Annotated in this window: 49 protein-coding genes and 2 pseudogenes (2 of these 51 only partly in view); 21 read left to right on the forward strand and 30 right to left on the reverse strand. The window is 46.2% G+C overall.

Annotation, left to right across the window (positions count from 1 at the left end):
* From Q4Q46_RS03290 to tkt, 3 genes are all read right to left on the reverse strand, one after another.
* Nucleotides 1-821, reverse strand: the 5' portion of a protein-coding gene (locus Q4Q46_RS03290; RefSeq protein ID WP_311905218.1) for a phosphoglycerate kinase. The gene continues 355 nt to the left of window position 1, outside the view; 821 of the gene's 1,176 nt are visible here — the first part of the coding sequence; the start codon lies at nucleotides 819-821; its stop codon lies off the left edge, out of view.
* Nucleotides 822-958: 137 nt separating this feature from the next.
* Nucleotides 959-1,975 (reverse strand): erythrose-4-phosphate dehydrogenase, encoded by a 1,017-nt coding sequence (gene epd, locus Q4Q46_RS03295; RefSeq protein WP_006084022.1) that lies wholly within the window; start codon nucleotides 1,973-1,975, stop codon nucleotides 959-961.
* A 116-nt stretch (nucleotides 1,976-2,091) separates the two neighbouring features.
* Nucleotides 2,092-4,086 (reverse strand): transketolase, encoded by a 1,995-nt coding sequence (gene tkt / locus Q4Q46_RS03300; RefSeq protein WP_006080334.1) that lies wholly within the window; start codon nucleotides 4,084-4,086, stop codon nucleotides 2,092-2,094.
* 444 nt (nucleotides 4,087-4,530) lie between these two features.
* On the opposite strand from tkt, the gene metK reads away from it, so the two are divergent.
* The gene (gene metK, locus Q4Q46_RS03305) at nucleotides 4,531-5,682 is read left to right on the forward strand and encodes a methionine adenosyltransferase (protein ID WP_006080333.1); all 1,152 of its coding nucleotides are present in this window, start codon (nucleotides 4,531-4,533) and stop codon (nucleotides 5,680-5,682) included.
* 841 nt (nucleotides 5,683-6,523) lie between these two features.
* Here the strand turns inward: metK and Q4Q46_RS03310 are convergent.
* Together Q4Q46_RS03310 and Q4Q46_RS03315 are read right to left on the reverse strand one after the other, a co-directional pair.
* On the reverse strand, nucleotides 6,524-7,156 hold the full coding sequence (locus Q4Q46_RS03310; RefSeq protein WP_311905219.1) for an HNH endonuclease: 633 nt from the start codon (nucleotides 7,154-7,156) through the stop codon (nucleotides 6,524-6,526).
* A complete protein-coding gene (locus Q4Q46_RS03315; protein ID WP_311905220.1) occupies nucleotides 7,156-8,451 on the reverse strand; it encodes an AAA family ATPase in 1,296 nt (431 codons plus the stop codon). Before Q4Q46_RS03315 ends, Q4Q46_RS03310 begins: the two co-directional genes overlap by 1 nt.
* Before the next feature lie 594 nt (nucleotides 8,452-9,045).
* Here Q4Q46_RS03315 and Q4Q46_RS03320 point away from each other — a divergent pair.
* Nucleotides 9,046-9,450 carry a GNAT family N-acetyltransferase gene (locus Q4Q46_RS03320; protein ID WP_006080331.1) on the forward strand — a complete coding sequence of 135 codons (405 nt, stop codon included), beginning with the start codon at nucleotides 9,046-9,048 and terminating at the stop codon, nucleotides 9,448-9,450.
* 38 nt (nucleotides 9,451-9,488) lie between these two features.
* Here the strand turns inward: Q4Q46_RS03320 and Q4Q46_RS03325 are convergent, their stop codons facing one another.
* On the reverse strand, nucleotides 9,489-9,839 hold the full coding sequence (locus Q4Q46_RS03325) for a hypothetical protein (protein WP_311905221.1): 351 nt from the start codon (nucleotides 9,837-9,839) through the stop codon (nucleotides 9,489-9,491).
* 80 nt (nucleotides 9,840-9,919) lie between these two features.
* A complete protein-coding gene (locus tag Q4Q46_RS03330) occupies nucleotides 9,920-10,462 on the reverse strand; it encodes a GNAT family N-acetyltransferase (protein WP_311905222.1) in 543 nt (180 codons plus the stop codon).
* A 168-nt stretch (nucleotides 10,463-10,630) separates the two neighbouring features.
* Here Q4Q46_RS03330 and Q4Q46_RS03335 point away from each other — a divergent pair.
* Nucleotides 10,631-11,648: pseudogene (locus tag Q4Q46_RS03335) on the forward strand (GGDEF domain-containing protein).
* Nucleotides 11,649-11,748: 100 nt separating this feature from the next.
* Here Q4Q46_RS03335 and Q4Q46_RS03340 read toward each other — a convergent pair.
* Nucleotides 11,749-11,979 carry a hypothetical protein gene (locus Q4Q46_RS03340; protein ID WP_311905223.1) on the reverse strand — a complete coding sequence of 77 codons (231 nt, stop codon included), beginning with the start codon at nucleotides 11,977-11,979 and terminating at the stop codon, nucleotides 11,749-11,751.
* Nucleotides 11,980-12,050: 71 nt separating this feature from the next.
* Between Q4Q46_RS03340 and Q4Q46_RS03345 the strand changes: the two genes are divergently transcribed.
* A complete protein-coding gene (locus tag Q4Q46_RS03345; RefSeq protein ID WP_006080326.1) occupies nucleotides 12,051-12,467 on the forward strand; it encodes an META domain-containing protein in 417 nt (138 codons plus the stop codon).
* Between the two features lie 123 nt (nucleotides 12,468-12,590).
* Here the strand turns inward: Q4Q46_RS03345 and Q4Q46_RS03350 are convergent, their stop codons facing one another.
* On the reverse strand, nucleotides 12,591-13,925 hold the full coding sequence (locus Q4Q46_RS03350; protein ID WP_106651526.1) for a dicarboxylate/amino acid:cation symporter: 1,335 nt from the start codon (nucleotides 13,923-13,925) through the stop codon (nucleotides 12,591-12,593).
* Between the two features lie 207 nt (nucleotides 13,926-14,132).
* Nucleotides 14,133-14,429 carry a hypothetical protein gene (locus Q4Q46_RS03355; protein WP_311905254.1) on the reverse strand — a complete coding sequence of 99 codons (297 nt, stop codon included), beginning with the start codon at nucleotides 14,427-14,429 and terminating at the stop codon, nucleotides 14,133-14,135.
* Nucleotides 14,430-14,641: 212 nt separating this feature from the next.
* On the opposite strand from Q4Q46_RS03355, the gene Q4Q46_RS03360 reads away from it, so the two are divergent.
* Complete coding sequence (locus Q4Q46_RS03360) at nucleotides 14,642-15,085, forward strand: GNAT family N-acetyltransferase (RefSeq protein WP_006084032.1); 444 nt, start codon at nucleotides 14,642-14,644, stop codon at nucleotides 15,083-15,085.
* Nucleotides 15,086-15,212: 127 nt separating this feature from the next.
* Here the strand turns inward: Q4Q46_RS03360 and Q4Q46_RS03365 are convergent, their stop codons facing one another.
* Nucleotides 15,213-16,508 (reverse strand): SLC5/6 family protein, encoded by a 1,296-nt coding sequence (locus Q4Q46_RS03365; protein WP_311905224.1) that lies wholly within the window; start codon nucleotides 16,506-16,508, stop codon nucleotides 15,213-15,215.
* 450 nt (nucleotides 16,509-16,958) lie between these two features.
* The gene (locus tag Q4Q46_RS03370; RefSeq protein ID WP_311905225.1) at nucleotides 16,959-19,523 is read right to left on the reverse strand and encodes an acylase; all 2,565 of its coding nucleotides are present in this window, start codon (nucleotides 19,521-19,523) and stop codon (nucleotides 16,959-16,961) included.
* Nucleotides 19,524-19,767: 244 nt separating this feature from the next.
* Between Q4Q46_RS03370 and yjjX the strand changes: the two genes are divergently transcribed.
* The 3 genes from yjjX to Q4Q46_RS03385 all read left to right on the forward strand — a co-directional run bounded on the left by yjjX (nucleotide 19,768) and on the right by Q4Q46_RS03385 (nucleotide 24,072).
* On the forward strand, nucleotides 19,768-20,328 hold the full coding sequence (gene yjjX / locus Q4Q46_RS03375; protein WP_311905226.1) for an inosine/xanthosine triphosphatase: 561 nt from the start codon (nucleotides 19,768-19,770) through the stop codon (nucleotides 20,326-20,328).
* A gap of 4 nt (nucleotides 20,329-20,332) precedes the next feature.
* Nucleotides 20,333-21,376 (forward strand): bifunctional helix-turn-helix transcriptional regulator/GNAT family N-acetyltransferase, encoded by a 1,044-nt coding sequence (locus Q4Q46_RS03380; protein ID WP_311905227.1) that lies wholly within the window; start codon nucleotides 20,333-20,335, stop codon nucleotides 21,374-21,376.
* A gap of 239 nt (nucleotides 21,377-21,615) precedes the next feature.
* Nucleotides 21,616-24,072 (forward strand): ankyrin repeat domain-containing protein, encoded by a 2,457-nt coding sequence (locus Q4Q46_RS03385; RefSeq protein WP_311905228.1) that lies wholly within the window; start codon nucleotides 21,616-21,618, stop codon nucleotides 24,070-24,072.
* A 194-nt stretch (nucleotides 24,073-24,266) separates the two neighbouring features.
* On the opposite strand, the gene Q4Q46_RS03390 is transcribed toward Q4Q46_RS03385, so the two are convergent.
* A complete protein-coding gene (locus tag Q4Q46_RS03390) occupies nucleotides 24,267-25,457 on the reverse strand; it encodes a serine hydrolase domain-containing protein (protein WP_311890945.1) in 1,191 nt (396 codons plus the stop codon).
* 252 nt (nucleotides 25,458-25,709) lie between these two features.
* On the reverse strand, nucleotides 25,710-26,027 hold the full coding sequence (locus Q4Q46_RS03395; RefSeq protein ID WP_173497308.1) for a hypothetical protein: 318 nt from the start codon (nucleotides 26,025-26,027) through the stop codon (nucleotides 25,710-25,712).
* A 166-nt stretch (nucleotides 26,028-26,193) separates the two neighbouring features.
* Here Q4Q46_RS03395 and Q4Q46_RS03400 point away from each other — a divergent pair, with 166 nt between their 5' ends.
* Nucleotides 26,194-26,511, forward strand: a complete 318-nt coding sequence (locus Q4Q46_RS03400) for an ankyrin repeat domain-containing protein (protein WP_263167499.1) — start codon at nucleotides 26,194-26,196, stop codon at nucleotides 26,509-26,511.
* A gap of 134 nt (nucleotides 26,512-26,645) precedes the next feature.
* Here the strand turns inward: Q4Q46_RS03400 and nqrF are convergent, their stop codons facing one another.
* From nqrF to Q4Q46_RS03430, 6 genes are all read right to left on the reverse strand, one after another.
* Nucleotides 26,646-27,863, reverse strand: a complete 1,218-nt coding sequence (nqrF, locus tag Q4Q46_RS03405; protein WP_311905230.1) for an NADH:ubiquinone reductase (Na(+)-transporting) subunit F — start codon at nucleotides 27,861-27,863, stop codon at nucleotides 26,646-26,648.
* Nucleotides 27,864-27,924: 61 nt separating this feature from the next.
* Nucleotides 27,925-28,533, reverse strand: a complete 609-nt coding sequence (nqrE, locus tag Q4Q46_RS03410) for an NADH:ubiquinone reductase (Na(+)-transporting) subunit E (RefSeq protein ID WP_106651538.1) — start codon at nucleotides 28,531-28,533, stop codon at nucleotides 27,925-27,927.
* 9 nt (nucleotides 28,534-28,542) lie between these two features.
* The gene (locus Q4Q46_RS03415) at nucleotides 28,543-29,163 is read right to left on the reverse strand and encodes an NADH:ubiquinone reductase (Na(+)-transporting) subunit D (protein WP_028761892.1); all 621 of its coding nucleotides are present in this window, start codon (nucleotides 29,161-29,163) and stop codon (nucleotides 28,543-28,545) included.
* Complete coding sequence (locus Q4Q46_RS03420; RefSeq protein WP_131523704.1) at nucleotides 29,160-29,966, reverse strand: Na(+)-translocating NADH-quinone reductase subunit C; 807 nt, start codon at nucleotides 29,964-29,966, stop codon at nucleotides 29,160-29,162. Before Q4Q46_RS03420 ends, Q4Q46_RS03415 begins: the two co-directional genes overlap by 4 nt.
* The gene (locus Q4Q46_RS03425; RefSeq protein ID WP_028759366.1) at nucleotides 29,956-31,188 is read right to left on the reverse strand and encodes an NADH:ubiquinone reductase (Na(+)-transporting) subunit B; all 1,233 of its coding nucleotides are present in this window, start codon (nucleotides 31,186-31,188) and stop codon (nucleotides 29,956-29,958) included. The genes Q4Q46_RS03420 and Q4Q46_RS03425 overlap by 11 nt, the downstream gene beginning before the upstream one ends.
* Nucleotides 31,188-32,561 carry a Na(+)-translocating NADH-quinone reductase subunit A gene (locus Q4Q46_RS03430; RefSeq protein ID WP_311905231.1) on the reverse strand — a complete coding sequence of 458 codons (1,374 nt, stop codon included), beginning with the start codon at nucleotides 32,559-32,561 and terminating at the stop codon, nucleotides 31,188-31,190. Before Q4Q46_RS03430 ends, Q4Q46_RS03425 begins: the two co-directional genes overlap by 1 nt.
* Before the next feature lie 454 nt (nucleotides 32,562-33,015).
* Here Q4Q46_RS03430 and Q4Q46_RS03435 point away from each other — a divergent pair, with 454 nt between their 5' ends.
* From Q4Q46_RS03435 to Q4Q46_RS03445, 3 genes are all read left to right on the forward strand, one after another.
* Nucleotides 33,016-34,056: an NADP(H)-dependent aldo-keto reductase gene (locus Q4Q46_RS03435; protein ID WP_311905232.1), complete on the forward strand. Its 1,041-nt coding sequence runs from the start codon at nucleotides 33,016-33,018 to the stop codon at nucleotides 34,054-34,056.
* 354 nt (nucleotides 34,057-34,410) lie between these two features.
* Nucleotides 34,411-35,184, forward strand: a complete 774-nt coding sequence (gene ompV / locus Q4Q46_RS03440) for an outer membrane protein OmpV (RefSeq protein ID WP_012090121.1) — start codon at nucleotides 34,411-34,413, stop codon at nucleotides 35,182-35,184.
* 21 nt (nucleotides 35,185-35,205) lie between these two features.
* Nucleotides 35,206-35,664, forward strand: a complete 459-nt coding sequence (locus Q4Q46_RS03445) for a CC0125/CC1285 family lipoprotein (RefSeq protein ID WP_259559117.1) — start codon at nucleotides 35,206-35,208, stop codon at nucleotides 35,662-35,664.
* Between the two features lie 226 nt (nucleotides 35,665-35,890).
* Here the strand turns inward: Q4Q46_RS03445 and Q4Q46_RS03450 are convergent, their stop codons facing one another.
* From Q4Q46_RS03450 to Q4Q46_RS03465, 4 genes are read right to left on the reverse strand one after another with little or no spacing between them, the layout of a single operon-like run.
* Nucleotides 35,891-37,189: an ATP-binding protein gene (locus Q4Q46_RS03450; RefSeq protein ID WP_311905233.1), complete on the reverse strand. Its 1,299-nt coding sequence runs from the start codon at nucleotides 37,187-37,189 to the stop codon at nucleotides 35,891-35,893.
* Entirely contained in the window at nucleotides 37,186-37,890 is a 705-nt protein-coding gene (locus tag Q4Q46_RS03455) for a response regulator (protein WP_006080306.1), read from the reverse strand. The genes Q4Q46_RS03450 and Q4Q46_RS03455 overlap by 4 nt, the downstream gene beginning before the upstream one ends.
* Nucleotide 37,891: 1 nt before the next feature.
* Nucleotides 37,892-38,275 (reverse strand): DUF3019 domain-containing protein, encoded by a 384-nt coding sequence (locus Q4Q46_RS03460; protein ID WP_006080305.1) that lies wholly within the window; start codon nucleotides 38,273-38,275, stop codon nucleotides 37,892-37,894.
* Between the two features lie 10 nt (nucleotides 38,276-38,285).
* Nucleotides 38,286-39,125, reverse strand: a complete 840-nt coding sequence (locus Q4Q46_RS03465; RefSeq protein ID WP_311905234.1) for a MipA/OmpV family protein — start codon at nucleotides 39,123-39,125, stop codon at nucleotides 38,286-38,288.
* Between the two features lie 725 nt (nucleotides 39,126-39,850).
* On the opposite strand from Q4Q46_RS03465, the gene Q4Q46_RS03470 reads away from it, so the two are divergent.
* Together Q4Q46_RS03470 and Q4Q46_RS03475 are read left to right on the forward strand one after the other, a co-directional pair.
* Nucleotides 39,851-40,147: a hypothetical protein gene (locus Q4Q46_RS03470; RefSeq protein ID WP_311905235.1), complete on the forward strand. Its 297-nt coding sequence runs from the start codon at nucleotides 39,851-39,853 to the stop codon at nucleotides 40,145-40,147.
* 54 nt (nucleotides 40,148-40,201) lie between these two features.
* Complete coding sequence (locus Q4Q46_RS03475; protein ID WP_311905236.1) at nucleotides 40,202-42,478, forward strand: TonB-dependent receptor; 2,277 nt, start codon at nucleotides 40,202-40,204, stop codon at nucleotides 42,476-42,478.
* Between the two features lie 421 nt (nucleotides 42,479-42,899).
* Here the strand turns inward: Q4Q46_RS03475 and Q4Q46_RS03480 are convergent, their stop codons facing one another.
* Nucleotides 42,900-43,343, reverse strand: coding sequence for a hypothetical protein (locus Q4Q46_RS03480; RefSeq protein WP_300479305.1), 444 nt, complete (start codon nucleotides 43,341-43,343; stop codon nucleotides 42,900-42,902).
* Nucleotides 43,344-43,801: 458 nt separating this feature from the next.
* Here Q4Q46_RS03480 and Q4Q46_RS03485 point away from each other — a divergent pair, with 458 nt between their 5' ends.
* A complete protein-coding gene (locus Q4Q46_RS03485) occupies nucleotides 43,802-44,131 on the forward strand; it encodes a ClpXP protease specificity-enhancing factor SspB (RefSeq protein WP_311905237.1) in 330 nt (109 codons plus the stop codon).
* Between the two features lie 58 nt (nucleotides 44,132-44,189).
* Here Q4Q46_RS03485 and Q4Q46_RS03490 read toward each other — a convergent pair.
* Nucleotides 44,190-45,883, reverse strand: a pseudogene (locus tag Q4Q46_RS03490) (methyl-accepting chemotaxis protein).
* Nucleotides 45,884-46,230: 347 nt separating this feature from the next.
* Between Q4Q46_RS03490 and Q4Q46_RS03495 the strand changes: the two are divergent.
* The 4 genes from Q4Q46_RS03495 to Q4Q46_RS03510 all read left to right on the forward strand — a co-directional run bounded on the left by Q4Q46_RS03495 (nucleotide 46,231) and on the right by Q4Q46_RS03510 (nucleotide 50,718).
* Nucleotides 46,231-47,580, forward strand: a complete 1,350-nt coding sequence (locus Q4Q46_RS03495; protein WP_261272250.1) for a cysteine desulfurase — start codon at nucleotides 46,231-46,233, stop codon at nucleotides 47,578-47,580.
* Nucleotides 47,581-47,661: 81 nt separating this feature from the next.
* Nucleotides 47,662-48,108 carry a SufE family protein gene (locus Q4Q46_RS03500; RefSeq protein WP_261272251.1) on the forward strand — a complete coding sequence of 149 codons (447 nt, stop codon included), beginning with the start codon at nucleotides 47,662-47,664 and terminating at the stop codon, nucleotides 48,106-48,108.
* A gap of 187 nt (nucleotides 48,109-48,295) precedes the next feature.
* Nucleotides 48,296-49,462 carry a membrane dipeptidase gene (locus Q4Q46_RS03505; protein WP_261272252.1) on the forward strand — a complete coding sequence of 389 codons (1,167 nt, stop codon included), beginning with the start codon at nucleotides 48,296-48,298 and terminating at the stop codon, nucleotides 49,460-49,462.
* 83 nt (nucleotides 49,463-49,545) lie between these two features.
* Nucleotides 49,546-50,718, forward strand: coding sequence for an AAA family ATPase (locus tag Q4Q46_RS03510; protein WP_311905238.1), 1,173 nt, complete (start codon nucleotides 49,546-49,548; stop codon nucleotides 50,716-50,718).
* 13 nt (nucleotides 50,719-50,731) lie between these two features.
* On the opposite strand, the gene Q4Q46_RS03515 is transcribed toward Q4Q46_RS03510, so the two are convergent.
* Nucleotides 50,732-51,049, reverse strand: a complete 318-nt coding sequence (locus Q4Q46_RS03515) for a cupin domain-containing protein (RefSeq protein ID WP_311905239.1) — start codon at nucleotides 51,047-51,049, stop codon at nucleotides 50,732-50,734.
* 180 nt (nucleotides 51,050-51,229) lie between these two features.
* Between Q4Q46_RS03515 and Q4Q46_RS03520 the strand changes: the two genes are divergently transcribed.
* A complete protein-coding gene (locus Q4Q46_RS03520; protein WP_311905240.1) occupies nucleotides 51,230-53,734 on the forward strand; it encodes a toxin-antitoxin system YwqK family antitoxin in 2,505 nt (834 codons plus the stop codon).
* Nucleotides 53,735-53,737: 3 nt separating this feature from the next.
* Here Q4Q46_RS03520 and Q4Q46_RS03525 read toward each other — a convergent pair whose 3' ends face one another.
* The 3 genes from Q4Q46_RS03525 to Q4Q46_RS03535 form a co-directional block, all read right to left on the reverse strand.
* Entirely contained in the window at nucleotides 53,738-54,505 is a 768-nt protein-coding gene (locus Q4Q46_RS03525; protein WP_261272256.1) for a CPBP family intramembrane glutamic endopeptidase, read from the reverse strand.
* A gap of 32 nt (nucleotides 54,506-54,537) precedes the next feature.
* Nucleotides 54,538-54,912, reverse strand: a complete 375-nt coding sequence (locus Q4Q46_RS03530; protein ID WP_006084057.1) for a PH domain-containing protein — start codon at nucleotides 54,910-54,912, stop codon at nucleotides 54,538-54,540.
* Nucleotides 54,913-55,112: 200 nt separating this feature from the next.
* A complete protein-coding gene (locus tag Q4Q46_RS03535; protein ID WP_311905241.1) occupies nucleotides 55,113-57,029 on the reverse strand; it encodes a peptidase U32 family protein in 1,917 nt (638 codons plus the stop codon).
* 216 nt (nucleotides 57,030-57,245) lie between these two features.
* Between Q4Q46_RS03535 and rluA the strand changes: the two genes are divergently transcribed.
* Nucleotides 57,246-57,671: the 5' portion of a bifunctional tRNA pseudouridine(32) synthase/23S rRNA pseudouridine(746) synthase RluA gene (gene rluA / locus Q4Q46_RS03540; protein WP_011845850.1), read on the forward strand. 252 nt of this gene lie beyond the right edge of the window; 426 of the gene's 678 nt are visible here — the first part of the coding sequence; its start codon is at nucleotides 57,246-57,248; its stop codon lies off the right edge, out of view.

The raw sequence follows: 57,671 nt of genomic DNA on the forward strand, positions 1-57,671 counted from the left end.
GCCGCAGCCGTTGGGCTAAACTCGCCTGCCACGACTACATCTGTCGGCACAGGAATATCGGCGCCACGGCTCTTAGCATTGGCCACTAAACGTTTAGCTTCGTCGATCAAATCCGCTTCATACAGTGATTTACCGACATTGTAACCCGCCGCCGCGATGAAAGTATTGGCAATACCGCCGCCAACCACTAGCTGATCAACGATACCTGAAAGGCTTTCTAGCACAGTCAGCTTAGTTGACACTTTAGAGCCACCGACAATCGCCACCATAGGACGCGCAGGATTATCTAATGCCTTGCCTAAGGCATCTAATTCTTGCGCCAGTAATGGACCGGCACAGGCGATGGGGGCAAACATGCCAACGCCGTGGGTCGATGCTTGGGCGCGATGTGCAGTACCAAAGGCGTCCATAACATAGGCATCACACAATGCCGCCATTTTTTGCGACAGCGCTTCGTTGTTCTTGCCTTCGCCTACGTTGAAACGCACGTTTTCGAATACCACTACTTCACCGACGGCAACGTCGACGCCGTCTAAATAATCCGTCGCTAAACGTACAGGGCACGACAAGGCTTTAGCCAAGTAGTCAACCACAGGTTGCATAGAATATTCGGGATTGTATTCACCTTCGGTCGGACGACCTAAGTGCGACATCACCATCACAGCGGCGCCTTTAGTAAGGGCCAACTCGATAGTCGGTAGAGAGGCGCGCAGACGTGCATCACTGGTGACAACGCCGTTGCTAACAGGCACATTGAGATCTTCACGAATAAGCACGCGCTTACCTTGTAGATCCAAATCTGACATATTGATAATTGCCATAGTAACGCTTCCTTTTATAATCAAAAAACAAACTGGTTTCACACATGGCCGGTATCAGTTTACTGCCGCTAGGCGCTCGACATCCCGTCGAATTGGCATATAACTGAGTGACCCACCGGTGAATAATCTACTTTTTATCAGCCTCGCTTGGCTGCGATCATCGCCAAACTCGTATCTAACATACGATTGGCAAAACCCCACTCGTTATCGCACCACAACAACAGCTTCACCAACTGACCGGCGCTGACACGGGTCTGAGTACCGTCAACAATACTGGAGCGCGGATCATGGTTGAAATCACATGAAACCAAGGGCTCATCAGTATAACCCAAAATGCCGTTAAATCGCCCATTGGCGGCCGATTCCAGCACCTGGTTTACAGTGGCAATATCGACGGTTTTCTCAAGCGTCACAGACAAATCGATCGCGGTCACGTTGATGGTGGGCACGCGCACCGAAATCGCCTCAAACTTATCTTTCATGTGCGGCAAAATCCGCTCAATACCGCGGGCAAGCTTAGTGTCTACAGGGATAATCGATTGGCCGGCGGCGCGGGTACGGCGCAAATCATCATGATAAGCATCAATCACTTGCTGATCGTTCATTGCCGAATGGATAGTGGTAATGGCACCGCTTTTAACGCCGAAGTGGCGGTCGAGCACGTCGATCACCGGCACGATACAGTTAGTTGTACAAGAAGCGTTGGAAACCACTGTGTGTTCGGCGCGGAGTAAATCGTGGTTCACACCATAGACAATCGTGCCATCGACATCGGCTGAGGATGGATGGCTTATCAGCACTTGTTTAGCGCCGGCATGAATATGGGCTTCGCAGCTTTGACGATCGAGTAATACACCAGTGGCCTCATAGACAATGTCTATGTCCATTTCATGCCAAGGGAGTTTTGTGGGATCGGGCTCGTGGAGAATTTTTATCGCATCGTCGCCAATCAGCATGTGATCATCAACGAGTTTGACTTTGTGCGCAAACCGACCGTGGGTGGTGTCGTACTGGGTCAGATGAATAATGGCTTCAGGTTTAGCTAATTCATTAATCGCGACAATCTGCATTTGCTGCCGTTTTCCAGACTCGTACAAAGCACGAAGAATAGAGCGGCCGATACGGCCATAACCATTGATAGCGACTCGGATCATTGAGGTCTCAATTTCCTCTAAATACAAAAACGGCCTGCAAAAGATTGCAGGCCGCATTATACAGATTAACACTTAAAAAGTTTAACCTTTTGTATTGAATCTAATCCCTTGAGCGATTAGCCCAATGATTTTGCTGCATTCAGCACATTTTCAACGGTGAAACCGAAGTGATTCAATAGCACGTTACCCGGGGCTGACTCACCAAAAGTGGTCATGCCAACAACAGTGCCTTCAAAACCGACGTACTTGTACCAGAAATCGGTATGCGCCGCTTCGATAGCCACACGTTTAGTCACAGCACGTGGTAATACCGATTCTTTATACGCTGCATCTTGCTTATCGAACTCAGTTGTCGATGGCATAGAGACTACGCGAACTTGTTTACCTTGCTCAGTTAATGCAGCCGCAGAATCCATCGCCAATTGTACTTCGCTACCGGTTGCGATCAGGATCAGTTCTGGTGTACCCGCACAGTCTTGCAGTACATAAGCACCTTTAGCCACGTTGGCTAATTGCTCAGCGGTACGCGCTTGGGCTTTGAGGTTTTGACGGCTGAAAATCAGTGACGTTGGCGCATTGCGACGTTGAATCGCAGCTTTCCAAGAAACCGCTGTTTCTGCCGCATCACATGGGCGCCATACGGCCATATTTGGCGTCATACGCAGGTTAGCTAATTGCTCAACTGGCTGATGCGTTGGACCATCTTCACCTTGACCGATAGAGTCATGGGTATAAACGAAGATGTTTTGAATGCCCATCAGCGCCGACATGCGGACTGCGTTACGGGCGTATTCCATGAACATCATGAAAGTTGCGCCGTAATTGATGAAACCACCATGCAGCGAAGCACCGTTCATAATGCCGCTCATGCCAAATTCACGCACGCCGTAGTAAATATAGTTACCGGCTGGATCGTCTTGAATACCTTTAGAACCTGACCACAGTGTCAAGTTAGAACCCGCTAAGTCAGCAGAGCCGCCTAACAGTTCAGGTAACATAGCACCGAAAGCACCGATGGCATTTTGTGAGGCTTTACGGCTCGCAATACCTTCGGCTTTGTCCTGTGATGCTTGCACGAATGCCTGCGCTTTTTCTTCAAAATCAGCAGGTAATTCACCTTTCAGTACACGGCGCTCATATTCAGCAGCCAGTTCTGGGTGAGCTGCGCTATAAGCCGCAAACTTCTCGTTCCATGCTGCTTCACGGGCAGCACCGGCTTCTTTGGCATCCCAACCGGCATAAACGTCAGCAGGGATTTCAAACGGTGCGTATGGCCAGCCAAGGAATTCACGGGCTGCTGCGATTTCCGCATCGCCTAATGGCGCGCCGTGGCAATCGTGGCTGCCAGATTTGTTGGGTGAACCAAAACCGATAATGGTTTTGCAGCAAATCATGGTTGGTTTATCGGTCACCGCTTTAGCCGCTTCGATAGCAGCACGGATTGCCGCGCTATCATGACCGTCAACACCGGCAATCACATGCCAGCCGTAAGCTTCAAAACGCTTTGGCGTATCATCGGTGAACCAGCCTTCAACATGGCCATCGATAGAAATACCGTTGTCATCCCAAAATGCGACCAGTTTGCCTAGACCTAAAGTACCGGCTAATGAACAGGCTTCGTGGGAAATACCTTCCATCAAACAGCCGTCGCCGACGAAGCAGTAAGTGTAGTGATCAACGATATCGTGACCATCACGGTTAAACTGTGCCGCTAAGGTTTTTTCAGCAATCGCCATACCGACAGCATTGCTGATGCCCGCGCCGAGTGGACCCGTTGTGGTTTCAACACCTGGGGTGTAACCGTATTCTGGGTGACCCGGGGTTTTTGAATGCAATTGACGGAACTGTTTCAGCTCTTCGATTGGTAATTCATAACCTGTCAGGTGAAGTAAAGAGTAGATCAGCATTGAACCGTGACCGTTAGAAAGGACGAAACGGTCTCTATCTACCCATTTAGGATTGGTCGGGTTGTGCTTAAGGAAATCATTCCACAGCACTTCAGCAATATCTGCCATACCCATTGGGGCGCCGGGATGGCCTGAATTTGCTTTTTGAACTGCATCCATACTTAACGCACGGATTGCGTTTGCGAGTACTTTACGGGAAGACATGCTCTCTCCTGCTTGTTTGTGGGGTCTAGCGGGCAATTTGGATGCATATTTTCCCCTACATGCCAGTGTGACGCAAACTAAAATTATCATTCACTCAGCAAAAGATGGCCGAATATATTCCCAAACAACCTGAAGATGCAGGATTCAGGTAGCTAGATATATAAGCTGCAGAAACAAGCTAGTCACTTTACTGGCGTTTACTTGAGTGGGCATAGCAAGGATCACTTGTAATGGAGAAATAAATTTATTAAAAATCGATTAGTCCTAATGCCATGAAATATAATAAAAATAACTTCTTTAAGACTAAATATAGTCGTTTTCAGGTCACAATCTGAGAGGATTTTTTCTCACTGGGGGTGATCGGCAATCGGATTTAAACTAAAATAGCCGTCTAGATGTAGATGCTTCTACACGTTTGAATGCTAACGACGAGATTTTCCTACTATGGCAAAGCACTTGTTTACTTCTGAGTCGGTCTCAGAAGGTCATCCCGATAAGATTGCAGATCAGATTTCTGATGCTGTGCTAGATGCAATTCTGGCTCAAGATCCAAAAGCACGCGTGGCGTGTGAAACTTATGTCAAAACTGGCATGGTATTAGTCGGTGGCGAAGTCACGACTTCTGCTTGGGTTGATATCGAAGAAATCACCCGTAAAACGGTGCGTGAAATTGGTTATACTCACTCAGATATGGGTTTTGATGCAGACTCGTGCGCGGTATTAAACGCCATTGGTAAGCAATCACCTGATATCAATCAAGGTGTAGACCGTGCTGACCCTGCTGAGCAAGGTGCAGGCGACCAAGGGTTAATGTTTGGCTATGCCAACAACGAAACCGACGTCCTAATGCCAGCGCCTATCACTTATGCCCACGCATTAGTGAAGCGTCAGTCTGAAGTGCGTAAAAACGGCACCCTGCCTTGGTTACGCCCAGATGCGAAAAGCCAAGTCACATTTGCCTATGATGATGGCAAAATTGTTGGTATTGATGCTGTCGTATTGTCGACTCAGCACAGAGATGACGTATCACAAGCCGACTTAATTGAAGGCGTGATGGAAACCATCATCAAGCCAGTATTACCGGCTCAATGGCTAAACAAAGACACTAAGTTCTTTATCAACCCAACTGGCCGTTTTGTTATCGGTGGTCCAGTAGGCGATTGCGGCTTAACCGGTCGTAAGATCATCGTTGACACCTACGGCGGCATGGCCCGTCATGGTGGTGGCGCATTCTCTGGTAAAGACCCATCAAAAGTTGACCGTAGCGCGGCATATGCTGCCCGTTATGTGGCAAAAAACATCGTTGCAGCAGGTCTTGCTGATCGCTGTGAAATCCAAGTGTCTTACGCTATTGGTGTGGCAGAGCCGACTTCTATCAGCATCGAAACCTTCGGTACGGGTAAAGTGTCTGAAGATTTGTTGATCAAGTTAGTACGTCAACACTTCGAACTGCGTCCATACGGTTTAACGGCCATGCTCGATTTAGCACGTCCGATTTATCAAGCGACTGCCGCTTATGGCCACTTTGGTCGTAACGAATTCCCTTGGGAAGCAACTGACAAAGCTGAAGCACTTCGCGCTGACGCGGGTCTATAATCGGTTTCGATTAAAACCCGTTAAGATTGCAAAGCATAAAAACCGCTACCCAGCGGTTTTTTTATGCCTGAAATTTGGGTTCCCCAAAGCAAAATCATTGTATCGCCAGTGGTGCTGCATTCATTGTCATTGTTTCCCCTATGACTCACCACCTCTTTGTTTAACAAAAAGCGTCCCTGAGGGCTCAACTAAAAGATCCTGTTTTAGAAGGTCACAGGTGCAACAATGCCAATCCTCCCCAACCCTCTAGCTGTTCGTTCAGCTAAAAAGCTATTTACCCCAAAGCAAGATAACTTTATCGTCAGTTATGCAGCATGAATTGTCATTGTTTCCCCAGTGACTCGCCGTAAATATATCCCTATAGGCTCGACGACGGCATCCATGCCGCCAACGGTCACTGTTGCAACAATGCCAATCCTTACTAACCCTATCGCTGTTCGTTCAGCTAAAAAAGCTATTGCCCCAAAATCATTTTCACTGATAAAAGTGGTAAATAGCACAATTAAAGCTTTGGGCTTATAAAAGCTAATGTGAGACACAAGATACAAGACCTGCCCCGGTAATCCCCCCGAAATTATCATATAGGCCGGAGCCTAGTGATTTTTCTTCCTGCGTGAACATTACACTTTATGCAATGTCGGAGTTTCTTTGTTTCACTCGGGCAAAGAAACAGGGAATCAGTTCTTCCATGCTGCAACTCATTGTTAAAAAATAGTTTATTGTTAGTCTTGAATAATTAAAGTATTGGCAATCTGTTCTTATTAAGACCGTTCTTATTCGGAATTTAGCCTAATATACTGTTATGCCAAAACGCCACCTAAACATAAGTAGCGCTTTGATATTAGAGCCTAGTCCCCGGAAAGTCTTGGATTAACCTTGAGGTTACATGATGTTCAGTTGAGAACACTGTCATCCAAGCTGACCAAAAACCTTTGGCTTTTGCTAAGTCTATAATAGTGTCGACGTCTATATCTCCGGCTTTATACTTTGGTAGGTACTTTTCCGCTAGAAGATAAGCATCTTTTCGATCACTCCACCGCTTATCTTTTTTACTAAACTGTGGGTGACCTGGTCTTCGATCCAAACCAACCAAATCAATTAGCATTTGTGCCCTGTCTCTTTCAGCATTTGTTGTTAAAAGTGCTGTATTAACAGTGACCTGACCTAATTGGTCATAGATGAAAATTTCAAAAGTATTGTTTACTGTAGGAAAGTACATATTTAGAATGCTTTTTGTACTTTTAACTGGGTTGCAGTTTTTACAACCAATTAGAAAGTTCCTCCAGAGATGCTTTCGTTGAGGGTGTGTATCTTTATCCCTAATGTGTTCGACATCTAACGCAGAAGAATATCCAGGACGCTCACAATAGCTACAATATCCACCAATAGTATCGATCAATTCGTCTTTTGCATCACCATGTGGATTGTAGACATATGATACTGGCTTAAATCGAGATTTTGTTATTGGGCGCATTACTTCTTCCCGATTTTTCGTTCAACTTTTAGTAAGGCGACAAGAGTTGGATCGTCTTTGAATTCTAACTCAATCTCGTCCAATCGAGACTTTATTATTGTTAGTTGCTCAGTGTCTTCTGGCATATTTTGTTTAGCCAAATGGAAGTACTCTTCAGATAAACTAAGGTATGTATTATATTTTTCACTCCGCCTTGGCTCCTCAACATCCATTTCGTCTTCAATGATTTCTTCTAATCCTTTCAAATTTACATTTTCAGATACTTCTTCAACTTGATACTCATTGAACTTAATTAGCTCATCACTAGTTACTGATTGAATTACGAACGGTGAATGTGAAGTTACGATAAACTGAATCTTTGGGAATGCTTCTTTTAACAGCCCAACAACTTTTTTCTGCCATGATGGGTGTAGGTGCATATCTAGTTCATCAATTAAAACGATACCTTCGGTATCGGTAACAGCGTGTTCACCTTTATGTGGGTTGAGTTTCACTGCTCTATAAGCAATATCCCCAGCCAAGCGTACAATGCTTTTATATCCACTACTCAACATATCGAATGATGTCCAAGTGCCATCATCCATTAAACCTAAAATAGTTTCGTGTGCCCAACTGAATCTTATCTCGTTCCACTCAGGAACCATTGTACTTATAGAGTTTACAAATGCATTATACAAGTCTTTGTTTTTATTGAACTTGAGTGCATCATCTTCTTCTTGAGCGAACCAAGATATAAACCTTTCTTCCAACGATCTTGGGTCTAAAGCACTATCATAACCATCTGTCTTAGCCGTTTTCTTTCTATCTGAGTTGCGTTGAGCCCGTTCGTTAAACAAGCGCTCAGTGCCATAATAGGCGACTAAAGGAAGATTTGTTGAGTCATGTTCTACAAACATATTTTTAGTTAGGTGAAATGCCTCTTCAATAAAGTCATTCGCTTCTTTATAGGTAGTAGAGCCTCCAGTTACTTTATCGGTACCCCGTGACCAGTTAAACTTCTTGCCGTTTAACGTTATGTCGGTTTTTACAGAAAATGGAAGTTTGTAGTTGATCTCAGTTGCAGTAAGTACTCGGCGCTTTTCAGATTGTTTGAGTGCCCTTAATTCTACTTTGCTATCATTTGTTGCTTTTCGTACGCCAAGAAAGTATGTACCAACTGTAAACGAAGCTGCATCTAAGATTGATGTTTTGCCTGTAGCATTATTACCAATTAAGACGTTGAAGTGTGGGTCAAATTCTAGTTTTAAGTCTTTAAAACATTTGAAGTTTTTGATTGATAACGAATTGATTCTCATAACTTTGCTCTGAAAAGTTTAATCTAATTGAATTATGCAGGAGCAGGCTTTCAGAGTCCACTTTTAGTATAATCGGGTAGCCGGAGGTATCTAGCCTCCAGCCCCCACACCACCCTGCATACGGCTCCGAACAGGGCGGTTCATCTAGAACGCCTAACCTAGACTCTCTGGTCAGGATAATGAACTGCGATCCATCCACCTTTTAGTGAGTACAATCCCGCTTTCTTAAGATCGTCATTAGTAATGATAATGTGAGCGGTATAGTTTAGAGCCTATGCACTAAATGATTTCTGTCCAAAAGTATGTTGTGTAATCTTTTCAATCCACAGGTTCCGTTAATACCAAAAAAGTGAGCCATGGTGATAGCGAGACGACCGTCCGCCCCATGGACGGGGCGGTCGAGCATCCAAGGACTGACGAGCGAATGCCATGGCAAGCCTGTGTGAGTGGATATCAGCAAACGCTAAACTGCTAACAACTAAAGTGACAGGTCCCCCGACACTACTTTCCAACACATTTCTGTCCAATATTGAGTTTACTGATAGTTGCTATATGATTTGAAAGCAAAAAAATATTTTTAAGGAAGAAATTTAAGTGAAATTTGAAGTTATTCATGAAGAAAATAACGCGATTGTGGATGCGCTGGTAGACGGCGTTAGGCAATTTAATGCTGGGCTATTAGGGCCTGAGAAATCAGTGCCTTTGACTGTCATAGCACGTGATGAAAATGGCAAGTTGATTGGGGGTGTGGGTGGACGGACTATCTATAAAAACTTCTTAATCAATGTTGTCTGGGTTGATGACCAAACCAGAGGCACAGGGCTTGGGTGCAAACTCATGGCGCTTGCTGAAGCAGAGGCAAAACAACGGGGTTGCTTGGTAGCTCAAGTGGATACCTTATCGATTCAAGCCCCTGTGTTCTATGAAAAACAAGGGTTTGAGATCATAGGCACAGTCACCACTACCCCTCAGCGGATCTTTCTGATGAAGAAGTATTGATCAAAAAAGTGGTTGAGGCAGAGGCAGAATAAGCGCACTTAGCAATGGTCGAAATGGGCGTTTTGCATGCACAGTAGACCAATCTGCTCTTGAGATAAAATGGCGCACTCCAGCGCCTTTTTTGTATTCGCGCGGCTGACTTGCGCATCGCTCAGTTGCGTTATCGTCGCCGAATAGGCATTGGTTCGGCCACAATCGAGCCAAATATTCCCCACTTGTACCCAATAATGCTGCGCTTGCCCTGAGTCTAAGACAAACTCGACTTCAAATCCCCTCGCCTCACATTCATGGTGGGAGCATTCAGATAAGACCAATCTCAAGTTGTCCCAAGCCGATAAATTGACTGCGGCATAGGCCGTTAATAGTGACTCAACAAATTGTACATTCATGTATTTATCTCCGTTATTTAACCTGAACTCGGGTTATTTACACAGTAGAGATTAAATCCTTAATTTCTATCATCGAACAACTAAGCTTGGGTCTTTGCCGCCATTAAATAGTAATCCCGCGCCGACACAGTAAAAAAATCCACTACCTGCATGTGCGCTTTTCCCGAGTGGGCGGCAAAGGAACGTTCATTATCTTCGGCGATAAAGGTCAACATATAGCTAAAATGCGGAGCAACTTGGCGACGAATTTCACTGACTAATGCCTCAAAAATCCCTTGTCCACGGTAGGTTTGCTGAACCCAAATCGGCCCGTATTGGCAAGAGTTGGTCTTAGTTAATTTAGGCCCATCCCAATCGAGTTGCGGCAAACGATTCAACAAAGTGCGATAAATGGGCCAATCTTCGAAGAATCCCCAGCGGCCGGCAATCACATAACCGACGATCTGCTGCTCAACCTGCGCCACTACGACCCAATGATGCTGCACTAATTCGCTCAATTCACTGTGGGAAAAAGCTTGCCCTTGCAGCCCCATATTGGCGGAGGCTAATTCGTCATTGAGATGTTTCTTCTCTAGCATCGCTAATAAATCAACATCTTGGGGTAAGGCTAATCTAATCTTCACAGTGTTCTCACAGCATAATGTTGGCTTTAGGCCCAATTTAAGGCCGTCAGTATACTCGGTTGGCTTAGTAGGCACAGCTAGAACAAGGTATTATTTAGTGCCTTGATTTGCTAAATCCCCTTTTATTTCCCAAACTTAATGAATATCTAGCCCTAGTTAGGCGTTTGTATGTTGCCCGAGACCATCAATCCCAACCTGAGTTTACTTGATAGCGACAATCAACAAGTGAATCTCACTCGCTGGATGCACCAATGTGAGCTAATCAACAGCTATTACAACGCTAACACGGTTTTTATATTCCAAAGGACCAGCGCAGGATTTGAGATCATTGTCAGCGCAATCACTGAAACACCACAATTTACCGCAGGTACTTTGTACCCCGCAGAACTCGAACTTTTTACACAGATACAAAATAGCCAACCCGACGGTTTATATCAAAACCTCGGCAGCTTTATGTTGGATGATTTACCACGGGATTTTGATGGCATTCAGCACATTCTCTCGCGCCCAATTGCTTGGCCCGATGGCAGCCAATTTGGCGCCCTGTGCGTACTCAACCCACATATGGCAGACCCGCTAGCCAATGCCGCTATGCTCGAACCGTTTCAGATATTGCTGCAACAGGAATTATCTCTGCTGTGCCAGAACCATCGCATTGAATCCCTTTCGATGCGCGACCAAGAAACTGGCATGCTCAATCATTATGGTTTTTTGATGATGGCGCCAAGACAGCTCAATTTAGGCCGCCGCTTTGGTGCCCATGCAGGCATAATCTTCTTTGAATTACTGAGTCCGGATACCACGCCCATCCCCCTCGAAGATAATCACCACAGGCTATTAGGCAAGTTGATCCAAGATACGATACGGACCGCCGACGTTGCCGCCCACTACAACACCACGCAATTTGTGGTACTGGCCTTTGTCGATGGTGAGCGGGATATTCAGCATATTATGAAGCGGGTAGAAAAACAGCTAGAACAGCAAAACCACCAGCTTAAACTCGATGCGAGCTACAGTTTTTTCACTCCAGAATCCAGCGCCAAACTCGCGCCCATGATGGAACTCGCGCGGGGCAAACTCGATTCAATTGCAACCACCAAAGCCTGAGGTTGAAGACACGCCAGTTAAGCCCGCTATAGACTCAAGCTTATACGATAATCCCGCCGCAGATTCGGCGGCGCTTTAAGTTAATGAAGCATTGATTTAACGAAGCGATAGGTTAACAGAGCTTTGATTTAACGAAGTGGCGAGTTAACGAAGTTTGGGTCTAATCACGCAGCAAGTCATCACTTAGATTGCTCATCCTGACGCTTCGCCCACTGAATAAACAGCACCACGGGATAGGGTGACATCAGAACTAACCCTAAGCCAATCAGGCTTGAGATCAGTAACATGCCGCTTATCTCTAGACTCCATTGCGTCAACATATAGAACCCAAGTCCACAAACTAGCATCAATACACCTAACCAATGTAAAAACTTCAACAAATTCATAGTACTTTTAAATGATTCCGTCATATAAACCTCTTTAGATCTTGAGTAAAACTTGTCACACTATGGCCATAACCATGGAAAAAGGAACCGTAACGATGTTAAAACAAACATTCATCTTAGGTGCGCTACTGTTGGGACTCACCGCCTGCCAAAGTACCGATGTCGCCCAAAATGAGACCATTCCATTAGAGGGCAGCTGGCACATTGAGATGGTTCAAGGCCAACCGACTATCGATTACAGCCCAGCGCAAATCACCTTTGAGGCCGAAGGCAAATTACACGGCAACAACAGCTGTAATAACTTTTTCGGTCAATATACTCAGCAAGGCCAAGAGCTTAAGCTATCTCCTGCCGGTAGCACAATGAAAGCCTGTGTCGATGCGCTAATGCAGCAAGAGCACAAAGTGATGCAAGCAATGCCATTAGTGGCTAAAGCTAAGCTAGTGCAAGGTCGCCTGACGCTACTCAACAGCGACGACAAGCCAGTGCTAATCTTGAGCCAACTGAAGTAAGCCCAGTGAAGTAAGCGAACTGAAGTAAACTCAACGAGATAAGCTTCAGCAAAGTACAATTGACTCGCATAAAAAAACCGCCATTGGCGGTTTTTTCGTTCTACAACCAGCAACCGAAGACGACTAGACTTTAGCGCTTTGCTCAGCCGCGGTTTCGAGGGCGATATTCTGCTCGGCTAGCACGGCACTTTGCACCATATCGGCATTGTAGTGCTCCATATCCAATTCATCCTCAGATTTAGCAATCACAGTTGTCGCCACTAAGTCACCGGATACGTTAACTACCGTGCGTGCCATATCCAAAATCCGGTCAATCCCAGCAATTAACGCCACGCCTTCCAAAGGTAAACCGACTGTCGATAATACTAACGTTAACATCACCAAACCCGCGCCTGGTACGCCAGCCGTACCAATTGAGGCTAAAGTCGCCGTTAAAATGATGGTGAGGTAATCTACCCAAGTTAAGTCAATACCAAAAGCTTGGGCGACAAAAAGAGCCGTCACACCTTGATATAAAGCGGTGCCATCCATGTTAATGGTTGTACCCAGCGGCAATACAAAACTGGAAATTTTCTTGTTCACACCTAAGTATTCGCTGGCGCATTTCATGCTCGCAGGTAAGGTACCCGCTGAACTAGAGGTAGTAAATGCCACAGCCATTGCATTACTGATCCCCTTGAAAAAATGTAAAGGATTCAGTTTAGAAAACATACTCAAAACAATACTGTAGAAGCCTAATACGTGAATAATGCAGCCAACGTAGACGGCAACAATAACCTTAAGCAGAGGGAGTAACATTTCAATCCCGTATGCTCCCGCCACCCAAGCCATCAATCCAAATACACCATAGGGCGCCAGCTTCATCACCATATCGGTTAACTTGTACATGGCTTCAGCAAGACTCTCGAACACTTTAATCGCTGGTTTTCCATGGTCACCGATCAACACTAAGGCAATCCCTAAGGCAACCGCAAAAACGATAACTTGCAAGATCTGACCGTTAGCTAACGCCGCGATAGGGTTGGTTGGGACTATATCAATCAGAGTCTGCATTACCGAAGGCACTTCCTTCGCTACATCAGAAACACCTGAGGGTAAGGGTAAATCAAGACCCGCACCTGGCTGGATAACATATCCAACGGCCAATCCAATACTGATAGCAATTGCCGTAGTACAAAGATAGAAAGTAAAGGACTTAAAACCAATCCGGCCCATCTTGGCAGTGTCTTCCATCGAAGTCACACCCACGATCAGTGAACAAAACACTAACGGCACAATCAACATCTTAATAATATTGACGAATAAGGTTCCAATCGGTTTTAACACCGTCGCTTGCTCACCTAATACTACGCCAACCGTAATTCCGAGCACCATACCGACTAGAATTTGTAGCCACAGAGGCACTGACATCCAGTAGGACCATGTACGGCCTAACATTGATGACGTTTGTTTTGACATGTTAATAACCTTGAATTTGAAATGAAGAACGGGCGAATGCCTATCCTTGGCTGGCACTAATTTATTCCCCAAATTAGCTGAGCGCAGAGTCTAGCATAACGGGCAAAAATCTAAGGATGATCTGTATCACGTTGATGCCAACCGCCGTAAAACCAGCCAAATATGCCAACGACATCGACCAACGCGACTGCATACTTAACCTTTATATTAAGCATCAAAATAGACTGTCACCATAACAGGTGCAATTTGCTGACGATAAAGCGCTGCTGGCGGTTGCTCACGTTCAATCAAGTAACTCCAGTAATCGTCATCAAAACCACTGAAAATAAAGTCAGATTTGCCCTTAGCTTTCAAGATCAACCACCACCAAACTAATCCCCATAAACCAAAGCTCAATAAAGTGAATACAAAGTGTAAACGATGATTAATTTTCTCATCAGCACCAAGATCAAAGGCAGGTAAAACCTTAAGCTTATAGCGGCGTGTCGACTTAACGAATCCCATCATTAGCTCACTTAGTTCAAAAAGGGCACTAGAGATAAGCCTAGCAGATAAGACTTTAGTCGTACAAAAATCCGCAACAACAAATCATATCAGTGCCAAACCTGCGACTGTCGAACTCGTTATCCCACAATGTTCCATGCTAAAGTGAGCCACAAAATGGTTGTTCACTAAACAAGAGCGGTATTACTCAATAACCGCCTAGGAGTTGTTGTATGTTGATCCGTAAAGCTAAAGCTCAGGACCTCAGTGCCTTAGTCCAATTTAATCAGGCGATGGCCCAAGAAACCGAAGGCTTAGCCTTAGATGAAGCGACACTAACCCGCGGCGTGGGCACGCTACTTGAGAGCCCGCAAAAAGGGTTTTACCTCGTCGCCGAAATTGAAGGTGAGATAGTCGGCTCGCTTATGGTGACATTTGAATGGAGCGATTGGCGCGCCAAGGATTATTACTGGATCCAGAGTGTATATATTCGCCCGCAAAATCGTCGCCAAGGCATTTATGGCAAGCTCTACAGTGAAGTCAAACAACTGGCCGAAGCCAATGGTGGCGCTGCCAGCTTCCGTTTATATGTTGAGCAAGAAAACCTCGCCGCCCAGCAGACCTATCAAGCCTTAGGGATGAAGCAGAGTTACTACTTAATGTACGAAGAAAAATAAATCCTTCAATAGCTTATTCACAATAAAAAAGGATCGGGCCAATGGCACGATCCTTTTTTTACGAGTCACGATTCAGATTAAAAGCCTAACGCTAACTCCTCGTTAAGCTTCACTGCACTCGCAAAACTTAACGGAAGAAACCAAACAGAATCGCCGTCATCGCCAGTAAACCTGCAATGATCACGAAGATATTGCTGATACGGCCACGATAGGCTTTTAACGCTGGCACTTTATACACGGCATACATAGGCATCAAGTACAGAATAGCCGCGATAATTGGGCCGCCTAAAGCTTCAATCATGCCTAAGATACTTGGGTTGATCACAGCCACAGCCCAGATAGTGACAAACATAAAGCCTAGGATGAACTTGTTGATCTTAGCGTCAGTGACTGATTTGCCGCTTGAGCGTAACTGCTTAACGATCACGCCTTTCATGCCTTCTGTCGCGCCCATGTAATGGCCGAAGAAAGAGGACACAATCGCGATAAAGGCGATAAACGGACCAAAGTAGCTTACAAAACCACTTGAATGCACGTTGGCGAGGTAAGACAAAATCGGTAAGTTCTGCGCTTTCGCTTCTGCCAATTGGGCTGGCGACAACGACAGCACACAAGAGAACACAAACAACATCACAAAGCCCACTAACATCATCGAAGTGTTACGTAAAATCACGTCGGCTTTACGAGAAGCATTGGCGCCATGATCACGTTTTAGTGACACAGAGAACTGTGAAATCGCAGGAGAATGGTTAAAGGCGAACACGAGCACAGGAATCGTTAACCACACAGTCCCTAAAAATGCACCCGCTTCTGGCACAACTTGTAAGGCATCCATTTTCCACTCAGGGATCAGGTAGATAGACATAAAGGCCAAAATACCCACCAGCGGATACACCAGCAATTGTGTCACTTTCAGCATAAACTTCTCGCCCGCAACCATCACAGCCATCATACCGAGGATCAATACACCCGATAAAATAAAGCGTGGTGGCGATGCCATGCCCAACTGATTGACGATAAAGCTATCGACTGTGTTGGTAATACCCACACCGTAAATTAATACAATCGGGTAGATAGCAAAGAAATACAGTACGGTAATGGCCTTACCTGCGCCAACACCAAAATGCTCTTCTACGACTTGGGTAATGTCGCTACCGGGAATGCTTGATGAACAAACAAAACGAGATAAACCTCGGTGAGCAAGATAGGTCATAGGACCGATAATTGCCGCCATTAATACCAAAGGCCAAAAGCCGCCCATGCCCGCATTGATAGGTAAAAATAAAATTCCAGCGCCAACGGCAGTGCCGAACAAACTCAACATCCAAGTCGTGTCTTGGCGAGTCCAAGGTAAGTGTTTCGTTGAATCTAGATTCTGTGTGCTTTGAGGTGTTCCAAGAACACTGGTCGCATCTTTTTGCATATAAAAGTTACCTTACGGTGTGACTAGCATAATAAATTCGCGCTAAGGATAACCAAAAAAAGCCCATAAAAGTTGATCTGACACGGCTTTATGTAAGGGAATTTCATAATAAACTGATATTGAGATCTAGATCGCTGATTTAATGTAATAAATCTTCAATATGGCAGCAAAAAACACACATAAAAAACCGCTTAACGACACAATATTTTCACCTCAAACCAAAGCCAGTGACATAGCATAAGCGCCGAGAAAAACACCGATTCGGAGATAAGTCACAAAAATCAGCAAAACATGACCCAGTACCGCATATCGATAGCTAGAGTCGATCAAGATCACATCCGCTAATGTTAAATTTTTACAAGTCGCTATCAGTTGTAAAAGCGTATAAAAAACGGCTCACTGCGGAACCAACGCCGGAGTGAGCCGTTAACGATTAACGCAAAAGCAGACTTAAGGTTTCTGTAACGTGAGCTCAGTGGTCGACACCACGGCTGGCGCTATATCGGCCTCTTTGAACAACAACGGACGGAAACTTTTCTCGCTTGAGTACAAGATACTTTGATCGGCAAACGCTGGCGTTAGGATATTACTCGACTCAGAGTAAGTTAAAATTCCCCGCGCCACTGGCCCTTCGTCAGTAAAGTTCACTGCCATCATCCAACTCGACCCATAACGCACTTGGTATCCCTTCGCCGTTAAGCCAGAACTCATCGCCTTACCAGTAACCACGTCCATCACAGGTGCGTACTTGTGCTGCGGGATTAAAGTGTCGTCACCCGACAGACTGGTCGAGAACACGTTGAATCCACCCTCGGCATTGTGGCTACCCGGCCAAGGTAAACGCGACCCGCTTGGCGTACCGTCCGGCAGCGATTTCTCCACGAATTGCACCTCACCCAATGGCGCATCTAAGGCAAAACCTGCTGCCTCAAGATTCAGTGCGCTGTGGGCTAAAGCCACTAAGGCGCTGCCATCTGTGGTCAAGGTTTTAGGTGTCGTTGCCGCATTGGCGGGATCGAATCCTTGGGTCAACATGGTCGTTTGGCTGAATTGGTGGGCAAACTCACGCAGTAAAGCACCGCCTTTGCTGTCGTTATCTTGCTTACCATTCCACGCTTTTAACGCCGTGCACGCCGAAGTGACATCCTTAGATAAACTCGCCGACACCACAACAGGCGTGCTGCCTTGGGCATCACACTGGGCAATCAAATCTGGCAGCACTAACTCAGCAAGATAACTGCGATTAGACAACACCGCCGCTTCGAGTTCTTCTAAGCTAAACTTGCCATCTGCCCCCGCCGCATCCTGCATTAAGCTCAAGCCCATACGCGTTCGCAGCGACAACTGCCCCGCTTCTGGCCCATACATGGGCGAGAAATAAGACAGCGGTTCATTCAAGTTAGTCGACCAGAATGAGTCATTGGAGTTTTGCACAAAGTCAGTACGCTCAAGCTTTGGCGCGCGGGCATAGGGTGTTGGGCCATCGAAACTAAACAGCGATGTGTTGCCGGGTAAAATCGTAAATCCGGCCTGCGCCTTAGCCGCTTTAATGTCTGGCGAGGTTTTTAACAACACCACTGCCGATTCAGACAATCCCGGGACTGTCGAGTCGTCGATGTAGAAAGCATTACCTTCTTTGTCGGCGTACATAGTGTTATTGAAGATAACGCCGTCGTAATCCTTGAAGGCCTGTTGGAACTCTTCTTTATTGGTCGCCATGTCCATCGCTAACCAATGGTCAACGGGGTCCATATTGCCCATGTTGGCGTCTTGGATCATAAAGGCGCTGCCATCATCCCAACCAAAAGGCGCTAAAGCAGGTGGCGCTTCAACCATAGGGCCTTTTGCCGTGGTGTAAATATCCTTCTCGGCCACTAACATGCCGGCAGGACCAGCATTCACCAGAATCGATACCGTCTCTTTGGTGATCGGCATAGGTTTACCATCGAACAGATATTGCATCCGATCGCCCGAGACTAACTCTAAGTTATACATCACAAAATGTTCGGCGGTTGAGAAGGTATGAGTCCACGCTAAATCTTTGTTAAAACCGATATTAATCGGCCCTGGCATACCCACAAGCGAGCCGCCCATCATGTCTAAATGCCCAGGGATCGTAATATGGGATTGCCAAAAACGCAGGTTACCCGTGTGTGGGAAATGCGGATTGCCGAGCACCATGCCTTTACCGTTCTCGGTTTTATCCTTACCTAAACCCCAACCGTTAGAGCCGAGTCCACGGGGGTTAGTCTCTGGCGTGGTGATGCGAGCCGCGCGGGCAATCAACTTAGACTGCATATCGGCCACAAATACCGTTTGGTCTTGGCTTGGCGCTGGCCCTAGGATACGCGGCATATATTCCTGCGCATCCCCCGGGTTCGCGTAAAAAATCAAATCGAGGAAGTTAGCTGCGCCCGGTAACAAAGCGATTGAAAACAGATAAGTTACCACATCCTCTGGCACTATGGGTTTCACCCAAGGCTGACCGCTACAGAAAGGTTCTGCCGTTTGTGTACCCGCTTCGACATCGGCTAGATATTGGTTATAACCAGAGGTAAAACCTTGGATAAGTGCCCGAGAGTTTTCACTAAACTGTGGCCATTTTTCTTCGGCTTGCGCTCTGATCTTTAGCGCTTTATAGGCAAAATCTGAGATAAGGTTACCGTTATCTTCCGCTGTGGGTTGGCCCGTAGTGAAGTCAATCGACGCATGGGGGCCAAAGTACATGGAACGCTGCGAGTTAGCCTTAATAAAGCCATCGGCTAACACACATAAATTATCCTGTGCCTGCGCATAACCACTACCAAAACCTAAGCTTTCTAAGTTATCGGCTTGGATATGCGGCACGCCGTAGGTGGTGCGGCGAATATTGGCTTTGAGTAAACCGTTGGGGGCAAAAGCTTGCAGTTGAGTTTCGGGTTCGGTGGGCGTAGTGCTATCTTCGCTATCGTTACAGCCGGCGAGTATTACACCGCAGGCCATCCCCATAGCGATCACGAGTTTGTTGAATTTCATTATTATTATCTCTTGGTTTTGGTTCCTTCAATTGCCTATCCCTGCCTCCATTACTGAAAGAGCAATAGACATATGTCGCTTCCTAGTCCCTAAGGCTGGCTATTGCCTCCCCTACTGTTGGCTTTTTACTGAGCTTCGCCGACGACTGTGGCAGAATAGAAAACCCAAACGCTTAGACACCTCAGACCATTTAAGCAATGATTCAAACGAGCGTCCACATTAAAAGCTGAAATAAACAACTTATATGCAACAAAACATTATCAAGATAAAAGTGGGTTCTAAAAACCCAGTAAAAATCAACGCGGCAACCAAAGCGATGGCACAACTGTTCCCCGACAGCATAATAGAAGCCAGTGGTATGGATGCGCCTTCAGGTGTTGCGGCGCAGCCAATGACAGATAAAGACACTCGCCAAGGGGCGATTAATCGGGTGTACTATTGTCAACAGCAGGATCTACAAGATACTCAAGCCGACTACTATTTTGCGATGGAAGGCGGTGTCGATTGTTTCGACTTTGGCCCAGCCACATTCGCCTATATCGCCATTGGGCATAAAGACCAACTTGCCATTGGCCGCAGCGCAATTTTGCCTCTGCCAATGCAGGTTTATCGGGCATTAGAAGCAGGTGAAGAACTCGGGCATGTGATGGATAGATTGTTCAATACCGTCAATATCAAACAAAAAGGCGGGGCCATAGGTTTACTCACCCACGGCCACGCGACCCGTGAAAGTAATTACACCCAAGCGATTATTCTCGCCATGGCGCCGCTATTAAATCCCGATATTTACGCACAAACTTGTTAGTAACATGTTGCAAGCGCAGTTGAAGCCCGCTAACTTAGTTGTGACATGCAACCAAACCCATTCGACTATGGCTCAAACAGACGCACCATCGACTCCAGTTATGCCTATGACTCACGCTAAGCAAACGGCGGAGTCAGGCTCATCCGCCCAACTTAGGCATTTATCTCGCTATCTGGTGAGAAATTTAGGCATGCTCAACGCCGCCTTTGGAGATTTGCCCCTCTCGCCAGTTCAAGCCCACGCCTTGTTTGAGATAGGCAAGCAGCCGCTGACCATCAAAGAGCTGGCCTGCAAACTCAGCATAGATAAGTCCAATGCGAGCCGAGCCATTAAGCATCTGATTGATAAAAATCTTGCCCAGAGTCAAATACACCCACGGGACAGTCGCTGTTTAGTCGTACAACTCACGCCCGCGGGGAAGAAGTTACTCCTGAAATTAGATACTCAGCAAAATCAATTATTTCAAGAGATCTTAGCCCAACTGACTCCGGCACAAACCTCACAAATTGAAGAGGCACTCATGTTATATAACCAAGCCGTACATAACGCCAAACACCAAAGTGGCTGTCACATTCGCCAAGCCACAGCCCAAGATGATGCCGCGATTGCCAAAGTCATCCGCGATGTCTCGGCCGAATACGGATTAACCGCGGATAAAGGTTATAGCGTGGCCGACCCGACCTTAGATTGCCTCAGCCAGATTTACTCCCAAGCGGGCGCCAACTATTGGATTATTGAATTAGAGGGGCGCATTCTAGGCGGCGCCGGTATTGCGCCGTTAGCTAACAGTGATGGCGTCTGCGAACTGCAGAAAATGTACTTTATGCCCGAAATTCGCGGTAAAGGACTCGCAACACGCGTAGCACTAATGGCACTCGATTTCGCCCGCGAAACGGGTTATCAAAGCTGCTATTTAGAAACCACAGCCGCGTTAAATGAAGCCGTAAAACTCTATGAGAAATTGGGCTTTGTGCATCTGTCGGCTCCCCTAGGGAACACAGGCCACGACGCCTGCGAAATGCCTATGCTGCTAGAACTTAATCAATAGAATACACAGCAAAATTTAAACAGAAGTCACAATGCCAAACAGCCATGATTAAGCATGTTTGGCATTATCAATTTGTATCAGCAAATGTTATTCAGCAAGATGATTTAAATTATCAGTCTTAGGGCATAGTTTTTCTTAACTTAATTGCATTAAAATATTGCAATTTTACCTCGCTCAATTTTTAATAAATTGAAAGGCGTTTGATACCATTTTGTTAACGGCATTAAATAGGGAACATTATGCTCAGTTGGATTTTTAGTAATAAGAAACTCACTCTTCGGGAAATATGCCTAGATAACACACTTTCGACCTCGGCTAAAATAAAGAAAGTTGATCAATTTCTTACCGATAGTGGAGATCTCAATTTTATTGATCTCAATGTTTCGCCCTGTAACATATTAGTTCCTCTATCTTGCCGTCCTCAGTCCGATTTAGTGCTTATAAAATACTTGCTCAACAAAGGCGCTAAAATCGAATGCAATGGTTTCAGTGCCTTACATTCGGCTATTGAATATAATAACTCTGAACTCGTTACCCTATACCTAGACTCTGGTGCCAATCTTTACTTTCAAAATCAATACAATAATTGCTGGCTCAACTATCTATTTCATCCTAATCCGCAGTATATCTATCAGGATCATCAACGTAGAGATATGATCGATCTTCTACTTGCAGCTAAGTTAGACATCAATAAACCGGTGAGCTTTTGGACCAATGGTGAAGTAAACCACCCGCTAGAAATATTATATGATGAACGAAGTAAAGATCTATTCCTGCATATCATTAATAAAGACATCCCATTAGAAATAGGTAAATTAAGTCTAATTGAAAATATTATTTTCTCGAGCGAATTTTGGGGAGTTGAAGCCTTTGCTCCTTTAGTAAAACGCTTTCCTGTATTTAAAAAGTCCCGTTATATTATGGCCAACGACAGCAGCTTCTGGGACGATGCCAATTTACTCGAGCTTTGTGTTTATGCCAAATCACAAGAATATACTGAATATCTGCTAGACCATTATCCGCAGCTCAAGGCAGACTCCCACGCCAAAAGTTTAGTCTATGCGGCATTGACCTCAGAATTTGACCTTGGGATTATCGAAAAGCTACTTAAGGCCACCGTCGATATCAATCGCATCTATAGGATGACTCCGCCCGAGGCCGACCATTCCCCCTTGCTCAACCAATATCTTGATCTTGCTAAATTTACCGATGTGAACAAACGGAGTTACATCTATCAAGCCCTTGAACTCTTGCTCAAATATGGCGCTAATCCTAATGCCGAATTTGTGAATACGGGTAAAGCCTATGAGATGTTAGTCTGGTCGAACTTACGACTACTGATTTATCCCATGGTCGAAAACAAAACCTTTCTGCCCGAGTTCCTCGATCTGTTCCTGCAATATGGCATGGATATCAATAAAAAATTTGGTGCGGTGGATGAACCGACCTTACTCACTCTCTGCCAGCGTGGTTCAGGTAAAGAAGATCAAGCAACACTTATCCAAGTGATGGAATATCTGCTCACCAAAGGGCTGGATTTAAGCCTCACCAATATCTACAACACTAACTATGTGTCTGCGGCGGCTATCTCCTGTCGAACCCAACTACTTGAATGGCTTATTAACCAAGGCGGGGATATTTTTACCCATTGCGGCCACGATAACTCGCCCATTCTACACAAGGCGATTTCGACCTACTGGTGGGATCAAATCTCTGGCCCAATGCGGCGCAATACCGTGGAACTCTTACTGCGCCACGGAGCTAAAATTGAAGAATTCTCAGTAGATGAGCAATTTACGCCACTCATGTGCGCCAGTTACTACGGCGCACAGTCCTGCGTAGAGGCGCTACTCGAACATGGCGCCAATCCCAATGCCATCAATGCCGAAGACACCACTCCCGCCCTTTGCGCTGTGATAGGTGGCAGTTCAATCGAGTTTCCTCGCTTTGAATCAACAGCGGTGCGGATCTTAAGGCTATTGCAACAATATGGCGCCGACTTAACAACTGAGAACTGCCGCGGCAATAGCCCGCTGGTCGCAGCTATAGAGCAGGAATATAAGGAGATTTTCGAAGCGCTGCTGCAAATAGCCTCCTACAGTGAAACTCAGCTTGAGCGAGCACTCGAAGTCGCGGAGCCAGAAAGCTATTTCAGCCGTCGCCTGCTACAACATATTAATGGCGAAACAATGCAACAGCAGACTCAAGTTCAGGCGCAGACTGAAACTAAACCTATCTCAAATATGCAGACAACCGAGACTGCGGATGATAACGCTCCTACTGGCCAACCAGATATAGCGTCTAAAAAGGCCAAATTAGAGGTAAGTAATGCGGCTTCAGATAAAAACCAAATCCCAACGCTGTTCGATCTCAAAACCAAAGTGCAGAGCTTCTTTAAACTTATCGCAAAGGATCCCGATATCACTGTCGCCCAATTTAAAGGCATAGAAGAACAGCTCGATCTGCTGATTGAAAAACTGAATGATTTTAGCTTTTTCCGCAATCAGGCCACCCAAGCGGAGTTTGAAGAAAGCGTGCAGGAATATATCGATGATACGGTCGATGAGATAAACAAGTTAATCGAGGATGATTATCCCGCCCTAACCGAAGCTTTAGTCGATTCAGTCTGGACGATTTTGCAGTACTTTAAGGTTGATATCGAAATTGAAACCGCACTGAGAAAGCGCTTCTGGTAACGATTAGCACCTACTTTGGGTAGCGGTTAGCACCTTAACTGCCAACGAGAACCAAGAGTAAAGCCCCAATTTTGGGGCTTTACTCTTTCGAGGTTAACGCTAACAAAAAGTGACGCTTTGGATACGGATATAGGCAGACTTAGCGGCCTATCAGCCAGCATAATGGCGAAAGCTAAGGTTTAAATATCAGAGGCTTAAACATCAGAGGCTTTAGCACGCAGTAACTGGCTACGGATGACTTGGCGAATCTGATTATGCAGTTCAAATACTCGGTTACGATCGTTAAGGTTTAGCGATAGGTTTTCCAGCATCACCAGATCCAAATTAAATTCAGGATAATGCAGCGTCATCGACATATAGCCAGAAACATAACCCGTATGACTGTATTCGACTAGGCCATCGTCCTTATTGATCCTCACCCCATAGCCATAGCGCATATTCGGCCATAAAAATTGGATCCCGGTATACGCCGTAGTCATACGTTGATAACTCTCTGTACTCAGCAACTTGCCAGAATGTAATAGATGCTGAAAGGCGGCATAGGTGGGCGCTGAGGTAATCAATCCCCCTGCGGGCAATAAAGTTTCATCAATCACTAAGTCAGCAGGGGCAATTACCTCACTTTCCTGTAAACCTACGGCGAGTGAAGGCACTTTGGCGTGAATCGCCTCAATACTGCCAAGCTCAGCACTCAGGCCATTAAGCTGGTATCGCGTTGCAAACTGCGCTACTTGTTTGGCAAAGGATTGTTGATTTATCTTCTCAAGCACTTGCCCAAGCAGTGAATAACCCAAATTAGAGTATTCAAATTGGCTTCCGGGCTCAAAGCGATTGGCCTTACCCAGTTTATCGACACCCGATGTATGAGTCAGCAGTTGATGCAGCGTAATCCGCGTGTCATAACGACTGGGGTTCAAAACACTCGTATTTGTGGCCGCTTCAGTGGCTTTTAGCCCCCTAGCTTCCACGTCAAGATCGCCAAAAAGGTAATGATTTAGCGTTTGATTTAAATCGAGTTTCCCCGTATCAAGTGCCTGCAACACTAGCGTTGCGGTAATTTGTTTAGAGAGCGATGCCATCACAAAGCGCGAGTCTTGATTGATACCTTCGCCCTTTTGCAGTTCAAGCTGCGGCTTGCCCTGCTCAAGCAGGATAACACTGCCACTCAATGGCTGCGGCGAATCCTTTATTGCGGTTTGGATTAAGGTCTTAATCTCTGCCGACTTTGAGACAGAGGATGCGGTTTGGCTTTCAACGGCAATCGAATTACTGCCTTGCCCGATTTGCTCTTGTTCAGCACCTGTTTCTAATAACAGACCAAAACTATTGGCACTTGGGAATAATAAAAAACCAGTCAACAGGGTACTGATAACACTCAAACGCATGGGTTATCCTTAACGTAATTAACAAATAATGCTCCTTGCTAGAAAAAAGCAAGCTTATCACAAGCGCTTTTTATGGATAATACAATTTAATCTTTACAATTGAATTATAAAAGAAATATTCCATATAAAAAAGACACAACAAAGTGATACCTAGGGCGACGAAGCTAATCCGAGCAGTATAAACCATGTGGCAGTCTGCCCCAGTTTGTAGACTGAATATCTCAAGTTGCAGCGAATACACATTCAAAATGGCTATAAAACGACAATAGTAATAATTATCGCACCTAACATATATAAGCCTGCAGAAAGTGATATCGATTTTAGTGGGCTAAACTCCTCAACTTCCAACGTCTGTATATCTTCAATTTTGACTAGTTGCCCTTCTCCCTCGATCTGCTGTTCCGTTGCACTTTCGACTTGAAATTCCATTTGTTCGCCAGATATTGTGGTGACTTTGACCTTTTCACCTATGTAGCTGGATACCGATTGAGAATCCAATTTAACTTCATTGAGTGAAGAGCATGCGCAGAGGGAGAAACAGATAAGTGATACTACTGCTAACTTTTTCAAACAAGCCTCCTATCCTACAACTATTACATCCATGATAAGTTATACCTGTAGACATAAGCATTTAGGTATATGCTACTCAGCTTACGGAGTTTCGCCCACAAGTTAAAGAAACCTAGACTAAATCCACTTAAATTAAATCCTTTGGATGAGGTTAAATAGCGATCAAATGAGCACTGAACTCATCGATGCGGTTAAAGCCAAAGATACGCTTGCTGTTAAGCGCATTATTGCCAATGGCGCTAATCTTGAAGGCGTGGACGATGGCGGGATGACGGCACTCTTGCATGCCTGTGAGTTGCAGTCTTTTGAACTGCTCAAATTATTGGTGGATGCGGGGGCCGATGTAAATCATCCAAACTCGCAGGGGTATCATCCGCTCGATATTGCTTACTGGCAGGGTGAGTTTCGCATGGGATGCTATACCGCTGAGAGTGAGCGCATGGTGAGCTATTTAACTCGCCATGGTGGTAAATCCTTTAGCTAGGTGAGGAGCTAAATAGCATCAAAATGCGAAAGCTAAAAACTGCGAAATGATAAAAAGCCCTATAAACAAAAATCGCGTTAGGCTCAGCAGTAGTCACTCTGCCTAACGCGATTTTTTTATTACTCACTTACAACCTAATCACCAAAGTCATCGAGTAGGATATTTTCTGGCTCAACACCTAGACTTTCAAGCATCTTTATCACTGAAGAGTTCATGATTGGAGGACCACACATGTAGTACTCGCAGTCTTCTGGTGCCTTATGATTTTTAAGATAATTCTCATAAATCACATTATGAATAAAGCCAGTGTAGCCAGTCCAATTATCCTCAGGCAATGGCTCAGATAACGCCACATGCCAAACGAAGTTGTCATTTTCGGCCGCTAGGGCATCGAAATCCGCTTGGTAAAACACTTCACGGGTTGAACGGGCGCCGTACCAGAAGCTCATTTTACGTGTGGTTTTCTTACTCTTAAGCTGATCGAAAATGTGTGAACGCATAGGTGCCATGCCCGCACCGCCACCGATAAACACCATTTCCGCATCGGTTTCCTTCACAAAGAACTCACCGAATGGCCCTGAAATGGTCACTGTATCGCCCGCTTTCAGGTTGAAGATGTAAGATGACATCTTACCCGCTGGCACATTGGCCGATGGCGGCGTCGCAATCCGCACGTTCAGCATAATGCGGCCCTTTTCATCGGGATAGTTGGCCATAGAGTAAGCGCGCAACACTTCTTCGTTGACGGTAGAGACAATGTCAAACAGGCCGTATTTATCCCAATCACCACGGTATTTTTCAGGAATATCAAAGTCGGCGTATTTCACCACATGGGCTGGCGCTTCGATTTGAATATACCCCCCCGCTTTAAAGCGAACATCTTCACCTTCGGGTAACTCAAGCAATAACTCCTTGATAAAAGTCGCCTTGTTATCATTAGAGATCACTTTGCATTGCCACTTTTTCACCCCAAAGATTTCTTCGTCGAGCTCAAGCTCCATATCGGTTTTCACTGAGACTTGGCAGGCGAGACGACACCCTTCTTTAGCCTCTTTCTTGGTGATATGGCCCATTTCAGTCGGCAGAATGTCACCGCCGCCCGATTTGATTTTCACTCGGCACTGACCGCAGGTTCCGCCGCCACCACAGGCTGACGGAATAAAAATACTCTGACTCGCCAAAGCGCCGAGCAACTTGTCACCCGCCGCAACTTGAATGCTTTTTTCGGCATCTTCGTTGATGCTGATCGTCACTTCACCCGTAGCCACTAATTTCTTTTTGGCGATTAGAATCACTATCACCAATAGACAGACCACTAGCGTGAACATGCCTATGCCAATTGCCATTTCCATCGTATTACCCTTTTCTAGCTCTTTTCTAAAAAGAATCTGGTTTCACTTTCTCAATCACTCGTTACAGCGAGATCCCTGAGAAAGACATAAAGCCCAGCGCCATCAAGCCTGTTGTGATAAAGGTGATACCAATACCTTGTAAGCCTTCGGGAATCGCGTTGAATTTCATTCTTTCACGCAGCCCCGCCAGCAGCACAATTGCCACCGCCCAGCCAAAACCCGAGCCCATAGCAAACACCACTGACTCACCGAAGTTGTAATCACGGTTCGCCATAAAGATCACCCCGGCAAAAATCGCGCAGTTCACTGTGAGCAAAGGTAAAAAGATCCCAAGGGAGTCATACAGGCTAGGAATGTACTTATCCAAAAACATTTCAAGGATTTGCACTAACGCCGCAATCACACCAATGAAAGTGATCAGTTGCAGGTAACTTAAATCGATACCGGGTAATCCCGCCCAAGACAGTGCGCCAGGTGCGAGCACTTTGACGTAAATCAGCTGGTTTAACGGCACGGCTAAGGTCATCACCACAATCACAGCAACACCTAGACCAAAGGCAGTTGACACCTTTTTAGACACGGCCAAGAAAGTACACATGCCCAAGAAGAACGACAGCGCCATGTTGTCGATAAAAGTGGCCTGCAAAAATAGATTTATATAGTGTTCCATATCTGCTCCTTAACCCCGTTTCCGCTGGATCACATTGATAGTCCAGATCAACACACCAATCAGGAAGAAGGCGCTCGGTGGTAACTTGAACATCTCATTTGGCAAGTACCAGCCGCCATTTTCGATGGTGGTGAACACAGGGTGACCGAATAAATTACCCGTCCCTAACAGCTCGCGTACAAAGGCGACACTGATCAAAATCAAGCCATAACCTGTCGCATTACCGAGCGCATCGACGACCGCTAAATGCGGTGGATACTTCATGGCGAAAGCTTCTGCACGGCCCATGATGATACAGTTAGTGATAATTAACCCAACGAATACAGAAAGTTGCTTAGATAACTCATAGGCTACATCCTGCAGAACCATGTCGACGATAATCACCAAGGAGGCGATAACCGTCATCTGCGCGATAATGCGCACACTGGTCGGGATAAAGTTACGGATGGCAGAGATAATCAGGTTAGAAAACACCAACACAAAGGTCACTGCCAGTGTCATCACCACAGCGGTTTGCATTGAGTTACTGACCGCCAGTGCCGAACATACGCCCAGCACTTGCATTGCGACGGGGTTATTGGCAAACACTGGCCCCGTTAACATGTCACGCATGGATAAAGTGTTGCTCATTTTGCCTCTCCCAACTCACCTTGCAATTCACCCTGCGCTGCCGACGCTTTCAGCTGGTTGAAGAAGGTTTGAAAACCTTCAACGCCAAACCAAAACTCCATTGCGCGCTGCACGCCGCGGCCCGTCATGGTCGCGCCACTCACCGCATCCACACCGTGAAGATCGCCTTCTTTAACGCCACCCTTTACAAGACGTATCGCAAATTTGCCTTTTTCATCAAATAATTGCTTACCCTTCCACAGCGATAACCAATGGGGATCGGTCACAAAGTCGCCGATACCAGGGGTTTCACCGTGTTCGTACACGACTAGCCCTTTAATGGTGTTGAAATCGGGTTCAACCGCCACATAACCGTAGATCATCGACCACAGACCTTTGCCATAGAAAGGCACAACCACGCTGTCTAACTTGCCGTTGGCATCGAGCACTTTAAACACGCGGGCATCGTTCGCACGGGTTTTAATCTTGGCGATATCTTTTTTCGGTGCACTTGAAGTCTCAGGATTAATTGCCGCCATACGCTCATCGAAATCGAGGACGTTAGCGTCTGAGTCCACCTTACCTGTGTCTAGGTTGATCAATAACGGCTTAACAGATTTAGCAAAAATCTCTCTAAATTCATTGCCCTGACCTAAGTTCACATCGGCGGCCATCAACACATAGCGCTGCACTTCGTCACGTTTTTTGGCGACTTTACGTTCTTTCAATATGCCTGCTGTGCCTGTGATCATAAAAGAGCACAGGAGGCAGAGCGTGATGGTGAAGATCATGGTCCCCACCACAGTATCTTTCTTAAATACCATGACGTTTTAATCTCCGTTTGATGTTGGCGCGGGCCACCAGATAATCGAACAGCGGCGCCCAAAGGTTGGCGAACAGAATGGCTAACATCACGCCCTCAGGCATTTTGGGGTTAGCGACACGGATAAGCACTGTCATAAAACCAATCAAAGCACCGTAGGCAAACTTGCCTTGACGAGTGTACGAAGTGGTCACAGGATCGGTGGCCATAAACATCATTGCTAGCGCAAAACCGCCAGTGACAAGATGCCAAGTCCACGGCATTGCCATCATTTGATTGCTGCTAGAACCGATGTAATTACACAGCGTTGCTGTCGCTATCATGCCCAGCAACACACCGAGCACAATGCGCCAATCCGCTAAGCGGCTGATCAGCAATAATGAACCGCCGATCAAAATCGCTAAGGTGCTGGTTTCGCCAATCGCGCCCACGGTAAAGCCAAAAAAGTTGTTCCACCAGTTAGGATCGCTAAAGGCGCTAAACCAAGAGTAATCGGCAAAACTCAACTTGCCCGCTGCAGTTTGTGCCAGCGCTGTTGCACCAGAGAAACCATCAACGGCAACGAGCTGTTTAATGGTTGAAACTTCAGATGGATAGGCGAAGTAGATAAAAGCCAAGCCTGCCAGCGCAGGGTTAAGGAAGTTATATCCCATGCCGCCAAACAGCTCTTTAGCCACGACCACACCAAAGGAAATCCCCATGGCCACCAGCCACAACGGTGTTGATACTGGCAAGATTAAGGTAAACAGCAGGGCCGTCACGAAGAAGCCTTCGTGCAACTCTTGACCACGAACCCGCGCAAACACCACTTCCCAAAACAAACTGGTGAGCAGTGCTGTCAGGTAAATCGGCAGATAAAAACTAAGACCATAGAGGAATAAACCTAATATCCCAGTGTCTTGGCTAAGGCTGCCAAACAGGGTATTAAAGATTTCTAACTTCCAAATATCTGGCGTCGATAATCCGCCCGCGAGCGCAAGCTGTGCCTGTAGGCCAATGTTATATAGACCGAATAAAATGGCGGGCAGTAAACACAAACCGACTAGCGTCATGGTACGTTTCACGTCAATCGCGTCACGCACATGCACTTGGCCCTTAGTGCTACGACCATTGGCAATGACGAGTGAGCGCAAAAAGCCCTTCATCGACTTACCCGTTGCGTAGTACTCTTGTTGTAAATCAGAGGCGTCCTGTAAATCAGGTTTTTTCACTTGTTTGGTCATTAACCTTCCCTCTCAATAACATCTAGACAGGCACGTAATTCTTTACCAAAGTCATATTTGCCGGGACATACGAAGGTACACAGCGCCAGATCTTCTTCATCTAACTCCAATGCACCTAAGGCCTGCGCCTCGTCGGTATCACGCACCACTAAGTCTCGAACAAGCAAGGTGGGTAAAATATCCAGTGGCATCACGCGATCTAACTGACCAAAAGCCATCATGGCGCGAGCTGAACCGCCCTGATGAGTCGTAAACTCGAACAATTTAGTCGCACCAAACAGACGTGATGTTACAGCACGAGTGATGGAGAATTTGTCAGAACCTCCGCGCACCCAAGGGAGAACATGGTGCTGCGAATCTTCGCTCAACACTGACACTTGGTTGTGGAATCGGCCTAAAAAGTCATGTACGCCCGCCGCGGTATGGCCAGATAACACAGATCCCGATACCACGCGGTTATGGCCAGGTTTGATTTCATCACTCACTAAGGCACTTAGCTCAGCGCCCAATTGAGTGCGCAGTAAACGCGGGTTCAGCACGCTCGGGCCACCTAAGGCGACGATGCGGTCGGTATACAACTCACCGGTTTGGAATAACTTGCCGTAGGCAATCACATCTTGATAACCGATATGCCATACCTGACGCTCTAAACTCACTGGCAAGGTAAAGTGAATATGAGTGCCCACTAAACCCGCAGGATGAACACCATCAAAGCGGCGCACCTCAAGTTGTGGTAATGCTTCTTTAACAATCGCTTCGCCCTTATCCTGGCACAGGTAAACCTTGCCTTCGGTTAAACGGCTCAACACCAGCAAGCCAGCTTTAAAAGCCTCGGTTTGCTCGGCGATAATCAAACGGGGATCAGCGGCCAGTGGATTAGTATCGATAGCGGTAACGAAAATACCTGCTGGCGTGCTATCGAGCGCAGGCACGCGCGAGAAAGGCCTAGTACGCAGTGCAGTCCATAGACCGCTTTTCACTAATTGCGCCTGAACGGTTGACCTTGCTAAAGCGGCGATGTCTTGATGGATATCGAAGGAAATCTGCCCATCGCGGTTTTCACCGTCATCACAACGAATGACGACTGATTGTAGAATTCGACGCTCGCCGCGGTTAATTGCTACGACTTGGCCACTAGCAGGTGCAGTGAACAACACACCAGGCGTTTTTTTGTCTTCAAATAGGGCTTGGCCCTTTTGAACAAAATCACCCTCTTCGACCAACATCGTCGGCTTAAGCCCAACGAACTCTTCTCCCAGAACAGCCACTTGGGATGGCTTAGCACCGAGTTCAATGACCTGTCGCGGCTCACCAATAATCGGCAAGTCGAGGCCTTTTTTGATCGTTACAATTTGGTTTGAAAAATCTGCCATCACAAATATCAACCATGAAAAATTTTTAGATAAATTTAGGGTAGAGATTTGTTAACGCGGATTCCGATATTGGCGTCACATTCCGCTGCAAATTCGTAAGTTAGATACGTAAATTTACGCAATTTTGTGACACAGATTCACATCCTTACTTACTGTAATCTGCAAATGTAGTTTTATAACAATTTATTCATAAATACGTCATTACTGATTTAGTAGTACCTAAGGTTTACAAAAATAAGCAAAAATCTCCATTTCAGTGCAGTAAAGCGCTAAAACCGTTAAAAGAGCAACTCAGCGAACAAACTTCAACCAATGGCATGCCTCAAAATGGGGCAGGATGGCTAAACTTGCTGGCTATTTTTAGCGCACTAACATTTCAACCTATGGTTTAACCTTTGCTTTACAGCAAAAGCTTGGTAGCCTCAAACTAAGAGAGTTTCCGTAGGAGAAATAGATGGAATACAGACGCATACCGCATTCTAATCTTGAGGTCAGTAAAATTTGTTTGGGCACTATGACTTGGGGCGAACAAAATACCCAAGCCGAAGCGTTTGCACAGCTGGACTACGCCATAGGCAATGGCATCAACTTTATCGATACGGCGGAAATGTATCCCGTACCACCTAAGCCGGAAACACAAGGGGAAACAGAGCGTATTCTTGGGCAATATATTAAGGCTCGCGGCAACCGTGACGACCTAGTGATTGCCACTAAAATTGCCGCACCGGGTGGTAAGAGTGATTATATTCGCAAGAATATGGCGCTGGACTGGAACAATATCCATCAAGCGGTCGATGCGTCACTCGAGCGCCTGCAAATCGATACTATCGATCTCTACCAAGTTCATTGGCCCGACCGTAATACCAACTTCTTTGGTGAACTGTTTTACGAAGCGCAAGATCAAGAAACTCAAACCCCAATCCTCGAAACCCTAGAAGCCCTTGCCGAAGTGATCCGCCAAGGCAAAGTGCGCTATATAGGAGTGTCGAACGAAACGCCTTGGGGTTTAATGAAGTACCTGCAACTCGCCGAAAAACACGGCTTGCCGCGTATTGTGAGTGTGCAAAATCCCTATAACTTGCTCAATCGCAGCTTCGAAGTCGGCATGAGCGAAATCAGCCACCGTGAAGAGTTGCCGTTGCTCGCATACTCGCCCCTAGCCTTTGGTGCCCTAACCGGAAAATATTGCAACGACCAATGGCCCGAAGGTGCGCGCCTGACCTTGTTTAAGCGTTTCGCCCGTTACACAGGTTCGCAAATGGCTCTGGAGGCTACAAAAGCCTATGTCGATTTGGCCCGCGAGTTCAAACTCTCGCCCGCACAAATGGCGTTAGCTTTTGTTAACTCACGTAAGTTTGTCGGCTCCAATATCATAGGCGCCACCGACTTATATCAACTGAAAGAAAACATCGACAGTTTAAAAGTCACCTTATCACCAGAGCTATTAGTGCGATTAAACCAACTGTCCGATCAATTTAGATTACCTTGTCCTTAGCCCCTAGGCTTAGTCGGCGAGTTGTTTGAATGACTGACCAATAGCATCGGGTCAAATCCCCCTGATGCTATTGATTTCAAATAGCTTTAGAGGCATAACTTTTTACCTTTATATCACCTCATCAATGCGCTCTCTCCTCCATTCAATCAAAAGCTACCTATTACCTAGTCTTCTTTATCTTATCCCTCCGGCTTAGCAAAAGGTCATCGTCTTCAGCTCCACGAGCTCACCAGCGCCAGGCTATGCGAGAAGGCTGCAATACATGGCCTAGGTTACATTCGGATACAGAGTCCTGTTAAGAACTGAAATATAGTGGCGCCACAGTCACTAGACAGATGTCTTAAGGATCAAAAAATGAAAAAACTTTGCTTTGTTATCACAAGTGTTTTGATGTCGAGCCACGCGCTTGCTGAAAGCAATACCTACATTCGTAACGGTAATATCTATAGTCATCAAGATCAGTTCTTTGCTGGCGCAGGTGTTGCTACTGGCAGTCAGTTTTATAAGGGTCAAGATCACCAAACAGGTATCTATCTCAATGGCGGCTACCACGGTGAGGACTTCAACGCCGATCTGTCCGGTATCAACTACCGCTTTTTAGGCACCAACGACAGTGCCGTTAACTTCAGCATTTTTGTGGTTGCCAATCCCGGCTTTGATGCCAATGACGCCGATATTTTAACGGGCATGAAGGATCGCAAATTCAGTGGCGATCTGGGTTTAAACGCCGACATTCATTTAGGCACAGGCACGTTATCAACCAAATTCCAACACGATGTAACAAATGTTTATGATGGTTTTCAAGCTGATATAACCTACTACCATCCAATAAATCTGGGCTTTGGGGATCTGGTGCCTTATGCGGGTGTGCACTATTTCAGTAAAGACTTCGCAAACTACTACACAGGTGTGACGTCATCTGAAGCCACGGCGCAGCGCCCTGCTTATCAAGCCGACGGCACCTTCGCATATAAGCTAGGTTACGCTTTGGTTATTCCAGTCACTAAGCATTTAGACATTACTCAAGCCACTGGTTACTCGCACATAGCTGCCAACATGGCTGACTCTCCGCTAATCGACAGTAGCAACCAGTGGGTTACTACCCTTGGCGTGAGCTATAGCTTCTAACTAACCTGACGAGACAAGACCATGACACCGATCAAAAAAACGTTTTTATGTGCTGGATTAGCTCTGATGCTTTCAGCTTGCGCCACTTCATACGATACCGAAAAGCAATTTTGGTCTTTCGGTAAAGGCTTTGAAACCGCACAGATTGCACCCGATAGCTGGCAGATAAGCTTTGTTGGCAATACCAACACTGACCGCGCATTGGCCCGAAAGTACGTCATGCGTAAATCGGCTGAGTTATGCAAACAGGCTGGTTATAGCTACTTCACTTTCACTCGCGAACAAACCGATCGTGATGCAGTGGGCCAATTGGGGGTAGGAAAGAACAGCAGTAACGACATTTTGTGGGGGAGTTCGACGATGAATCAAGAAACTTCTGTCATGGTCGAAGTCACAGGTTTACACAGCAAACCAGAAAATACGAACTCACGTATCTACGACACGGATTACATACTTAACAATGTCGATGTGAAAGGTTAATTGCGAATCAAACGAGCACCAGCCTAGCTCCTAGGCTGGTGCTGTTTTATCGCTACATCATGACATTGCTCGCTTTGCCTGATGGTTATTCAGCGTTACGCAGCCGATGAAAACAACTCTGCCCCCAGCGTTAAAATCCAGTCTTAAACTCTTGCTATAAACTCCGCTTTAAAATTCAGCCTTAAATTCCGGTCTAAATCTCCAGTCCGAAACTTCAGCGTTAAACTCAGCGTTTAATTTCAGCCTTGAATTTTAGTGACATGCGAGCGCCACCGAGCTCAGGAGAGCGTCCAATACGTAATGGGGAATTCATCCAACAGCCAATTCTGTCGACAATCGCCAATCCCATGCCATGACCGGAATTTCCACGACTGTGCTGACCTCGTACAAAAGGCTTAATCACCTGCGCAGACTCCAGTTCGTCTATGCCTGGACCGTCATCGTCAACGTGTAACCAGGTCGCGCCCTCCTCGACTGCCAACGTCAGCCGAATCTTTGCCTTACCAAAACGCAGCGCATTATTAAGCAAATTATTCACCTGCATTGATAAGTACTTAGGGTCTGTCTTGATATTGAGCGCTGTGGGATAGGGAACCAGTTCAACTGAAAAATCGGGGTACACTTGGCCTTGATACTTTTCCAGCAACCAAGTATTAAGCTCAATAGGTTGCCAATCAGGTTGGATATTCGCCTCATCGAGGCGGGCATAGCTGAGCAGTGTCATGACCAAGTCTTCCATAGTGTCCAGATCGCGGTTCAATCGCTGAAAATACTTCACCCTAAGTTGTTCGCTTTGGGTTTCTTCTAACGCCGCAATACCAAATCGCAGCCGCGCAATCGGAGTTTTTAAATCATGGGAAACTGCCCGACTAAGCAATTTATTGTCATCGATCAATTGCTGGATGCGATCTGCCATACGATTGAATTCACTTTCTATTGTGCCTATGTAGGACGCTTTGCTGACCACAATTCGCTGCTGTAATTCTCCCATACCAAATGCTTGAGTCACCTTACTTAGATTAACCAGTTGGCGGATTAAAGGAGACACCCACACCAACAAAATCACCACCACACCGCCATAAAAAAGCATGGTATACAGCTTATTCGCGTTAAAACTCACATCAGCTGGCGTCACTATCTGGGTATTGATATTCAGCACCTGACCCGTTTTAGGCAATAAATAGTGCAAAGAGATGCCGTCATCGGACTCCAGCAGTAATGATTCCCCTGAATAAAACTCTGTCTTTAGGGCTGAGGGTAAAACGAAATCGGCTTCACTCGCTAAAGAGAGTTGCTCTGAATTTAGCTGGTTCCAGTTTGCGATAAAACCTTGATTGTTAACGCTATCGTTATCGAGCGTTTGCGCCAGTGTGCCGCCCAGCAGTTTTAATGCGGCGAGGTGAGTTGCAGGACTGGGCGTTTCTTTTTCAGAGTCCAGTAGCGTTGCAAACTCGCTTATCGACCAGCCTAGGCTCGCAATGGCCACCAGCACCACCAACACCAGAGAAGTCATCAACTTCTTCATAAAGCTTGCTCACCCTCGTCGCGGCAAAAAAGGTATCCTTTGCCACGGATGGTTTTCACTTTATAGGGCTGGCTTAACGCTTCCTGCAATTTTTTGCGTAAACGCGATATGCGAATATCAACCGAGCGATCTAGGCCGTCGTATTCAATGCCTCGCAGTTGAGCCACCAGTTCATTACGACTCACTATCGTGCCCGCCTTCAATGCCAGCAGCCACAACACATCGAACTCATTAGCATTCAAATCCAGCGGCTGTTTATCAATAGTGACCGATTTTGCCGTCGCATTGAGTACCAGAGAATCAAATACTAATTGCTGTTTTTGTTCCTCATCACCCACACGGCGTAACAGGGCTTTTATCCGCGCTAACAACACCTGTGGCCGGATCGGCTTAGTCAGGTAATCATCTGCCCCGACATCTAATCCGCGGATCTCATCCCCATCCTCAACACAAGCCGTCATAAAGAGAATCGGCCCAGCATAAAATGCTCTCGCTTCCTTACAGACATCGAAACCATTCTTAACGGGTAACATCACGTCGAGTAACACTAAGTCAGGTATCTCTTCGGCTATCATCTCTAAGGCAAAATCGCCTTGGCTGGCAACCGTGACTTCGTAACCGTGGTCCAGTAAATAATCACTGATCCACTCTGCCAGCGAGATATCGTCTTCGACCACTAAGATGTGCTTTTCAACTGACATATTAGAATAACCTCCAACCTGACTGACTCTGTTTAGGGGCCTTATAAACCCAAGTCACCACCACTTTGACCTGCGCCAGTGGTTGCACATCATCATTACGGATCAAACTAAAGGTCGCCGTTTTATCGCCTTCAAAACTATATTGATATTCTTGCATGGCTTTGCCGCTCCAGCAGATTAGCTGGTGCTGGCGGTCAGTCAGTATGAGGCAATACTCGCCACTCGTCGGTGTTTGCCATCGAAACAACACATCTTGATAGCAGGTTTGCCCCTTATGGAGCGCAATGCAGCGCTCAGGCGTCGCAGTAAAAATCACCGAATCGTCCTGACCCCAAGCAAAAAAAGGCGCGTTCAGTAACACTAGCCATAAATAAAATCGCTTCATGCCCACGCCCCTAAAACACATAGCTGATAGAGGCATTAAAGTACGATGCATAGCCAGCTTGATTGAAAGGGCTGTCGGTCACTTCTTGGGATAACACATTGAAGCGATACATGGCCCTAAATACAAAACTCTCGCTCAGCGGATAGGCAACACCGAGCTCCATGCCATAGCTAAAAGAACTGTTCGGGTGATATTCCGGAAAGCGTTCGGTCGCTTCTTCTTTACTGACACCAAAAAGATAGCGATTCAAGGTGGCTGATGAGTAGCCTACGCTCCCCAATACGTGAAAATTCCAATTACGTACCTGCCAAGACTTACCCAATCTGGCGGAACTCTGAATACCCTGATCATCATAATAATCAGATACTAATCTGTACTGAAAAACGTAGTTATCGCCCCAGTAACGCGTCGCACGAAAACCTGCGCCAATGTAGAGCGAATCTTCCGATAGTAGATAAGCATTGCGGCCAGCTTCATCGAGTGTGCTGGGGTCCACATCTGGACGAGACCATGAACCTTGTAAGTTCGCCAGTAACAGATCAAAGGACCAATCCTCTGAACTCCAAAGATTAACCCCAAGATTAACCCCATCCTGAGATTGGTGGATCATCTCAACAAACATGCCTTTGTACTGATACATGCCACTGACCAACAACGACAACTGCGCAGTGCCGGAATCGGTTTGCCGAACATCAATTTGGTTGACCCCGTAAACACTCATACCCAGTTCAAAATCACCGCCGTCGGCAAGGCGATTTGAACCTCCGTTGACACTGCTGGCAATATCCGACGCGGCAGCGGTACCGGAAAGCATGCTGAGCGTTAACACAAAAAAACAAAGAATACGCATGCCCATTTAATCCACATTTCTAGTCGTTATTTAGCGCTACATATTACAACAGTTTGTTAGGGTGTGTTGACGTTTCAGGGTTGTTTTTGCAGCGATTTGGCTGGCTTTTATGCAAGGCAAAGCCCGTGTGGTGTAGTTATTCTACATAAACGGGCGATAACGCGGCAGAAATGCCAGCCAAACGCTGCCCGAAGGGTTCGTCTGGCAAGCTCTTGCTCTTTGTCACTCGTCATTTGAGTAGAATAATACACTTCACTCCTCGTTTCGCGATCACGAGCTTGCCAGAGCGAACAAAATTCAATCTCGAAACGTCAACACGCCCTAGTCTTTTTATCCGCCACTGCACAAGCAGTGACATTTTTGCGACGAAAATATCGTCAGATAGCAAGAACAGTCAGCAAAGCGCAAGGAAGTGAATTTAAGCGAGGGGGAAACTTCGCGCCTAATACGCTTATCCGCTGAATCGATTGAGGATGTAACTAAGGTCTTAAAACCTTCATCTTCGTCAATCCACATAAATTGAAATGATTAAAATCAATAATAAAAACAATTTAATAGATTAAATTATCCCATCATCGAAACCGATTAAACATTCTTTATTAACAAAGGTTAACTAGACCCAAGACTGACAATTCAAGTAGGGTCGGGTCACAAATTAGGATCAACTGTATCTCGCGCTCGACGACTGGTGCGACGCTAAGATAACTCTGACCCATAGAAGAATAATGACTCACTCAAGTTCCCCAACTCACAGAAAGTGGCTTTGGCTACTGCTCGGCGTGTGGCTGATTGTCATCCAATCGGTTGCGCTGTCGCATTCTGTTGAACACAGTTTGGAACATGAGCATGCCCACTGTTTCCTGTGCGATTTTGGTCATGAGCAAAATGCAGGTCCATCGTCTGTGCTTATGCCGCCGATGGGATTGCAGCAAGCTGAAAGCATCCCGCAGAAACCTTATCAACAACCGAGTTTACCTTGGTTACGCCACTTCAACGTGCGTGCACCGCCCTTACTGTCTTAAGCAAATTCAATCATTTAAAAAATCTATTTTTTGCTTATCTAAAGGAAAGGCACAATGAAACTTGCACTATCTTCAATAGCGCTAGCAGTGGCTGGCGTGTGTTCACCGGTTATGGCCGCTCAATTACAAGGTCAAGTGACCGATCTGCAAGGCGCACCTATCGCTGGCGCCCTTGTCAGTATCGACGGTGGGACGAGCACAACCACAAATCCTCAGGGCCAGTATCAATTAACTGTGGCCGACAATAGTCATATCCATCTCCACATTAGCAATGCCGATTTTAAGCATGTTGACAGGGATTTGCAGATAACCACTGGCGCGGTAACGCAGGATATTTCACTGACCAAAACGGCGATGGAGAACATTGTCGTGACCGCATCGCCGCTCGCCAGCTCTGCGCTCGAAAGCACGACGCCAATCAGTGTGTTAACCGAAGACCAACTCAAGCTCAATATCGAGCCGACGCTAGGTGACACCTTAGAAAAACTGCCCGGCGTACAAGCCTCTCACTTTGGTGCTGGGGCGAGTCGCCCCATCATTCGCGGCATGGGTGGTCCTCGAGTACAAGTGCTTGAAAATGGTCTGTCTGTTGGTGACGCATCAACGGTATCGGCCGATCACGCGGTAACAGCAGAAGCCGCCTCGGCGCAGCAAATTGAGATCCTGCGCGGCCCCGGCACATTGCTTTACGGGAACGGCGCCATTGGCGGTGTGATCAATGTGGTGGATAAGCGCTACCACGAGAGCCCAGTCGATGAGCTGTCGGGGCAATTTGGCACTCGCTACGACACAGCCAGTAATGGCCGTACCTTTAACGGTAATATCGATGGCGGCAATGGTCAGTTCAATTGGCATGTAGATGGCACCCACCGCATCACCGACGATGTCGATATTCCGGGAAATGCCATTGCCAATCTGCCCGAAACCCATGGAAAACTGGCGAACAGTAACCAAAAACTCGACGACTATGCCGCAGGTGTTGGCTATACCGGTGACACGGGATTTGTCAGCGTATCCGGCGCGCGCACTGAATCGAATTACGGTATTCCCGGCCGCGGCGAAGCCGATGCGCCCGATATCACCATAGATTTAAAGAAAACCGCATGGCAGCTGCACAGTGGTTTGTTAGATCCATTTGCTGGCTTCAGTAAACTGCGTTTTGATGCGGGCTATACCGATTATCAACATGCTGAGGAAGAAGATGGGGTTGCCGGCACGACTTTCTTTAACAAGCAAAGTGAAGCGCGCTTAAGCCTTAACAATCGTCCTTGGGGTGAGTGGCAAGGCACTATGGGGCTGCATGCTGTACACCGTGATTTTGCCGTTGAAGGCGAAGAAGCGCTGACACCAGACAGCAAAACCGATACCTTAGCCGCCTTTATCGTGCAAGAACGTAAGGTCGGAGATTTTCGCTTCGAGCTTGGCGGCCGCTTAGAGCATTACCGCTTAGCGCCAGACAGCATGACGTTAGACACACTAAATGGCGAACAAACCTACCAAGCCGAAGACCTAGTCGATAATGATCTCACCGTATCGGCGGGCATGGTGTGGGACTTCGCTCCCGCCTATAACTTTGGACTGTCGCTCACCCGCGCCCAACGTTCGGCCACCGCCGAAGAGCTTTACAGCTATGGTCCCCACGATGCCACCCAAAGTTTCGAGCTTGGTTCGCAGTTCAGCGTTGAAAATGGTCAAATCATCACTAATAGTGGCAATAACGATAAAGAGGTCGCCAATAATATCGACTTAACCCTGCGCAAATTAGAGGGTGCGTGGACAGGCTCGTTGAGCATGGCCTACAACCGAGTCAATAATTTCTATTACGAGAAAAATACGGGCTTAATCGCCTCTGATATAGTCAACGGCGATGCTGAAGGTGATTTACCGGTTTACCAATACACCCAAGGCGATGCCGAGCTTTATTCCCTCGAGGCCCAAGCCAGTATCCCGTTCAACGATACTTGGTCATTGGATATGTTCAGCGATTACACCCGCGGCAAGTTGGTCGATGGTGGTAACTTGCCACTCATTTCGCCCATGCGTATCGGTTCGACCTTAAACTTTGACCAACAACAATGGCACGCTGAAGTCGGCGCGATTGGCTATGCTAAACAAACGGATACCGCCGAAAATGAAACCGAAACGGCAGGCTATGCGCTAGTGAATGCCGCCGTCACCTACCGTTTATATACTTCTGCGGGTGACATGCTGTTCTATGTCAAAGGCACAAATCTACTCGACCAAGACGCGCGGCCACACACCTCGTTACTCAAAGATTACGCCCCACTGATGGGACGCAACTTTATGTTAGGTGTCACCTATAACTTCTAAAAACAGGAGCTGTAAAAGACAATAAGTTAAGCCCAAAGCGAAGTCCAAGACTTCGCTTTTATTTTTCTATTGGTCACTACAGTAAGACAAGTTACTACAGGCATATTCACATCAGCAGCAAATCACAGCGGCTATTATCGCGAGGCTGATTTAGAAAAAGTTTACATCAATTTATACCAAATCAGATTATCGACAAGTAACCAGCCAGACACGGCCAATAAACAACTTCAATGAGCTGTCCAAAATACGTTTATCTGGCAATAACCGTTAACGTTGAGACCCGTTAACGTTGAGACCCGTTAGGTCGTTATAACGCTACATTTAACGTCATCGCCATGGAAACATAAAAATAAGTAATATTAATCAATACCATAGAATACACCACGCAATATAAGCCACTAGATTGCAAGGCATGATCTGGTTAAATGTCAGTATCGAGGGATAACGATTCATCAACTATTTTATATTTTGAGTGCCATACAAAAGTCGCGCGCATGGCATTAAAATAGAAGAACATAAAAACGATGGCTAACGGAAGACCTTGAACATTACCCAGATCGCTCCATTGAAGAATCTTAGATAAGACAAAATAAAACAACATCAAAGTGGCTGCTATTCTCGATTTTCTATAGATAAAAAAAGCCATCACTGCCATTAGCACGACATCGATCATAAGAAATGGATCAAGGAAATAATTCAGCGTCGCGTTTTCAGTTTGGGTAAAGAAACCAATAGTACTAAAAACTAATGTTATGCTGAGTGAGATTAATGTCACTATCCAACCATTTTTAATTGCAGACAGACACTGTTCTTGAGTCTCAATCTTGAACAGACTTTTCAAAGATGCTTTATTTTTTCCTGCCATGATAAATCTCCGTTTAAAAAACTGGCAATTAATGTTCAAATACCAAAGTAAAGCCAGTTCACCAAGGTTGATTATCACCAACTAAACTTTCCTTCCCTTCTGAATCTTCTTATCATACATGAGCAGCGAAAAAATCAGCTCATACGTTAGTTTGTATATGAGCATCTAGTGGCATTAAATGTCGATAATGGAACACTTAAGTTAACTCAACATACCTATTAAATGACTATTTTTCACATAGTAACGCCTAAAGTTCAATGACTTGATGCCATGGGAGCTGAAGAACAAAAACAGTAAAGGAATATCTCACTGTGAACATAAAAGCGAAAAATGTAGGATAAAATTTAATGGAACTAATTTTAATCACCTTGTTAATACTGCCGTTCATAATTATTTTTTATAAACGGAATCGATTCTTTCCCTGGTCAACACGCCTTAACTTATACCGAATGAGAGATATGTTAGAAAGTACTGATAATGCCAGAAAATTCTATCAAATTTATTCTGATATCATTAAAGCTAGCAAAACGCCTTATATTATTATCGATACAAATCATTATGCTGTTTCGGTACCTGAATCGAAAATAGATCATGTAAAAGATGAAATAACACTGAGCATACACACTGCCGCGATAAGGAGAGCTCACTATCAAAAAAATGCACTCAAATTTTATGCAACCTTTGATAAAATAAGTACAGAAGTCATTGTGCCAATTACCGCGATCAAAGCCTTGTACGCCAAAGAAGATGGGATAGGTATCGAATTCGGTGAAGATAACTCACATTAACTCTCCAATATAAGAAAGAGAATTAGGATTAAGAGAATTATCTTTTTATATCATATGACTAAACAGCACGTACCTTGAACTGCTGCATGGTTTCCCTTAATGAGTTGGCCTGCTGAGACAATGACTCACTGGCTTTTGCAGTTTCATTGGCGCTGCCAAGTACCAACTCCCCTGAATCTCGAATCGCATTAATCCGCTCGCTAATATCCTCAGCGGTGACGGCTTGCTCCTCGCTTGCGGTCGCGACCTGAGCATTGGCCTGAGTCAGTTCAGTTAAGGCATCTAAAATCTCAAATAGGTGCTGCTTGGCTTGATTAACGAGCAGTGACGACTCACTGATTTGCTTGTCGTTATTAGCGAAGGATTCGACTGAGGACTTAGCATCTTTCACGAGTGTTTGGATAAGATCGCTGATCTCCTGCGTGGCGGTTTGGCTACGAGTTGCCAGCGCCCGCACTTCTTCGGCGACCACAGCAAACCCACGTCCTTGATCTCCCGCCCGCGCCGCTTCAATCGATGCATTCAAGGCCAACAAGTTCGTCTGCCCCGCTATCGCATCGACTACAGAGACAAAGTTGAGGATTTTTCCGGTACTCGCTTGAACCTGTTGAATAAGTTGATTCGAATACTGGGCGCTGGCGACTAACTGCTTCGAGATCTTTTCGCTCGCATCGACAACCTCACAACTTTCTTTCACCTTATGCTCGGCTTGTCCCGCTGAGTACGAAGCGGTTTCGGCACTGCTCGCCACTTCAGTGATCGTTGCCGCCATTTGGGTCATAGAGGCGGCGACTTGATCGGTATTATCCTGCTGCCTTAACATGGCCTCACGATTATTTTCGGCAACCGCATTAAGCTCAGTCACCATAGAGGCAATTTCTTCACTTCGAGCAATCACTTGGCCGACGGTTTTACTTAAAGTCCACGCCATTTGATTCATACTGACGGTAAGTTCGCCCAGTTCATCCTTAGAGTCGACGCGCAGCTCTTGGTTAAAGTTACCCTGTTCCATCTTAGCGGCAGAATTACGTAACCGATTGATAGATTTGACCATGTATTGACTGCAAGCTATGCCTATCAATAAGCCAATGACTAAAGACACGATAGAAATAATCGTTAAACCATAAATCGCCCTGAGTTCTTCTTCCTCTGTTACAGAAACTGCAGCTTGAGTCATCAGCGCTCAACGAATTGACTTAGCTCAGCATTAAACACATTTTGCGCCACCTCTAAGGATTCAACCCGCTTAGCCAAAGCTGTATGGTCTTCTTTTTGCTGAATTCCCGAAATAACGGTGCCAAGCAGGGCTTTATAAGCTGTAAAATGTTGAATGATCGTGTCAATATCTTGATTTAGCTGCTGTGTTTTCTCACGTACTTGAGGAGTGTTAGCGTTTTTTAATGCCTCTCCAAGCATGGTTTGAGTCGAGAGCAACTCCTTGCTAATGTCTTCATTGTGCTGAATAACATCCGTAATAAAAGCCGCTAAAATGAGTGGACTGGATACGGCGTCAACATCAGCGGCACGAAATGCTTTCTCCAGAATCACTGAGCTTTCGAGCTGCTTAATGGTGACGTCGGTTGATAATCTCACTAATGGAATATTTTCCTTTGCAATGCCTTGGATTTCCTCAGAAACTCGCTGCATCTTCAACAGACTAAAACCAGACAAAATCAGGATCAGCACTAACATCACCCCAACGAGGGCGATCATCTTATGTTTAATCCGTAAATCTTTTAAAAACTGCACCATAAAACGGGTCTCCAACAAACACAGATATCAAAGGACGTCACATTTAGAATAGTCGCAGTTTTCACTTTGGGTGGTTGAATTGAGCCTAAAGTATTAGCTGAATTTAAAAGAAAAACTGAAACATTAGAAAAATCGCATCATAGCTAAGCTCGATGATACGTTAGAAAGTCAAAACCTGTTTAAGGCGCGCGAAATACTAGAGGGCAGAAGTTTGAACAAACGTTGGTGAAATTAGACGCTCAATACCGCCTTCCAATACCTACACCTCAACAAACTGCTAAAACTTGCATTAACATGGTAGATCACAGAAGATCCCTTGGCCTTTTTCTTTGCCTTTAGCCTCATTCATGACTCAAGCTGCATCACCTACGCCAAATACTGTGACTCACACAGCAACGAATACAATGGCCGACATTGAAACATCCCATGCCTCGGCGAATGCTGTGCCTGATACCACAGTGACACTTTGCTCATCAGAGGCAGAAAAGCAAAATGCTCAGATCCGGTCGCAATTCCCAGCGTTACATCAAATGCTTGATGGCTATCCCTTGTGTTATCTTGACACCGCAGCCACCAGCCAGAAACCGCAAATGGTGTTAGATGCTATGGCGCAGTTTTACGCTAACGACAATGCCAATGTGCATCGCGCGGCGCACCAGTTATCGGCGCGCTCGACCTTAAGTTATGAAAAAGTACGCGATCAACTGCAGCAATTTTTAAAGGCCGAACGCCGTGAAGAAATCATCTTTACCCACGGCACCACAGAATCAATCAACTTAGTCGCCTTTGGACTCACTGCACACGTCAACGCTGGTGATGTGATATTAATTGACGCCGCCGCCCACCACGCCAATATCGTACCTTGGCAGGAGCTGGCGAAACGCACGGGCGCTGTGATTGAGCCTATCCCTCTCGATCAAGCTTGCCGCTTAGATCTCAGCGCCTATAAAACCTTGCTCGAGTTAAAGCCAAAAATCGTCGCCCTATGCCATGTTTCCAACGCCCTAGGCACAGTCAATCAAGTGGCTCAGCTAGTGCAGTTAGCGAAGAAGCAAGGTGCAATAACCTTAGTTGATGGTGCGCAGGCAGTGGCACATTTAACGCTGGATGTGGCTGAAATCGATTGCGATTTTTACGTTTTTTCGGGGCATAAAATGTATGGTCCCACTGGCGTTGGTGTGCTTTACGGCCGTTTCGACGTGTTAGATACTATCGCGCCACTATTAACTGGTGGCGAGATGATTAAACGTGTGAGCTTTGAGGTAACAGAATTTGGCAGCCTACCGAATCGCTTAGAAGCGGGCACGCCACCAATTGCCGAAGTCATAGGTTTAGGCGCGGCCATTACATTTTTACAAACCGAGCTTACACCGCAGGTTCAAGCTTATGAAGCTGAATTAGTTAACTATTTACAAAGCCAATTGCGCGCGCTCGGTGAAGTGCATTTATACGGCGCCTTTGATGACAATATCGGCGTCGTCGCCTTTAATCTTGCCGATGAACATCATCAAGATGTGGGCATTTTGCTGGACCAACAAGGGATTGCCGTACGCTGCGGCCATCACTGCGCCATGCCATTAATGCAGAGTCTGAATCTTAAGGGCTGTTGCCGCGCCTCTATCGGTATCTACACCAATAAAGACGACATCGACCGCTTTATTGCTGCGTTGGCCTCGGTAAAAGACTTGCTGCTGTGATCCAGTCTTTAGCCACTGAACCACGCGACTCATGCGCTCAAGATAAGTTACGCTCAAATAAGTGAGACAGGATTTAGCCCTATGACTGATTCGACTATGCCTATGCCAAGCGAGACCGATTTTCACTATTCAGTGCAAGATGCCGAGACCTTGCTAGCGCGTTTTACCCAGGCACCTAACTGGCAGGAAAGATATCGCCAAATTATGTTTCTAGGCAAAGACTTACCGAGTTTAAGCCCAGAACTTCGCGTCGAAGCCGCTCAAGTAAAAGGTTGTGAAAGTGATGCGTGGATTTATCATCTCGAACAGGCTGGCAAACACTATTATTTAGCCGACAGCGATGCCCGCATCGTCAAGGGATTGATTGGCTTATTACTTGGCGCCTGCCATGGCAAAAGTCGCGCTGAGATCCAAGCATTTGATCCTGCAGCTTACTTCAAACAATTGGGACTAGAAGGCCAGCTCAGCCCATCACGCACCAACGGCCTTAACTCCCTCGCCAAAGCCATGCTTGAAGCCACTCGATGATCATAACCTTAGGGTTTCATTTACTGACACAAGTACTGGCACAAACGATAATGGACACAGCTCTGCAACAATAAATCATCATCACTCCAGCCTAGGGGCAAAGGCCAAAAAAGGGATTTAATCAAAGACTTCTACGCCCTAAAAAGGTATAAAGAAGTTACATTTGCGTTATTGATAGGAATCGAGCATGCCCATCAAGGCAGTCAATCACTACCGTCGTACACTCCTTAAAGGTCTTGGCGCAGCAACCCTGTTAAGCCCACTCGCCAGTTTACCTAGCTTTGCCGCCGCACAGAGGCGGATATATGTCGATGGTTTATCCTTCCTACCCGATGACTTAAGTGATGTAACCGCCGCTAAACTCGATGCCTATCTTTGCGATATTTCGGCGATTGAGACTATAGAACAAGCCGATGGCACTCAAAACTACAAACGCACCTATAAAGCCTGTATGGAAAGTATCAAGCAGGCTGCAAAACGGGTAAGCGAACATCCTGACATTTTGTTGCAAGGCCTGAGTGGACGAGATATTCAACGTGCCCGCGACAGCCAGCGCACTGCGGTGTTTTTTCAAATCCAAGGCGCAGATTGTGTCGAAGCAGACAGTGAAGCTAACCAGTGGGCACGGGTGGATGAGTTTCATCAACAAGGGCTGCGCGTATTGCAGCTCACCCACCACTATGGCAACACCTTCGCTGGTGGTGCGTTAGACAATGATGCCAATGGCGGACTCAATCGGCCGCTCACCGCCAACGGACGCGAACTTATCGCCAAACTCAATCACGCCAATATCTTGGTCGATGTGAGTCACTCCAGCGCTCAAACCGCTTTAGATGTCGCAAAAATCACGAAATCTCCCATAGTGCAGAGTCACGGCGCGGCGCGCGGCATAGTAAACCATGCCCGTTGTTCCCCTGATGAAGTGATCCGCGCCATCGGCGATAGCGGCGGCGTATTCGGCGTATTTATGATGAGCTTCTGGCTCACTAATAATGCTGTGCCTACGATCGATGACTATATTCGCCAGTTGGAATACGTATCGCGCGTCGGCGGTGTAGATAGCGTGGCAATCGCCAACGACTTCCCACTGCGCGGCCAAGAAAACTTGCTCGCTCTTAATAATGACAACGCCCAAGGCATTAAAGAATATCAAGAATGGTGGTACAGCTTAAGGGCGAAAGGCGTGCTAGGTTTCGATGCAGAGCCAAGGCATGTCGTGATCCCTGAGCTAAATCATATCGATCGCATGAGCCGTATCGATGATGCCTTAGCCAAGGCGCGCTTTAAAGCTACCGATCGCGACCGTTTCATGGGTGGTAACTGGCAACGCGTGCTCAATAAAGTACTAGTGTAAACGCCATTGTTTTATCGCTCTGTTTAATTTACGTTGTCGATAATTTTACTGGCTTATCTGCCCGCTTCAGTCTTGGATATTCTATGCTGACCACAATCGCCATTTTCAATTATCGCTCTCTGCGTGAAATCGTCTTGCCCCTAGGGCAACTCAATTTGATCACTGGGGCGAATGGCAGTGGTAAATCTAATCTATACAAGGCGCTACGTTTACTCGCACAAACGGCACAAGGTGGCGTTGTCAATGCTTTAGCCCAAGAAGGCGGGCTCGACTCCAGCTTTTGGGCGGGGCCAGAAAACCTCACCAAAGGCATGTTAGCGGGCGACACCGCCATTGAAGCCACCGTCAGGCAAGCGCCGAAACGCTTAAAACTCGGCTTTGCCGGTGAGGACTTTAGCTATCTTATTGAACTCGGTTTGCCTAAACCCGACGTCACAACGCTATTTGGCTTAGATCCACAAATCAAGCGCGAAGCCATTTGGAACGGGCCTAAATATCGCCCCTCTACTGTGTTAGTCGAGCGCCGTGGTCCTATGGTGAAAAGCCGCAGCACTGATGGGCAAGGCTGGATAACCTTAGGCGCCCACCTGCAAACTGGCGACAGTATTTTTACCGAACTTGCCGATCCAGAGCGCAACCCTGAAGTGATCAAGCTTCGTGACAGTATCCGCGCATGGCGCTTTTACGATCACTTCAGAACCGATACCGAAGCCCCCGCAAGGCGACCACAATTAGGTACGACCACACCAGTATTGCACCACGATGGCCGTGATTTAGCCTCGGCAATCCAAACAATTTTTGAGATAGGTGACAAAGCCGCATTTGATCATGCGGTCAGTGATGCCTTTCCCGGTGCTAAAGTACGAATCGAGCCGCAAGCGGGCGGCATTTTAGTGCTCGCGTTTCATCAACATGGTTTATTAAGGCCACTCAATGCCAGTGAATTGTCGGATGGCACCTTGCGTTATTTGCTGTTAATCGCCGCCCTACTGACCCCAAGACCGCCAGAACTTATGGTGTTAAACGAGCCAGAAACCAGTCTGCATCCGGATTTATTGCCCGCACTTGCCCGCTTAATCGCTAAGGTGTCTAAGGATTGCCAGCTATGGGTGGTGTCCCACGCCAACAGGCTTATCAATGCTTTAAGTCAATTTGAACACTGCAATACCTTGGCCCTAGACAAAACCTTAGGTCAAACGCAGATCCAAGGCCAAGACTTACTCAATACGCCCAGTTGGCTATGGCAGAATCGTTAACCTATAGCCTTAATCAATCGTAAAATACCGCGAGCCATAGGGTTTCTGAACTTATAGAAGTCGAAGCGACTCGATGTTTTTGATGGGGCGGAATCGTTAAGTAATCTCCAGGGGTTAGCGTAACGGGTTCACCTTGTTCAAATTCAAACGTCGCGTCGCCTTTAAGTAACATCACCCATTCATGCTGAGTTTGATCGTACCATTGACCGTCAGGCGTAGCTTGCCCATTAGAGACGATGCGTTCTATGGTCACAGAGTCATTACCCGCCAGTTTTTCAAACACTTCCGCCGATAAATCTGTGGGTAATTTTACAAAAAAGTTATCAAGCATTTTGTGTTTATTCCTCTGCTTTTATTCGCTCTATCTGCTGATTAAACAGTATTTTTAACAATCAAACATTGAGAAACGAAACCATTAACCGCTATGATGTGCGCACTGAAATACTCAAGGTCCATGAGTATCCCTCAGATAAGCTTATTGTTTTACATATGGATATGGAGATTTCCCCTGATGTCGTTGTTTCGCGCACTCAAAGCCAAGTTATTCCCCTCAAGCCAAACTAGCCGCGATCCAAAAGACATTCAGCTTCAAACTGAATCACCTGTAGCCTGCCAAGAACAAGCGCTAACTCAGGCGCCGTCAGTCGCTGTACCGCAATTCCAGCGTCACTTCAGCTTAAAAATTTATGCGACAAAGGCAGACGCGAGCGCTTGTGAAGAAAATGCCGACCACAACTTAACTCTCTATCACTACGATGCGCCCCAAGCAATAGAACTCTTAGGCTGGGAAAATGCTAATGAATGCTGCGAATTTCATCATACCGAATTTGACCGCCTTGAAATGGGCAATCAACTCCCGTTTCCAGAGCAACATTTTTGGCTCGGCACAGAAAAAGTCTGCAGTATCACAGCTAAAAAGAACCACCAGGAAACCACATTATGGCAGGTTGAACTTAACAATCGAGATGCTCTGTTAATAAGCCACTTTACGCTCGATGCAGACTATAAAGTACAAGGCGACATTCAAGATTACGCCAGCTTAACTGGCCAACTACATCGCACTTATCATCAACTCGATTCTGAAGACGGCGCGGGTATGCTCAGAATTGTCACCCAAACGCCCAATCTCACAGAAGCCGTTGACTCAAACTACTTTGGTGAACGTCATGGCGTTTCCCGCCAGTTCGACGCTCTGGGGACCTTGTTATTTGAAGGTAACTTTATTAATGATCAACAACTTGGACAGCAAGCTTGGTATGATCATGAGGGCAACATAACCCAGAGTGAAGAACGCAGTACGAGCGGCATATTAGTCAAACGCTATTACAGTAATGGGCAAGTCAGAGAGGATGCTGAACTTGATCGTGATGGCAACTACGTCAATACCTTGAGTCGCTATTATGAGTCAGGCAAACGCTGGCTGACTCGACCTATGCTGGCGAATAAAATCCACGGCATTGAATATATGTACTATGAATGTGGCGCCCTTCAGGCCGAACTGAGTCACGAGCATGGCAACTTAGTTAAAGAGGTATGGTTTCATCCTAATGGTCAGCTCAAACAAAAAATACTCGTCAATGACGCGGGCAAGAGCTTTGAAACCTTTTTTGAAAATGGTCAATTGTCATGGCGTGAGCAATTTAATCCGCAGGGGCTTATCTATGGTATTCGCCAAGAATGGCACCCTAATGGACAGCTCGCATTACAACTTAACTTCGACAACGGTCTCGCACAGGGAAATCGTGAAAAATGGTACGCCAATGGCCAGCTTGAGGCAAAAATCCCATTTGAACAGGGTAAAGAGCAAGGCATGGCCTACTGGTATCATGACAATGGCCAACTGTCTCTCGAAATGTACCTAGAGAAAGGACTCAGGGAAGGCCTGTTTAAAAGCTATTACAAAAGTGGCGTGCTCTCGGCTGAAGGCCAATATAAAAATAACCTCTCGGTAGCCCCCTTTATCGAATATTACGAAAACCAGCAAGTTCAAATGTATTTACCGCACACCCAAGGCAACCGTGATGGCACTGCCCGCTGGTTTTACCAAGATGGCACGATACGCACTATCTCTGAGTATGAAGTGCGCGACGGCCAAGGCTACCTCAGAGAATCCAGTTTTTATAACAAAAAAGGGGTCCTCGAATCCTATCAAAGTCACTCAAATACCCGCTGTGGCTATCATCTTGAGAATAATCAAAGGGAATACTATCAAGAAGGTATTGCCGATACTCGCATCGAATACTATGAAGATGGTGCCATTCGCTGGTTGCTCACACGAACTCAAGGGGATTTATTTAGCTCTAAATCTTTGTCCCCTCAAGGTTTAATTCTAGAAACTGGCACAATTCAAATTATCGATGGCCGTTACCTCGATGTCGGCCATTGGCAACGGTTTACGCCCCAAGGACAAGTGTATCGCGAAGTCTGGCTAGATGAAGAAGGCCAGCTTATAGAAAGCCGTCACTACTTTGATTTTAATCAGTATCTATCGACTCAAGAAGATGACGAAGCAGAATGGGAAGACGCAGAGCCCCGTCATTATGGCTATGATGACTGTGATATCAGTGACTATGATGAAAGCGAAGACGAGGCTGATGACTTTGATTATGATCGTGCTGATTGGGAAAATGACGGGCTAAACCAGCGTTCAGACAACAGTAAACACAGTGCTAGCCATAGCAGCAGTAGCGCATATTTGTCCCGCCACAAGTATCACAGACCCGATATCGCAACGAAAAAAGCACAAGCCACAGCGGATGTCGACGCTAAAGAGCCGATATTGTCTTATCACTTAAAATTTGACAACGAAAGCAAGCTCTATGCAATGAAGCGCTATCATCCCAATAGCCACATTGCCGAAGAAGGTAATTTACAGATCCAAGGAGAAGAACAATTCTGGGTCGGTATCCATAATCAATACGATGAGCAAGGTAAGCTCAAGCTCTCCGAAACCTACACTATGGCAGGAGAGCCGATAGAGCACACCACCAGCACGAATGCGATATTGTTGAACTAGGTGCTATAGCGGAACAAGCAGTGCACAAATAATCATGGTCACATGTGCGAGCATATGCGCTCCCATTGCACACTCTAAACCATACTTCCAATATAGGTAACCAGCAATAAATCCAAAGCCTGCATTACCTAAAATAATGTACAGAACTAAGGGTATAGTGGCTTCAGAAGTTAAAGCAAAAGCGACAGGAAGATGCCCAACACCAAATATAATTCCAGAAAGAATAATAGCTAAAACATAATTATGCACCTTAATGTCAGCCCCCTTTCTTTGGGTAAGGCGATAACTACACCATACAAGAAATGACATCAATCCCCAGCGGATCAGGAGCTCTTCTGTAATGCCGCCGTACAATACTTTTGTATACCAAGGAGGTGCTAATTTTGCTCCTGCTTGAATAAAATCTGCAGGAAGATAACCCGATAGCATCCCCAGAAAAACAAGGATAAAGACCCCTCCGAGAACACCACCCACTAAAGCAGGAATAAGCTGAGGCCTTAATGCTGTGTAAATACTATTTGAATGAACCATAGCCGAAATCACAGGAGCGGTTAATCCCACTTTTTTAGCAAAAATAGAACCCATAAAAACCATCAAAAGTAACATCAGCGACGACTGCGCTACCGAAATAATTTGCAGCAAAAATAAGGGCATGGGTAATTCCCCTTGCTGCATAGCTAAAATTTGTGAAACAAAAGGGATAACCGACATTATCCCTAAAAAGCCAACAAAGAATAACGCTAGATTTAACCTCATAACTTTTACTTCCATGTATACGATCTTCGATTTACTCTGCTAAAAAACTAAAGTGCAAAAGTGGCGATAGTCTTTTGAATACCGACGACATCCGTGCCACGTTTGAGTTCTTTGACTAAAGGCTCACTCTGGCCTGAGATCCAGATTTTGAGCTCGGCATCCATATCAAAATGGCCTGTGGTTTCCACCTCAAAATGGGTAATGGATTTATACGGTATGGAATGGTAAGTAACCTTCTTGCCAGTAAGCCCCTGCTTATCAATTAAGATCAGACGTTTATTGGTGAAAATAAATAAATCGCGGATCACTTTGTAGGCGAGTTTTAATTCTTCTTGAATGCCCATGATGGGCCTTAATTCCTCGGCTAATTCCTGTAAATCAACCTCAGAAGCATTACCGAGTAAACCGTCTAACAATCCCATTTTAACATCCCTTATTATTGATATTATTTTCAATAAGATATCCGCTGATCGTCGCATGTGCAATATCGGGCTTTGATGAAAATATGGGAGTAACTATGGTGAGAACAACATCAGTGATAGGTAGGCAGACGTAGGCGCGCTGATGCTAGCTAAATGGGTGTTAGGAGCATTGCACTGGGCAATGCTCCTAATGACAAGTGTTAAAGGTGTTTCTGGCCTCGCACTTGACGGTTTTCACCGACCACCATCATTTCGCATTTAGGACAGTCGAATACCAACTTGAGCACATCGTTACCGATTTCAAGCACCATAGGATCGGCCTTGATGCCTGGTACTTCCTTCGGACACAGATTGAAGTTAAAGCGCAGACAATGCTTAGTGATCATCAATGGCACGTCTTCGGTGACGCCGTTTTTCTCATAGGTATCCTGGATCTCAATCACGCCGTGACGTTGATAAAAATCCTTGGCCTTTTCGTTGGCTACGTTCCCTAAGTAACTCAAATGCTTGACGGGATACACTGCATCTTGATTATGTTTCCACGGCAGTGGACGCACATAACCTTGTATACGGGCAGCCTCTAAGGCGGCCACGCCATCACGACGCAGGCCATTGAGCACAGACGCTGGCAAGAACCAGGCTTGCGCCGTATCGATACTGATACTGCGGGCAACAAAGTCGGTACTACCGAGCTTACCCAGCTGAGTGCGGGTATTTTGCAAGGTCTTGTCGACATCTGTCGCAGGTGTCTTCTCGACCACTAAATTCACTGTGGCGCTTAGGCCATAGATATCGGTCAAGGTCAGCGCTAGTCCATCTTGAGTGTCGCTCAAACGTAAATCGACACCGATAATCCGCTTAGAAGATTCTTTCGATAACAGTGCTTCGAAGGCTTGGTTATGGTTACGATATAAAGTCATGCCGACTTTTAAATCCCGTGGCACCTGTAATATATGCAGTTTTAAGCCTTCGGCACGGTTAACCCGCAGGCCTTGCAGCTTGTCATCCGATTGTTTTGCCATGGCAAAATTCGCAGGGAAAAAAGCTAAGCCATCACCGTTATTAAACTCGTGGGTTGAGCTCACTTGGATAAAGTCTTTGCCTATGCTGACCACTTTGCCGACTTCTTCACCTATGTATTTTGGCGAACGGAAATCTTTAATGCCTTGGCTACGTTCGTTAACAAAGTAATCTGTGCTGCCACGGTTAAAGGTCTTTTCAGGATCTGGGATGAAGGAATGTTCACAGCGGCCGTGGGACGAAGCCTTAAACTCAGGGCGACGCGCCATAATCGCATCTAGCTTTTGGCGATAATGCGCGGTGACGTTTTTAACGTAGCTTAAATCTTTTAAGCGACCTTCAATCTTAAACGAGCGAATGCCCGCATCGATGAGCGCTTCAAGGTTTTCGGTTTGGTTATTGTCTTTTAAAGACAATAAATGTTCATTCTGCGCTAACACATCGCCTTGACGGGTTTTAAGATTGCCAGGCAGGCGGCACATTTGCGAGCATTCACCGCGGTTAGCACTGCGGTTACTAAAGGAATGACTCAAGTTACACAAACCACTGTAAGCCACACACAGAGCGCCGTGGATAAAGAATTCAAGCTGCATATTCGTATGCGCGGCCACATCACGAATTTGGCTCAAGCCTAATTCACGGGCGAGCACTACCTGAGAAAAACCAACTTGCTCTAAGAACGCCACTTTTTCAGGGCTGCGGTTATCCATTTGGGTACTGGCATGCAGGGCAATCGGCGGCAAATTAAGTTGCAATACGCCCATATCCTGCACAATCAGCGCATCGGCACCAGCTTCGTACAGTTGCCAAATGAGTTTTTCGGCGTCGGCCAGTTCGTTATCCATCAAAATAGTATTGAGGGCGACGAATACCTGAGCATGATATTGATGAGCATAAGTACACAGGCGCGCGATATCTTCAACACTGTTACCTGCCGTCGCCCGTGCACCGAATGCGGGCCCCCCTATGTATACAGCATCGGCGCCATGGCGTATGGCTTCGATACCATAGTCAGCATTTTTTGCAGGCGCCAATAACTCAAGGCGGTTATGGACGTGAGAAAGATTCTCGGGAGTGTATATCTCTGGCTGGCTCATGGCTTCAAAGGCTCAACAGGGTCATTAACAAAAAAGAGCGTAATTATAGCAAGAACTCAAATCCAGCTCTATCAGCAAATCATCAACTAATGCGCTTTACTTCGGTGCTTGAGTTATCTCAGGAAGCTTAGTCTCACAAGCAATCTTTGGGCGTCACACTTGCACCCTCAAGCCTAGCAGAGTATCTTTGCGGCGCATTGACGAATAGGCCCCATTATGACTGATTTTATATACCAACCACCGACAACCCCTTGGCTCGATATTCTTTATCAAGATAAAGACATCATCGTCATTAACAAACCTTCAGGATTGTTGTCTGTGCCCGGTCGCGACCCAGCTCATTACGACAGTGTCTATGCCCGAGTAAAAGCTGAACATCCCCATAGCCAAATCGTCCACCGCCTCGATATGGCGACCTCAGGCGTAATCGTTGTCGCCCTTATTCGCAGCGCCGAACGTGAATTAAAACGTCAGTTCCACGATAGAGAAACCAGCAAAACCTACTTTGCAAGGGTCGCTGGACATGTCAAAAATGACACTGGCAGCGTTGATTATCCGCTGATCTGCGACTGGCCAAATCGCCCCAAACAGAAAGTCGATCATCTTGTGGGCAAACCGTCGTTGACTCACTACCAAGTAATA

The organism is Shewanella vaxholmensis (assembly GCF_031932135.1).
Classification (GTDB): Bacteria; Pseudomonadota; Gammaproteobacteria; order Enterobacterales; family Shewanellaceae; genus Shewanella; species Shewanella hafniensis.

What these genes read in the sequence shown, in the direction of transcription:
- Q4Q46_RS03315 (WP_311905220.1), bottom strand. Translation starts at nt 8,451, where the DNA reads ATGAGAATCAATTCGTTATCAATCAAAAACTTCAAATGTTTTAAAGAC.
- Q4Q46_RS03465 (WP_311905234.1), bottom strand. Translation starts at nt 39,125, where the DNA reads ATGCGTATTCTTTGTTTTTTTGTGTTAACGCTCAGCATGCTTTCCGGT.
- Q4Q46_RS03445 (WP_259559117.1), top strand. Translation starts at nt 35,206, where the DNA reads ATGACACCGATCAAAAAAACGTTTTTATGTGCTGGATTAGCTCTGATG.
- Q4Q46_RS03435 (WP_311905232.1), top strand. Translation starts at nt 33,016, where the DNA reads ATGGAATACAGACGCATACCGCATTCTAATCTTGAGGTCAGTAAAATT.
- Q4Q46_RS03360 (WP_006084032.1), top strand. Translation starts at nt 14,642, where the DNA reads ATGTTGATCCGTAAAGCTAAAGCTCAGGACCTCAGTGCCTTAGTCCAA.
- Q4Q46_RS03495 (WP_261272250.1), top strand. Translation starts at nt 46,231, where the DNA reads ATGACTCAAGCTGCATCACCTACGCCAAATACTGTGACTCACACAGCA.
- Q4Q46_RS03390 (WP_311890945.1), bottom strand. Translation starts at nt 25,457, where the DNA reads ATGCGTTTGAGTGTTATCAGTACCCTGTTGACTGGTTTTTTATTATTC.
- Q4Q46_RS03500 (WP_261272251.1), top strand. Translation starts at nt 47,662, where the DNA reads ATGACTGATTCGACTATGCCTATGCCAAGCGAGACCGATTTTCACTAT.
- epd (WP_006084022.1), bottom strand. Translation starts at nt 1,975, where the DNA reads ATGATCCGAGTCGCTATCAATGGTTATGGCCGTATCGGCCGCTCTATT.
- Q4Q46_RS03485 (WP_311905237.1), top strand. Translation starts at nt 43,802, where the DNA reads ATGTTAGAAAGTACTGATAATGCCAGAAAATTCTATCAAATTTATTCT.
- Q4Q46_RS03415 (WP_028761892.1), bottom strand. Translation starts at nt 29,163, where the DNA reads ATGAGCAACACTTTATCCATGCGTGACATGTTAACGGGGCCAGTGTTT.
- Q4Q46_RS03480 (WP_300479305.1), bottom strand. Translation starts at nt 43,343, where the DNA reads ATGGCAGGAAAAAATAAAGCATCTTTGAAAAGTCTGTTCAAGATTGAG.
- Q4Q46_RS03310 (WP_311905219.1), bottom strand. Translation starts at nt 7,156, where the DNA reads ATGCGCCCAATAACAAAATCTCGATTTAAGCCAGTATCATATGTCTAC.
- Q4Q46_RS03400 (WP_263167499.1), top strand. Translation starts at nt 26,194, where the DNA reads ATGAGCACTGAACTCATCGATGCGGTTAAAGCCAAAGATACGCTTGCT.
- Q4Q46_RS03325 (WP_311905221.1), bottom strand. Translation starts at nt 9,839, where the DNA reads ATGAATGTACAATTTGTTGAGTCACTATTAACGGCCTATGCCGCAGTC.
- Q4Q46_RS03385 (WP_311905228.1), top strand. Translation starts at nt 21,616, where the DNA reads ATGCTCAGTTGGATTTTTAGTAATAAGAAACTCACTCTTCGGGAAATA.
- ompV (WP_012090121.1), top strand. Translation starts at nt 34,411, where the DNA reads ATGAAAAAACTTTGCTTTGTTATCACAAGTGTTTTGATGTCGAGCCAC.
- Q4Q46_RS03365 (WP_311905224.1), bottom strand. Translation starts at nt 16,508, where the DNA reads ATGCAAAAAGATGCGACCAGTGTTCTTGGAACACCTCAAAGCACACAG.
- Q4Q46_RS03455 (WP_006080306.1), bottom strand. Translation starts at nt 37,890, where the DNA reads ATGTCAGTTGAAAAGCACATCTTAGTGGTCGAAGACGATATCTCGCTG.
- Q4Q46_RS03515 (WP_311905239.1), bottom strand. Translation starts at nt 51,049, where the DNA reads ATGCTTGATAACTTTTTTGTAAAATTACCCACAGATTTATCGGCGGAA.
- Q4Q46_RS03350 (WP_106651526.1), bottom strand. Translation starts at nt 13,925, where the DNA reads ATGTCAAAACAAACGTCATCAATGTTAGGCCGTACATGGTCCTACTGG.
- Q4Q46_RS03525 (WP_261272256.1), bottom strand. Translation starts at nt 54,505, where the DNA reads ATGGAAGTAAAAGTTATGAGGTTAAATCTAGCGTTATTCTTTGTTGGC.
- Q4Q46_RS03530 (WP_006084057.1), bottom strand. Translation starts at nt 54,912, where the DNA reads ATGGGATTGTTAGACGGTTTACTCGGTAATGCTTCTGAGGTTGATTTA.
- yjjX (WP_311905226.1), top strand. Translation starts at nt 19,768, where the DNA reads ATGCAACAAAACATTATCAAGATAAAAGTGGGTTCTAAAAACCCAGTA.
- nqrE (WP_106651538.1), bottom strand. Translation starts at nt 28,533, where the DNA reads ATGGAACACTATATAAATCTATTTTTGCAGGCCACTTTTATCGACAAC.
- Q4Q46_RS03430 (WP_311905231.1), bottom strand. Translation starts at nt 32,561, where the DNA reads ATGGCAGATTTTTCAAACCAAATTGTAACGATCAAAAAAGGCCTCGAC.
- Q4Q46_RS03345 (WP_006080326.1), top strand. Translation starts at nt 12,051, where the DNA reads ATGTTAAAACAAACATTCATCTTAGGTGCGCTACTGTTGGGACTCACC.
- Q4Q46_RS03370 (WP_311905225.1), bottom strand. Translation starts at nt 19,523, where the DNA reads ATGAAATTCAACAAACTCGTGATCGCTATGGGGATGGCCTGCGGTGTA.
- Q4Q46_RS03450 (WP_311905233.1), bottom strand. Translation starts at nt 37,189, where the DNA reads ATGAAGAAGTTGATGACTTCTCTGGTGTTGGTGGTGCTGGTGGCCATT.
- Q4Q46_RS03520 (WP_311905240.1), top strand. Translation starts at nt 51,230, where the DNA reads ATGTCGTTGTTTCGCGCACTCAAAGCCAAGTTATTCCCCTCAAGCCAA.
- Q4Q46_RS03505 (WP_261272252.1), top strand. Translation starts at nt 48,296, where the DNA reads ATGCCCATCAAGGCAGTCAATCACTACCGTCGTACACTCCTTAAAGGT.
- metK (WP_006080333.1), top strand. Translation starts at nt 4,531, where the DNA reads ATGGCAAAGCACTTGTTTACTTCTGAGTCGGTCTCAGAAGGTCATCCC.
- Q4Q46_RS03470 (WP_311905235.1), top strand. Translation starts at nt 39,851, where the DNA reads ATGACTCACTCAAGTTCCCCAACTCACAGAAAGTGGCTTTGGCTACTG.
- Q4Q46_RS03425 (WP_028759366.1), bottom strand. Translation starts at nt 31,188, where the DNA reads ATGACCAAACAAGTGAAAAAACCTGATTTACAGGACGCCTCTGATTTA.
- Q4Q46_RS03475 (WP_311905236.1), top strand. Translation starts at nt 40,202, where the DNA reads ATGAAACTTGCACTATCTTCAATAGCGCTAGCAGTGGCTGGCGTGTGT.
- Q4Q46_RS03380 (WP_311905227.1), top strand. Translation starts at nt 20,333, where the DNA reads ATGTTGCAAGCGCAGTTGAAGCCCGCTAACTTAGTTGTGACATGCAAC.
- Q4Q46_RS03535 (WP_311905241.1), bottom strand. Translation starts at nt 57,029, where the DNA reads ATGAGCCAGCCAGAGATATACACTCCCGAGAATCTTTCTCACGTCCAT.
- tkt (WP_006080334.1), bottom strand. Translation starts at nt 4,086, where the DNA reads ATGTCTTCCCGTAAAGTACTCGCAAACGCAATCCGTGCGTTAAGTATG.
- nqrF (WP_311905230.1), bottom strand. Translation starts at nt 27,863, where the DNA reads ATGGAAATGGCAATTGGCATAGGCATGTTCACGCTAGTGGTCTGTCTA.
- Q4Q46_RS03420 (WP_131523704.1), bottom strand. Translation starts at nt 29,966, where the DNA reads ATGGTATTTAAGAAAGATACTGTGGTGGGGACCATGATCTTCACCATC.
- Q4Q46_RS03460 (WP_006080305.1), bottom strand. Translation starts at nt 38,275, where the DNA reads ATGAAGCGATTTTATTTATGGCTAGTGTTACTGAACGCGCCTTTTTTT.
- Q4Q46_RS03340 (WP_311905223.1), bottom strand. Translation starts at nt 11,979, where the DNA reads ATGACGGAATCATTTAAAAGTACTATGAATTTGTTGAAGTTTTTACAT.
- Q4Q46_RS03355 (WP_311905254.1), bottom strand. Translation starts at nt 14,429, where the DNA reads ATGGGATTCGTTAAGTCGACACGCCGCTATAAGCTTAAGGTTTTACCT.
- Q4Q46_RS03510 (WP_311905238.1), top strand. Translation starts at nt 49,546, where the DNA reads ATGCTGACCACAATCGCCATTTTCAATTATCGCTCTCTGCGTGAAATC.